The organism is Streptomyces sp. A0642 (assembly GCF_004795105.1).
Classification (GTDB): Bacteria; Actinomycetota; Actinomycetes; order Streptomycetales; family Streptomycetaceae; genus Streptomyces.
Map to the genome: position 1 here is coordinate 1 of NZ_SSBL01000027.1, position 57,671 is coordinate 57,671.

Sequence of the window (57,671 nt, forward strand, 5' to 3'; positions counted from 1 at the left end):
TTCAGATCCCCAGCGACGGCAGCCAGCGCGAACTGCGCGCCATCCTCGACTGGCTCGACGCCACCGGCATCGAAGCCGACGAACTCACCGTCCACACCCCCGACCTCGACGACGTCTTCTTCGCCCTCACCAGCTCCAGCGTGCCGAGCCAGACCGCCCAGACCGCCCAGACCGAGGAGACAGTCCGATGAGCACCCTCTCCCACACCGTCCGCGACTCCTCGACGATGCTGCGCCGCAACCTCCTGCACGCCCGGCGCTACCCCTCCCTCACCCTGAACCTGCTCCTCACCCCGATCATGCTGCTGCTGCTCTTCGTCTACATCTTCGGCGACGTCATGAGCACCGGCATCGGCGGCGCGGACCGCTCCGACTACATCGCCTACCTCGTTCCCGGCATTCTGATGATGACCATCGGATCCACCGTGATCGGAGCCGCGGTCTCCGTCTCCACCGACATGTCCGAGGGCCTCATCGCCCGCTTCCGCACGATGGCGATCTACCGCGGCTCGGTGATCGTCGGACACGTCGTCGGCAGCGTGCTGCAGGTGCTCGCCAGCCTGCTCCTCGTCGGGGCGGTCGCCGTGGCCATCGGGTTCCGGTCCACGGACGCCACCGCCCTGGAGTGGCTGGCCGCCTTCGGACTGCTCGCCCTCTTCGCCACGGCGCTCACCTGGATCGCGGTCGGGATGGGCATGGCCAGCCCGAACGCCGAGGCGGCCGGCAACATGGCGATGCCGCTGATCCTGCTCCCGCTCATCTCCAGCGCCTTCATCCCGGCCGACACGATGCCGGGCTGGTTCCGGCCCATCGCCGAGTACCAGCCCTTCACCCCGGCCATCGAAACCCTGCGCGGCCTGCTGCTCGGCACCGAGATCGGCAACAACGGGTGGATCGCGATCGTCTGGTGCGTGGGCCTCTCCGTGCTCGGCTACCGCTGGTCGATGGCCCAGTTCAACCGAGACCCGAAGTAAGCGCACGGGCTGTGTCCCACAGCTCGTCACGCTCCAGGGCGGCATACTCCGACATCGCGTCGGCGTACGCCGCCCGGTCGGCGTTCTCGGCCGCCCGCCGGGCACGGTCCGCCGACATCGTCGGCTGGAAGTCGCGCATCACCCGGAGGCGTTCGGCCAGGGCGAGCATCCGTACAGCCGTGACATCGCCGCCGTCCGAGGCGAGCCCCGCCAGACCGAGGGCGTGCAGCACCGTGCCGAACACCGGGAGCTGCCAGGGCGCGCCCACGGGGCCGGAAAGCAGTGTCTCCAGCCCCTTCCGCAGCCGGCCGAGAGGCTCCGCGACCAGCCCGAGACGGCCGGCGTGCGCATGCGCCGTCACCGCCGCCGACTGGATGTGCAGGGCCGACGGATCGAGCCAGAGGTCGTCGCCCTGGACCGCGCCCGCCTCGGACACCCGCTCCACGGCGTCGCGCCACAGGCCGAGGCCGACCTCCGACAGCCCGCGGGCGAGCGCGATCTCGGCGCGCCCGGCGAGGTCGGGCCGGTAGAAGGAATCCTGCTGCGGGGTGTTGTCGTGCTCCGCCTGCCGCAGCCAGTACTCGGCCTCCTCGGGATCGCCGCGCTGAAGGCAGGCGAGGACGAGGCTCCTGCGGATGAAGAGGTAGTCGTGCCCGTCGCCGAGCCGTGGCACCACCTCCAGCGTCGCCCGGAGGTGCTCGTACGCCTCTTCGCCCCGCCCCGTCCGCAGGCACAGCTCGCTGAGCCGGGAATGGCCCATGAGCTGCATGGACGGACTCTCGACGGGGGCCAGTTCGGTGAGTATCCGGCGGGCCGAGGCGAGCGCGCGGTCGATGTCGTGCTCGTACTCCCAGACGTATGTGGCGATGGACTCGGCGACGCCGGCGACCAGCGGTTCCTGGCTGTCGCAGAGCCCGCGCAACGTCTCGTGGCCGGGAGGCAGCATCTCGGGGACCGCGCCCAGCACGGTCGCGATGGCCCGCGGGAGCGTGTCCGGCGGAGCCGCGGGCAGCCGGCGGAGGGTGACGAGTTGCCGTACGGCGACCGGCCCGTTGGCCATGAACAGGCCCGCTGTGCACATCGCCGCGGCGGCGCGGGCGACTTCGACGTACGCGGGTTCGGGGTGGTAGTGCGAGAGGATCGGGCCGGTGTCCGAGGCGAGGGTGGCCAGGCGCGGGAAGCCGGAGTCGGTGGACCACAGGGCGGCGAGGACGGCGGTGAGGGCGGCGACGGTACGGGCGTCCTCGCGGGCCAGGGCGAGCCGCAGGGCGAGGACGAGATTGTCCTGCTCGGGCCTGATCCGCTCCCAGGCGGCGCGCGGCCGCCGGCTGAAGAACCAGTCGTGGTGCGTGACCCCGAAGCCCCGTGCCCAGGAGAGCAGCAGGCCGATGGCCGCCTCGTCCTCCCCCGCCTCCGCGCGGCGGGCCGCGCTGAACTCCCGTACCGTTTCCAGCATCCGGAACCGCACGCCGGCCGGGGTGTCGGCGGCGGTGAGCAGCGACTGATCGGTCAGTTGCTCCAGCAGGAACAGCGCGTCGTCGCCGAGGACGTGCTCCGCCGCCTCACCGCAGAAGCCGCCGGGGAAGACGGACAGCGTCCGCAGCGCCGCCCTGGCGTCCTCCGCGAGCAGGTTCCAGCTCCAGTCGACGACCGCGTGCAGGGTGCGGTGGCGCTCCGGGGCGTCCCGCGCCCCGCCGCGCAGGAGCGCGAACCGGTCGCCGAGGCGGCGGGCGATCTCCGGCACCGACAGCACCCGCACCCGTGCCGCCGCCAGTTCCACGGCGAGCGGCAGCCCTTCGAGGTGGCGGCACAGGTCGGCCACGGCGTCCGGGAGCAGTTCCACGCCGGGCCTTGCCGCCCTGGCCCGCTGGACGAACAGTTCGACGGCGGTGCCGGTGCCGAGTTCCGGCAGCGCGTACACCGCCTCGGAGGTGAGCCCCAGCGGGGCCCGGCTGGTGGCGAGCACCCGCAGGTTCTTCGACGACGAGACCAGGGCCTGCACGAGATCGGCGGCTCCGCCGATCACCTGCTCGCAGTTGTCGAGGACAAGGAGCGCGGGTCCGGAGCCGAGCACCCCGAGGATGCCGGCCACCGGGTCGGCCGCGGCCTGCCCGCTCATGGCTCCCGCCCCGAGCGCGGAGGCCACTTCCGCGGCCACGTCCGCGTCGGCGGTGACACCGGCGAGCGGCACGAAGTGCACCACGCGCTGTTCGGCCCGGCGGCAGACGGCATGCGAGAGCCGGGTCTTGCCGAGGCCGCCGGGACCGGCCACCGTCACGACGCGTGAGGTACGCAGGAGGTTCCGCACCGCCGCGATGTCCTCGTCCCGGCCGAGCAGCGGATTCGGCTCGTGCGGGACACCGTGCCTGACCGGCGGCGTCTCGCCGCGCAGCAGCTCGTGCTGTACGGCCTTGAGCGCCGCCCCCGGGTCGGTGCCGAGTTCGTCGCGGAGCTCGCCGCGGTAGGCCTCGTACCGGGTCAGCGCGGCCGACGGGCCCGTCGTCGCCGCCTCGCCGCGCAGCAGTTCGGCGAGCACCTCCTCGTCGCGCGGATGCGCGGAGGCGGCCGCGGCCAGCGGTCCGGCGGCCTCCGCATGCCTCCCTAGACGGGCGAGCGCGAGGGCCCGCGCGCGGACGAGGGCCTCCCGGACGGGGGCGCGCTCGGCGCGCAGCGCCGCCACGGGGTCGCCCTCGGCACCGGCCGTGTCCGGCGTGCCGGCCCACAGCGCGAGCCCGGCCTCGGCCGCCGCGAGCGATCCGGCGTGGTCCCCGGCCCTGGCCCGGTCCGCGCCGGCGGCGGCGTGCAGCAGCAGGGCGGAGGCGTCGACCTGGTCCTCGGCCAGGGCGAGCCGGTATCCGGTCGGCGTACTGACGATGACCTCGGCGCCCAGCAGCGACCGGGCCCTGGACACGAGGACCTGCACCGCCTTTCCGGGCCGCTCCGGCAGTTCGTCCGGCCACAGCCCTTCCACGAGCCGCCCGGTGCTGCAACCCGTGCGCAGGTCGCCCGCGAGGAGGGCGAGCAGACCGCGGAGCCTGGGCGCGGTGAGCTCCTGCCCCCGGTAGGCGACACGCGGAAGCAGGGTCAGGTCGGTGGTCACCCGTGCAGGTTAGCCAAGGCCCGGCCCGCGCAACTCCCCGCGGGCCGAACTCGGTTCGGCAGCTCGTCGGGCGACCCCGAGGTCACCGGAAGCGCCGCGCCGACCCGCTCCGACCGCCTCTCGACGGACGCGGGTTCCGTCCGGGGAGGGGCGCCTCCCCGGGTGCCGCACCCCGCAGGCACCGCTGCCCTCCGGGACCGATGGACGCACTCCACGTGCCGAACCGATGGGGCGGGCGGATCCTGGCGGGGGACGGCATGTCCGGTGCTGAGCCGCGTCCTTCTTCCGCAGGTCCGACCCCAGTCGTCACTCGAACGCCACACCCCCACGACAGACCCATCTCATATCTGAGATAGCCTTTCGGCATGTCAGATGACTACCTCGCACGTATCGGCAAGCTCATCCGTGACGCCCGTCAGCACCGGGGCTGGACACAGAGTCAGCTGGCCGAGGCGCTCGCCACCAGCCAGAGCGCCGTGAACCGCATTGAGCGCGGCAATCAAAATATCAGCCTTGAGATGATCGCGCGCATCGGCGAAGCGCTCGACAGCGAAATCGTGTCGCTCGGCTACGCCGGTCCCATGCACCTGCGGGTGGTCGGCGGCCGCCGGCTCTCCGGGGCGATCGACGTCAAGACCAGCAAGAACGCCTGTGTGGCGCTGCTCTGCGCCTCCCTGCTCAACAAGGGCCGTACGGTATTGCGCCGGGTGGCCAGGATCGAGGAGGTCTACCGCCTCCTGGAGGTGCTGAACTCCATCGGTGTGCGCGCCCGGTGGATCAACGACGGCACCGATCTGGAGATCGTCCCGCCGGCCCGGCTGGACATGGACGCCATCGACGCGGACGCCGCCCGCCGGACCCGGTCGATCATCATGTTCCTCGGCCCGCTGCTGCACCGCATGGACCAGTTCAAGCTGCCGTACGCGGGCGGCTGCGACCTCGGCACCCGGACGATCGAGCCGCACATGATCGCGCTGCGTCGTTTCGGCCTGGAGATCGCGGCGACCGAGGGCATCTACCACGCCCAGGTCAACCACTCCATCACCCCCGGCCGCCCCATCGTGCTGACCGAGCGCGGCGACACCGTGACCGAGAACGCGCTGCTGGCCGCCGCCCGGCACGACGGCACGACCGTCATCCGCAACGCGTCCTCCAACTACATGGTCCAGGACCTCTGCTTCTTCCTGGAGGCCCTCGGCGTACGGGTGGACGGCGTCGGCACGACGACGCTGACCGTGCACGGTGTGCCCAGCATCGACGTGGACGTCGACTACTCCCCCTCGGAGGACCCGGTCGAGGCGATGAGCCTGCTCGCCGCCGCCGTCGTGACGGAGTCCGAGCTGACGATCCGCCGCGTGCCGATCGAGTTCCTGGAGATCGAGCTCGCGGTCCTGGAGGAGATGGGCGTCGACTGCGCCCGCACGGCGGAGTACGCCGCCGACAACGGCCGCACCCGCCTGGTCGACCTGACGGTCCGCCCCTCCAAGCTGGAGGCGCCGATCGACAAAATCCACCCGATGCCGTTCCCCGGCCTCAACATCGACAACGTGCCCTTCTTCGCGGCCATCGCCGCCTCGGCGCACGGCCAGACGCTGATCCACGACTGGGTCTACGACAACCGTGCCATCTACCTCACCGACCTCAACCGCCTGGGCGGCCGCCTCCAGCTCCTGGACCCGCACCGCGTTCTGGTCGAGGGCCCGACGCGCTGGCGCGCGGCGGAGATGATGTGCCCGCCGGCCCTGCGGCCGGCCGTGGTGGTCCTGCTCGCGATGATGGCGGCCGAGGGGACCTCCGTACTGCGCAACGTGTATGTGATCAACCGCGGTTACGAGGAGCTGGCGGAGCGGCTGAACTCGGTGGGGGCGCAGATCGAGATCTTCCGGGACATCTGACGGGCGGGGTGTCGTGCCCCTTGAGGGCAAGGGGCACGACACCGCAACATGCCAGCTGACCTGCGGATATATACCTTCACAGCCCTCCACTGATCACTGTTGTTTTTCAGCACCTTGTGCAACGCACGTGCAAGATGATCTTGAATCGGTGACGGTACGTCAGAGAAGCCTGAGTGCCCATCAGCCTTCACGGAGGGTTGTCGCCGAAGTGGCCTCGCGACGTCCGATATCGGTCGTGTCACGCCGACCGCGTGTGGTCGACGAGGTGAACCGTCATCTGCCCGACGTCTCCGGCCTCGCGACGCAGCCCGGGGTCCGGCCGCGCATCCGAGTCCTCCGGCTGACCACTCGCCACGCAGCAGAGGACCCGCACCACGTGGGCGCGGGTCCTCTGTCGTAGACGGGCGCCGTGTCACGGGTTGAGCCTGCGCCCACCTCGTGGGAGCACCCGCCATGACGTCCGGGCCGGCGGGGTGTCGGGCCGCCCTACGATGAGCAGCGTGACAAGCCTTCGCGCCCCAGGCTCTGGCCCTCAGCACATAGCCGTGGGGACCGCCGAGACCCACCGACAGCTGACCGACTCCACCCACCTGATGCACTCCTCCGACATGCCCGTCTTCATTGCCTGGTACGCGAGCGTTGGTCGGCGGCCGCTGCTTGCTACCCCGGAGACTGTCACCGAGTACGTGGCGCACTTGACCGAAACCCCGTCGCCGAAGACCGGCCGCCCGCTCGCCCCTGGGTCCATCAATCGCGTGAGCTGGAGCCCTGGTAACCGTCCCGCACGCGACCGCCCCGTCAGAGACCGGCCCTCGCCAGCAGAGTCTTCAGCGCTCCCGGCTTGACCTTCTGCACGGACCGCACCTGGCCGAGTTCCAGCTCGTCCCGACTCACCGGGTCGGCGTACAGGGCATCCGTGGGGCCGGGCAGGAGGGTCACATCCACCCGATAGGAGAAGTCGGGGTCGTCGGGGTCCCCTTCCGGCTCTCCGTCGACCTCCGCCACCGCGGCGACCGCCGACTCGGGCTGACTGAAGAAGACCCATAGACGGTCCCCCGGGTTCATGCGGTTTCGTCGGCTGAGCCAGAGGTCCAGTGCGGGATCCTGATGGGCGAGGCGGCGCACGGTCTCCTTGTCGGACGGCTCCCCGTCGAGGGTGTCCTTGTTCGGATTCAGGATGTAGATCCAGTCCTGCACGGTCTCTCCCGTCGCCGTCGTGCACGCCGCCCGAGATCCGGCCTCGCGGTGCTGGCCCATCGTGCCAGCCCCCGTGGCGCACACGCAGGAGGTCGACCGACTTTTCCGGACGCGGAGACCACTGTGTCGCCGTCCGGCATCATGACCCCCATGACGAACGGGGTGGACGTGCGCACGGCTGCGGCCGAGTTCGACCGGAGCGCCGTGGCGGACGCCGCGTCGGCTGCCGAGGACGAGCGCAAGCAGGTGCTGTCCCAGTTTCCGTTGGAGGACTGGGCGGAGCTGCCGCTGGAGCGCTACGCCCTCGGACAGGCCGCGCCGCCCGGAGCGGGGCCGACATACTGCCGGCTGATGGAGTTCGGCACTCCGCACCTGGGCAGCATCAAGGGCGGAAGTGCCGCGAAGCACATCATGTACCACCACGTCTCCGGGGAGTGGCGGCTGGCCGCGCCCCTGCGTGGTATGGACCCACAGGACGCCTGGGCGGAACTGCGCGGACAGTTCGTCCGGGCTTTCGACACCCTCGGGTCAGGGGACTTCGAGGCGCTGGACGACCTCGAAGTACTGCGATACGGACCGACGTTGGTGACGAAGTCGCTGGCCACCTACTTCCCGCAGCACTTCCTGCCGATCTACGCGGGAGAGCACCTGCGCCGGTTCGTCGCCCTGCTGGGCGGTTCGACGCAAGGTGATGTTCCGGCCTGGGGGAGCAATCGTCGGCTGCTGGAACTGGTCCGCTCTCGCGTGGAGTTCGAGGGCTGGACCAGGCACGAAGTGATGCATTTCCTCTACGCGCACTTCGATCCGCGGTCCAAGCAGCGCACCGTCTGGAAGATCGCGCCCGGCGAGCGCGGCCGGCTGTGGGAGGAGTGCCGCGCGGGAGGAGTCATCCGGGTCGGATGGGACCAGCTCGGAGACCTCGGCCTCTACCAGAGCGACACCGATCTCAAGCAGGCCCTGGACAGGAACTGGCCCCGTAGGAGCGGGGGCAGCCTGACCCTCGCGCGCCGACTGATGGCCTTCCGTGACCTGGAGGATGGCGACCGGATCGTGGCCAACCGAGGTACGGACGAGGTCCTGGCCATCGGCACGGTCAACGGGAGTTACCGCTTCGAAGCGGACCGGCCCGAGTTCCAGCACGTCGTCTCCGTGGACTGGGATCTCTCGCACGCGCGGAAGCTGTCGGAACCGAAGCAGTGGCGGTCCACCTTCGCCAAGGTCGACCCGGCCCTCTTCGCGAGGCTCATCGCACCCCAGGGCGCTTCGGGTGTGGACGTGATCCGAGCACCGCAGACCACGCCGGTCGCGCTGCCCGAGGACGTACAGGCCGTGCTGGACGCTCTGGAGCGCAAGGGGCAAGTCATTCTCCACGGGCCGCCCGGTACGGGCAAGACACGCCTCGCACTCGGCGTCGCCCTCGCCCTGGACGGCCGCGCGGACGCGCTCGGTGCCGACGCCCGTCACCGTGGCCTTACACAAGCCGAGATGTTGCACGGCGACCGGGTCAGCATGGTCACCTTCCATCCCTCCTACGGTTACGAGGACTTCGTCGAGGGATTCAAACCGGACCTGAGCGCCACCGGCCCGGGACTCACCCTCGCGCTCACGGACGGCCTGTTCCACAGCCTGTGCAGCCGTGCCGCCGCCCATCCCGACCAGACGTTCCTGCTGGTCATCGACGAGATCAACCGCGGTGACCTACCGCGTATCTTCGGCGAGTTGATCACACTCCTCGAACTCGACAAGCGGAACCTTCCGGTCGCTCTGCCCGTCAGCAAGCGACGCTTCTCCGTCCCGCCGAACGTCCGGATCATCGGCACCATGAACACCGCCGACCGGAGCATCAGCCACCTGGACGCCGCGGTCCGCCGCCGCTTCGCCTTCCTGCCCGTAGGACCGGACCCGGACGCCGTCTCCGGAACGGTCGGCCCCCTGGACCTGGCCGCGTTCTTCGAGTCCCTCAACGGCCGTATCGCCCGTGATCTCGACGCGGACCACCAGATCGGGCATGCCTACCTGCTGCGCGACGGTGCGCCCATCGCCACCGAGGAGGACCTGGCCGCGGCCTTCCATCACGAGGTGGTCCCGCTCCTGGAGGACTACTGCCTCGGCCGGGCGGAACTGCTGCACCTCATCCTCGGCGACCTGGTCGACGCCGACACCGGACGTGCGCGCCTCATGTCGCCGCAGGATCTGGCGGACGCGCTGGCGACCGAGTTCACCAGCGGCGCTCCCGGCCCGGATGCCTGACCGCGTCCCGGTCCCTCTCGGTGAGTACGAGTCCGCCCCGCTGGAGCCCGGCCAACTCACTCCGCGGGACATAGACCGTCTGCAGGCCCTTCAGGCACGGGGCTGCCTCACCCTGAGCAGGGAGCGCACCGGCTGGCGCCTCAAGGCCGACGCGACCGTCGGCGTCCTGGTCCTGGACCGCGTCCGCGTGGTCATCTCCCCCAAGTTCGCCATTCCGGGAGAGCAGCTCATGAGCTGGCTCGCCTACGCCCTCGTTACGCCCGTCCCGGCGACGGCGAGGCGCTGGGCCACCGGCCCCGACGGTTACGCCGACCTGATTGCCGCCGCCCTGCTCGAACAGTGCGAGCGGCTGCTGCGGGAGGGCCTGCGCCGGGACTACGTACGCCGCCGAAGCGTCGACTCGGTGCTCCGGGGACGCCTGGACGTCGCCGCCCAGGCCACCCGGCGCTACGGGCAGCTGGACCAGCTACACATGCGCACCTTCGACCGGGAGGCGGACATCTGGGACAACCGCGTTCTGGGGAGCGCGCTGAAGGTGGCACTCGGTCCGACCACCAGCCCGGACCTGGCGCGCGCCCTGCACGACATCGCTGGCGCCTTCCCAGAGGCGCCGACCCCCGCAGCGGCGCTCCGCGCCCTGGACTGCACCCACTACACCCGCCTCAACGCCCGTTACCGCCACGCCCACACCTGGGCCCGCCTGCTGCTGCGCGGCGGGGGCGTGAGCGACCTGCTCGCCGACCAGGGCGCCACGGCGGACGGCGTCCTGCTCAGGATGCCCGCGCTCTGGGAAGCCGTCGTACGCCGTCTCGGCACCGAGGCCGTCGGCCCTCGCGGCGGCCACGCCGTACCCGGCGGAAACGGCGCCGGCATCATCGTCCGCGGAGACCTGGGCAACACCTCGACGTTCCGGCCCGACCTTCTGCTCAGCCTCCCGGCACGCGGCACGGCACACCGCAGATTGCTGCCGGTGGACGCCAAGTACAAGCGCTACGACCGGCACGGGGTGAGCGCGGACGACGTCCACCAGCTCCTTACCTACGGCGGCGGTTACGGGCCTGCCGAAGACCCGATCGCCGTCATCGTCCACCCCCGGACGGGCGGCAACGCCCAGCGCGTCCTCCGGGTGCGGGGCCCCAACGGCCTGTTGGGCACCGTCCATGTCCTCGGCGTCGACACCCGTACCACGCCGGAGCAGGCGACGGACTGGGTCAGTTCAGTACTCACTGAACACCCCTATTGACCGTGTGGCTCCCGCACCAAGATCTCCGCCTTTTCGTCCCGAACAGCCTCCACAAAGCCAATGAGCGTAAACGGAGTTGTGGGCGAAGAGCCCCTCACCGGAGCGATAACGCCACCGGTCATCACGTCATGGGCTCCCCTCCACGCAGGAACTTTCTCGATGGCCACACGTCTCGAGATGCGTACGCAAATTCGAACTTCAGCAGTTGCACAACTCCGTTGACACTGCTAACGCATTCTCGCCATGATCGATTACGGCAACATGGCACCCACCCGTGCGCCACGCACCTTCGTCGCAAGCTCTGCGGGCCCTGGCACTGCGCTTCGGGGGTCGCGAGCATCGGCCCCGCGCCGGTGGTGCGGCTGCGCAGGTCGAAGCGGGAGAGCCAGCCCACGGATCGCAGCAGGGTGACCACGATCTCCTGGTCGGCGCCGGTGGCAGTCTCCGTACCGGCGAGCGCCCGCATCTCGGGCAGGCCGGGGGCGAACAGGGCGGTACGGTCCGTGCCGCGTCCGACCGCGCCGATGCCCTGCACGGGGCGGAGCCGCACACGGCCTCGTGACCCCGCTTGGTGGGAAGCGGACTGAGGTCGGGGCGTACCGGCCGTTCGATCAGGCTCCACTGGCCGTCGCCCTTCCATGTGTCCGTTCCGACGGCGGTGGGGGCGTGGAAGCGCAGCCGGTGGTCGAGCGCCGTGTTGTCGAGGGAGATGTGCCAGCGCAACAGCGGGTCGCCGGTCCAGTGCTCGACCTCGATCCGGACCGGGACGGCGGTGGTCCGCTCGCTGCGGCTCTCGCGGTCGGAGGTGATCGCGACCGGCAGGTCGAGGACCCCGTCGAGTTCGAGGACGGTGCGCACGGCCGACGTGCGGGTGCGGGAGCCGACCAGCCGGGGGGTGATCACGCTGTCACGCAGGGGCGGGTCGTAGTTGTAGGTGTCGCCGCCGTCGGTGAGCAGTCCCAGGCCCGTGAGTTCGGTGCCGTCGGCACGGGTGAGGGGCAGCGAGGCGTTGTCCGCGGCGGTGAGGTGGCCGCCGCCGGGCGAGGGAATCGTACGGGCGTGGCCGCCAACACCGCCACGGCAGCGTTCAGTACGTCTTCTGGGACCGGCCCGTCGACCGCATCGCTCTCGCTCCTCCGGGGCCTGTCGCCCGTCGGGGCAATCTCTGCGTGTGCGAAACCAACGAGATGTTCGGGTCCAGGCGATCCCGCGCCATGGGTGATCTCCACGTGCGCGGAGAGGCTCCGCACCTGTGTCACTCGTAGACGGTCCGGCGCACGGCCGCTCCCGTAAGTGTTCGGATTGTCCGGGCTGCAGCGGATTCTGACGTCGTCCGCTCTGCGAAATGATCGCCCGAGACACAAGCGGCACCCTCGGCGGAGTCCAGGATGCCTGACCCGCTGAACGCACAAGCCCGTCGCCGGCAGACGGCAACGGGGCTCGCAGGATTGCAGGCGCGAACGTGTGGCTCGCGAGGGACTTTGCACCCACACCAGGTCGCGGACGAGCGACTGCGATCGCAGCCATCCCGCGCCACGACGCGTGCGGCTGTCGGAACTGCCGTCGCGCAGACCTTCGTAGGAATCCCCAGTGATCATGTCGGTGCCGGCCATGATCTGGGCTCCCGCGCTCGAACCCGCGACGACGGCCCCCCGCGCGAGCTTGGCACGGATGGCCGCCAGCACCTTGGAGTCGGTTTGGGCCTCGCCGTGCATCAGGCTGGTCACATAGCGGTACTGGTCACCGCCGCCGAGGAAGAACCCGGTCATGCCGTTGATCTGCTCGACAAGGCGGTCCGAGTCGGCGGCGGCGATGTGCTCGATGTCGACGGGGATCCACTGCGCGTCGGCCGCGCCGTGCCGAGTGAAGAGGTCGGCGCAGTAGGCGCCGTTGCAGGCGGGTTCGAGCAGGAGGCCGGATCACCGGCGTGGGGGTCCTGGCTCTCCGGTACGGAGGCGGGGGTCAGCACACCGATCCGTGCGTGGCCCTGAACCAGTAGGGCGCGCGCCCGGATACGCGGCGTCCCCGACATCACGGCAGCCAAAGCCGGATTACGGAAACCAGCAGGGCAATCGCGGGTCGGGTACCCGGTAAGGCGGGCCTCAGCCACGGAGAGCGCCGCGTGAGACCGCGGTTCGCCCTGACGTCCCGCCGGCCAGCGCCTTCCCGCATCGCCAGAAGGAGCCGACGCGCTGTTCGCAATGCTCCGGCGGCGTTGCCTCCCAGCAGCCCCACCCGCTCGACCGCCCCTGTCCGCCCACATGGGTACCCCTGGCCAGTAATGCTCCAGTAACGGCCTCCTCGTAGCGTCGCGAAAAAGTCCGCTCCCCGCCCCCTGTCCGAGGGCGGTGGAGGGCGGCCTCGTACCAGCCATGGAGGAGCACTCCCATGTACCTGCCCGGACCCCCGTGGCGCGGAACTGCAGCGTGGGCGGCGGCAGCCGCGGTAACCGCGGCTGTCTTCACCGGACCCGCCCCCGCCTTCGCGCAGCCGAACAGCACTGACAGATCCTCGGTCGGTATCGTCTCCGGCGCCGTCGAGGTCGACTCCGCCGTTCTGGACACTGTGGGGAAGGGCGAGGAGTCGACGTTCTTCGTCACGCTCAAGGCTCAGGCGAATCTGTCCACCGCGCGCAGGGGACGCACGCACGCGGACAAGGCGAAGTCCGCCTTCTCCGCGCTGCGCACCGAGGCCGCCCGCAGTCAGACCTCGATCCGGTCGTTCCTGGACAAGGCCAAGGTCGGCTACGAGCCGTACTGGATCGCCAACGCCGTCAAGGTGACCGGTGACGAGAAGCTCGTCGCCGAGCTCGCCACGCGCAGCGACGTGGCAAGCATCCGCCAGGAGCGCACCTACCAGCTGGACGAGCTGGAGCAGACGGCCGTCGACGGCCCCGCGTTGGACACCGCCGCCGACCCCGAGTGGGGCGTCAAGGACATCAAAGCCGATCAGGTCTGGTCCCAGTACGACGACCGTGGTGAAGGCATCGTCATCGCCAACGTCGATTCGGGTGTCCAGTTCGACCACCCTGCGCTGGTGGGCAATTACCGCGGCAATCTGGGCGACGGCACCTACAGCCATGATTACAACTGGTTCGACGCCACGGGCGAGTGCGGCACCTCCGGAAGCCCTTGCGACAACAACGGTCATGGCACGCACACCATGGGCACCATGGTCGGCGCCGACGGTGTGGGCGTCGCCCCCGGTGCGAAGTGGATCGCCGCCAAGGGCTGCGAGTCCAGCAGCTGTTCCGACTCCGCGCTGCTCGCCGCCGGCCAGTGGATCCTCGCGCCGACCGACCACAACGGGCTGAATCCGAAGCCCGAGCTGGCCCCGGACATCGTGAACAACTCCTGGGGCGGGGGTGACACGACCTTCTACCAGGACATCGTCGAGGCGTGGAACGCGGCTGGGATATTCGAGGCGTTCGCCGCAGGCAACGACGGCAACGGCACGACCTGCTCGACCGCGCACGCCCCGGGTTCCCAGGCCCCGGCGTACGGAGTCGGCGCGTACGATGTAAACGGCAAGATCGCCAACTTCTCCGGCTTCGGCCCTTCGCTGGTCGACGGCTCGGCCAAGCCGAACATCTCCGCCCCTGGCGTCAACATCCGCTCGACCTGGCCGGGCAACACGTACAAGGCCATCAACGGTACGTCGATGGCGACGCCGCACGTCGCCGGCGCCGCGGCCCTGCTGTGGTCCGCCGCGCCCTCACTCATCGGCAAGATCGACGAGACCCGGGCCCTCCTGAACGACGGCGCGATCGATGTCGACGACACCCACTGCGGTGGCTCGGCCGACATGAACAACGTATGGGGTGAGGGCAAGCTCGACATCCTCGCCTCGGTCGACCTGGCCCCGCGCAGCGCGGCCACCGTGACCGGCGCCGTCACCGACAAGGCGACCGGCAAGCCGCTGTCCGGCTTCACGGTCAAGGCCCAGGCCGGCACCGCCAGGCGTTCGGTCACGACGGCCGCCGATGGCACGTACAAGCTGAACCTGAACGCGGACACGTACACGGTCGAGGTCAGTGGTTACGGCTACGCGACCGCCACCGAGCAGGGCTTCACCGTCGCCACCGGCGAGCACGTCACGAAGAACGTGGCGCTCGGCGCGGTCCCGGCGCACGCGGTCTCCGGCACCGTTCTCGATGTCACCGGCAAGCCGCTGGCGGGCGCCACCGTGCGCATCGCCGACGCTCCGGTCTCCGCCGTGACGAGCGACTCCTCCGGCAGGTTCACCCTGCCCGAGGTCGCCGAGGGTTCGTACAGGCTCACGGCCTCACCCGCCGCCCCGATCCTGTGCAACGGCGCCTACGGCGCCGCCCTGACCGTCGACGGGAACGAAACAGTGACCGCCGCGCTCCCTGCCCGCACGGACGCCTCCGGCAACAGCTGTGCACCCGCGGCGTACTCCTGGATCGCCGGCACGACCAAGGTCGCCCTCTCCGGTGACGAGGACGTCAGGACCGTCGCCCTGCCCTTCCCGGTGAAGCTGTACGGCGTTTCCTACACGAGCGCGCACCTCACCACCAACGGTCTGGTGAACTTCCTCGAGCCGCGCCTCGGCGACTACACCAACACCGCGATTCCGGCGGCGGCCAAGCCCAACGGCATCGTGGCCCCCTTCTGGGACGACCTGGTCCTGGACAAGAAGTCGCGCGTCATGACCGCCACCACCGGTGCGGCCGGAGCGCGGAAGCTCGCCATCGTCTGGCAGGACGCGGCGTTCGCCTCCGCCACCACCACGCGGGTCACCTTCGAAGCCGTCTTCGATGAGGCCACCGGGGCGATCACCTTTCAGTACCAGGGCCTCGGCGGCGCCGCCGCCGAAGCCGGGTCGACCGCGACGGTCGGCATCGAGAACCAGTCCGGCTCGGACGCTCTGCAGTACTCGTTCAACGCGGGCGTCCTCAAGGACCAGTCCGCGATCCGCATCACGCAGGGGAGCATCTGATGAACACCACCCCCCGGCGGGCACTGAGGCTCGCCTCCGCCCTGGTTGCGGCCGGGCTCACGCTGAGCGCCGTACCCGCCGTCGCCATGGCCGATGACAGTCGGCTGCTGGTCCTGAGCGACAGCCAGGCCGAGAGCCTGGAGCAGCGCGCGCAGATCGACGCGTACGCGACCGCCGACTCGGCACCGGTCGGCACCGGGGAGACCACCGCGGCCGACTCCGGCAGCCACTCCTCGCTGGACGAGGAGACCGGCACCAGCGCGGCCGGGGTCGCGATCAACCCCAGGGCCACGCTGGAGGGCCACCGCGGTCTCGGCGTCACGACGGCCGTCGGTGGCTCGAAGAGCGACTACTTCTCGCTCCACAGCCTCGGCACGGTCCAGCGCCGCACCGAGGACGGCACCACCGTGTGGCGCCGCGACAACGCCTCGCTGTATGCGGACTGGCAGGTCACCCCGACCCGCGCGTACCAGGTCGAACCGAACCCGGCCCGCATCGTGATGGGCTTCAACGCGGTCAGCCCGTTCACCGCCGCCTCCGACCAGGGATACGCCACCGCTGATCTGACCGGCGACGGTGTGGACGACGTGGTGTTCACCGCGAGCGTCGGCATCACCCCGTACCGTCCGTTCACTTCGCCGGGCTCGACGCTGCCCAACGGCACGTTCGTGACCGTCCTGGACGGTAAAAGCGGCAAGACGCTGTGGAGCAAGCTCTACGCGGACGTCTTCAACGTCACCGTGGTCGGCAAAACGTTGATTGTCGCGGACAGCCCGTACTACAACCTCAACTCGCCCAGGACGCAGACGGCGACGCTGACCGGCATCCGGTTCTCGTACACGTCCGGCGCGCTCACCCCGACCGACACCTGGACACACGACACGGGCGCGCGCGTCAACGTCGCCTGGGGCGGCCTGGAGGACATCGGTGGTGGACTGCTGGCCGCCTCCTGGAACCAGCGCAAGACCAGCGCCACCGCCGCGTCCCGCAGTCGCACCCTGGTCCTGGACACCACGGACGGCCACCTGAAGTGGTCGACGGACAGTGCGCTCTACTCCCGCCAGCTGCATAGGGACGCCGCCCGTGGCCGGGTGGTCGCGCTGGAACAGTCGGACCTCTCCGACGGAATGCAGTACGCGCTGGCCGCGTACGACCCGGAGACCGGCGAGCGCACCACACTCGACACCCGGGCCAACGCGCTGCCGCTGGGCCTGACACTCGGCGACGTGCGGGGTGACCGCAGGCCCGAGTACCTGGTGAGCGAGTCGACACTCGACTCCGCTCTCTTCATCAACTCCAACTCCGTCCGGGCCCTGAACGGTTCGGACCCCTCCACCGTTCTCTGGTCCCACACCGTCAAGCGTGCCGAGGACAACTCCAAGGACGGCGGCGGCGCCTGGGGTATCAAGGTCGTCGACGGCAAGGTCATCGCGTCGTACCAGGTGGACGAGCACCGCGAGGATTCGGGCAACCCCGGCTCCAGCCGCGAGGCCGCGCTCACCGTACTGTCCGGCAACGACGGCGCCGTGCGATGGGAGCAGCGCGGTGTGGTCGCCTCGCAGCTCTACGCCCAGCCCGTCAGGATCTCGGGCGACTGGCGCATCCGGACGGTCGACACCGACCAGAACATCCGGACCTACAGCCTCGGCGGCACGCAGAAGGACATCCAGCCGCTCCAGGGCGACCTGTCCTCCGCGGTGGTGGTGGACGTCAACGGCGACAAGAAGAACGACTTGGTCCTTGGCGGTCAGTCCAACGGCGTCTGGGCCTACGACGGCCCCTCCCTGGTGGCCGGAAAGCCCGAACTGCTGTGGCAGTCCACGATGCCCGGCCAGATCCATCAACTGGCGAAGGCCGACACCAACGGCGACGGGCGCGACGAGATCGTGGTCGCCGCCGATAGCGCGGCCGTGGTCCTGCAGGCGCGCGACGGCAAGACGCTCTCGACCATCGACGGCAAGGGCCGGTTCATCCGCTCGGTGACCACGAGCGACCTCGACGCCGACCGCAAGGCCGAAGTCCTGGTGCCGACCGACAAGGTGCGCGCCTATACCGGCAGCGGCAAAGAGCTGTGGGAGTACGCGGCGCCGGCTGCGGCGGGCGACGTCGTCTTCTCGGACGTGACAGTGGCCGACGGCCGGGTACACACGCAGTACGCCAGCCGTGGCGCATACAACCTGGAGACGCCGGCCGTGGCCGCTCTCGCCCTGCGCGCCCGGGACGGGAAGCCGGAGTGGACGGCCGTCCCGAAGGCTCCCGAGGGAACGAACGGCAAGGTGAGCGGGGCGGTGCTTCTGAACGGCGTCTTCACGTCGCCCGAGATCCCGTTCGCCCACGGGCACGCGGTCGTGCACGCCTGGACGACCTACGACACCGCCCCCCGCACCTTCATGGAGATCCGCGACGCCCGCACCGGTGAGGTACTGCTCACCGACCTGACCGGCGGCATCTCCACGGTCGGCAACTGGTTCACCGGCCCCGAGGGACTGGTCCTGGCCGGTACCGCGAGCCTGCGGACCTACTCCGCGGACCAGAAGTACAAGATGTACACGCTGCCGACGCTGCAGTCGGCCGGGTTCGCCACCGGCCCGGACGGACGGCGGGTGCTGATCGCCGGCGTGGAGGCCGGCCTCTACGCCTACGACCCCGGCATCCTCGTCCAGAACCACAACTACCCGGCCGCGCTGGACTCGCTGACCCTGCAGGGTGCCCGGAACTTCTGCTCCGGCGACCTGGACGGTGACGGCAAGGACGAGGTCGTGTCGCTGAACTTCGACGAGTCCGGCTACGACCGGATGACGGAGCTCTCCGGAGCCCGCTACCTGCTGCAGAACAGCGGGATCCACCAGGCGACGATCACCACGCTCGACGCCTCCTGATCCCCGTCCCGAAGGACCGGTCAAGGCCCTCCGGCCGCAGGTCGGGGGGCCTTGACGGTGCCCGGGGCGAGTGGCGTTAAAGTGACTGCCCTCATGACCAGGGCATACGTGGACGACCAGGACCCCACCGGGTGTCCCCCACTGCTCCGTCTGTACCTTTTCGGCGGATTCCGAGTGGAACGCGACGGCGGCTCGCCGCTCGCCGCCAAGTGGCCCCGCCCCAGCGCCCGCGCCCTGGTCAAGCTTCTCGCCGTCTCTCCCGGCCACAGCCTCCACCGCGAGCAGGCCATGGAGATCTGCTGGCCGGACGCCGACGCCCAGGCGTCCCTCGGCAGTCTGCGGGTCGCCCTGCACGCCGCCCGCCGCGCCATCGAGCCGGAGCTGGCGCCCCGGGCCTCCTCGTCCTACCTGACCAGCGAGGGCACCCTGCTGCGGCTCGATCCGCGGACGGTGGTGATCGACGCCGATACCGCGGAGACCCTTGCCGAACGTGCGCTGGCCGGGGGGTCAACGGCCGAGCTGACCACCGCACTCGCGGCGTTCACCGGTGAGCTGCTGCCGGAGGACCGGTACGCCCCGTGGGCCGCGATCCGCCGCGAGGAACTGTCCGCGCTCCGTGATCGGGTGCGGCTCGCACTCGCGGAGGCGCATCTCGCGGAGAGCGAGACGGAGCTGGCCACCGAGGTGGCACTGCGCGCCCTGGCCGCCGCGCCCGCCGAGGAACGCGCGCACCGGGTCCTGATCGGCGCCTACCTGCGCCAGGGTCTGCGCCGGCAGGCCGTGCGCCAATACCACCTCTGCCGGGAAGCGCTGGACGCCGAACTCGGAGTACGCCCCGGGCCCGCGACCGAGCGACTGCATCTCCTCGCCCTGGACGCCGCGTCGGCCGTGGTGCCCGCCCACTCCGCTCCCGTGCTGCCCGCCGCGATCCGCACCCGGCCCGGCCCACCGCTGCGCGGCAGGGCCGAGGAGCTGGGCGCGCTGCTCGCCGCCGGCGGGCCGCCCGTGCGGCTGATCGGTGGCGAGGCAGGAGTGGGCAAGACACGGCTGACGGCAGAGGCGGCGCGGCGGGCAGCCGAGGCCGGGACGACCATCCTGTGGGGAGCGGGCCACGACGCCGAGGGTCACACACCTTACGGCGTTTTCGTCGAGGCTCTCGACGCCTGGCTCGCGGACCGACCCCCGTCCGAGCGGGCCGGAATCGGCGGAGAATATCCCGAACTCGCCTCGCTACTGCCCTCGTTGGGCCAGATCGGGGCGGCTGCGGAGCGCAGCCCCGAGGAGGAGCGCGACCGGTTGTTCCGGGCGGCGGCAGGACTGCTGGGCGATCTCGCGGTAGCCGCGCCCGTCCTGCTCGTCCTGGACGATCTGCACGCCGCCGACACAGGGTCGTACCAGTTGCTGAGCCATCTGGCCCGGCGTGCGGTGACCACACGGACGGACTGGCGTTTCGCCGTGACCTACCGTGCGGAGGAGCTGAGCGACGTGGACCCGCGGCGTACGGCACTGGACACGCTGGTGCGCCAAGGGCTCGCGCACCATGTGGAGTTGGGGCGACTGGGGCGTGCGGAGTGTCTGGCGATCGCTGAGGACGCGGGTGCGCGGACCGGGCTGGACCGGCTCTGGGAACTGTCGCTCGGCAATCCCCTGTTCGCCCTCGAGCTGGCCCGTACCCTCGACGAGGGCACCGATCCGGCCGAGCTCAGCGCCCCGGAGGGCGTACGGCAACTGGTCGCGGCGCGGCTGGCCCGGCTCGATCCAGCGGCGCGTCGCGTGGTCGAGGCGATATCGGTGGCGGGCGGAGGCACCGCGCTGTCCGAGGTGATGGATGTCGCCGGCCACGGGCTGCACCCGCCGCTCTCCGCCGCCGAGGCCGCTGATGCCGTGGACGCCGCGGTCCGGGCCTCGGTGGTGGAGGAGCGGCCGGTGGTGGTCGGCGGGCGGCCGCTTCCCGGCCTCATGTTCCGGCATCCGCTGGTGCGGCTGACCTGCTATGACGGGCTGTCCGCCGCCCGCCGCAGGCAGTTGCACTCGGCGTACGCGGAAGCGGTACTGCGTCGCAGGCCGGACGCGGTCGACACCCTTGCCTCGCACCTGTCGCGCGCCGACGATCCGCGCGCCACCCGGTACCTGCGGCAGGCCGCCGAGCGGGCCGCCGCGGTCTGCGCCAATGACACGGCCGACCGCTACTACGTCGAACTGACCGCCCGCCTGGACGCGTTGGCCGCCGACGCCGCGCAGGCCCGGATCGAGCGGGGCGCCGTACTGCGCCGTATGGCCCGCTACCGGGAAGCGGCCGAGGTGCTGCGCGAGGCACTGGATGACATGGTCCGGCGAGGTGACCGGAACGGGCAGGTACTGGCCGCCGCGAGGCTGGCCGAAGTCCTCGTGAAGCACCGCTCGACCGACGAGGCCGAGGAGCTCATGCGTACCTACCCGCCCCAGCCGCAGACACCGCCGCTGACCGCGGCAACCCACCACCTGGCGGCGGGGGTGCTCCAGTTCGTCGCCGGACGGTACGAAGAGGCGCATGCCTCGGCCTGCACCGCGCAGCAGGCCGCCGACGCCATTCCCGGCAGCGGACGGCGCGGGCTGCTGGCCCGCGCCCTGGGGCTCCAGGCCACGTCTCTGGGACTGGCGGGACGGCTGGCCGAGGCACGGCCGGCGGCCGACCTGGCGCTGCCTCACGCGGAGGCGTACGGCGACCGTGAACTCCTCGTCACGGTCCTGTCGGTGCAACGGGAGCACGCCCGGCGCTCGGGCCACCTCGACGAGGCCGTCACAACCGGGCAGCGGGCGCTGCGCCTGGCCGAGCACACGGGAGACCCGACGGCGATCGCCTTCGAGCGCGCCAACCTGGCGGAATTGCACCTTCTGCTGAGGGAGTTCACCGAGGCGGACCGATCCGCCAGGGCCGCGGTGCGTGAGACGGGCGGGCGTGACGAGTGGTGCACCCCCTACGCCCTGGTCGCTCTCGCCCGGGTCCTCATCAGGACCGGCGAGCCGGGTGCCGAGGAGCTGCTGGCCCGTGCGAAGGAGGTCGCAGGCGCCCAGGGCGACCAGCAAGCCGTGCACGAGGTTCGGACCGCGCAGGCCGAGCTGCTCATACGAGGAGGGCGCCCGGCCGAGGCGCTCACGCTGCTGGGTCACGGCAGCGGACCCGGCGCCGCGCATCTGGCTGCCTGGGCCGAACTGTTGTCGGGGCAACCCGAGCGGGCCGCCGGACAGGCGGCCGAGGAGACCGCACGCGCCGAGCGGGCGGGCGAACGCCTCTCCGAATCGGAAGCACGTACGGTGCACGCCGCCGCGCTCATGGCCCTGGGCCGGCGACGGGAGGCCATGGAAGAGTTCGACAGGGCCGAGGCCCTCGCCGCGGAACTCCACTATCCGGCAGGCGCGTTCAGGGCGGCACAGGCCCGCAGCCTGGACTTCGGCTCATAGCCGCTCTCTCCGGCACCGACACGTTCGTATTCCCGGCGGAGTTCAGCCCGCCAGCCCACTGATCGAGTCCCCGAGGTACTTGGCCCCGAGGATGATCAGGACCGTGGTCATGATGGCCGCGTTGTGGGCGGCCATCCACGCCTTCCATTCGCCGAGCACCTTCGCCGACTTCGCACCCCCCAGGAGATAGACGCCGAGCGGCAGCACAGTGCACAGGGACGCGATCAGCACCATGAGGACGGCTGCTACCGCCTTGCCGCCGACCGAGGCCGTGCTGGAGGCGATGGAGACCGCGCCGCCGACGGCGAGGACCAGGTTCTTGGGGTTGGCGACGGCAAGGGCGGCCGCCAGGCCGGCCGCCTTGCCCGGGGTGAAGCTGTCGATCGCCTTCATCCAGCCCGGGGACTCGGACGCATGTCCCTCCCTCGGCCTGCCCTTCCACTGCTTGACCCCCATGAGCAGGAACAACACGCCGAGCCCCAGCTTCAGCCAGAGGGTCCAGGAAGCCGGCCCGCCGTCGCCCCCCGAGGCATCCCCGCCGGAGCCGGCGAGCACGACCGCCGTGACGACCACAGCGAGCGAGACCACCCAGCCCCCTGTGAAGGCGATGCCGTTGTGCCGGCCCTTGGGCGTGGCCAGCATGAGAATCACCGCGATCAGCGGCAGGGGACTGATGGCGATGCCGACGGCGGAGGCGAGCATCTGTCCGATGGCGTCGCCCATGACGCGTCACCCCCTCGCTACGATGCGCGGCAACTGGTAGGTCCCGTCAAGGACGGACTGCCCCGGCGTGTACAGGCGGATCATGGGCCGGAAGTCGCCTTCCGGGGCGGGCAGCCAGTTCGCCGCGCCGTCAAGGTCGTCCGGCCGCTCCCGCTGGATGACGACGGTCAGCGAACCGTCCTCGGCGTACACCAGGCCAGGGGTGCGGTCGCCGAGCGAGTACCGGCCGGCCGGGTTGTCGACCAGGTAGTAGTCGGGGGTGCTGTACATGGTCACCGACCAGAACGACTCGACAGGCGGTGGCTGCTCGAAGCGCAGGGAGTAGGACCGGGATCCGTTGAGCTGCTTGCCGTCGGCGTCGGTGAAGGTGTGCGCGTACACCGCCTCGTAGCCGTGGTTGCCCCAGAGCGCGGCGCGTGCCGCGGCTGCCCGCACCAGGTAGGACGCCCTCCGGTCGGCGATCCGCCACTGCGGGGAGTTGATCGTCCCGATGCCGAAGTGGTCGAGGTTGTAGTCGAACAAGTGGGGGTTCATCTCCCAGGCGCCCGGGGGGTGTTCATCGTCGGCGGGCGGCTTCGACGCGGCCTCGACGCGCGCCTTCCCTGACACCGCCCCCTCGGTGAGTGCCTTGACGAGAGTGGGGTCGGCGTTCACGTACGGCGACGGACCCTCTTCGAGGAGGCCCAGTGGCTGGAAGCGCTCCTGGTGCTCCTGGTCGGGGCCGGCCGGTGGGTAGGCCGCCATCCAGACCCGGAGTTGCTCGAAGAAGCGCAGTTTCTCGGACACGTCGGGCTCCGGCTTCGGCAGACCTGTGCCATGAGTTTCCTGGTTCAGCGGAGTGAGGGTGAGCTGTTGTTGCAAGGCCCGCACCCGGGGCATGTCCTGGGGGCCGTCACAGGCATTGCGGCCGACGATCGAGATGACCGCGGTCGGGGCATCGATCACCCCGCGCACCCCGTCAGGTGCGGCGCCCGCCCAGCCGGGCGGGACGACGAGCCAGTCACCCGCTTCCGTCCCGGTGGCGCGCTGTCCCAGGTACGCGAAGTTGTTGCTCCACACGTCCACGAACTGCAGGACGTAGTACACGCCGGCGGTGTCCGGGACGTGAAGCACGACCGGGCCGCCGGAGAGGTCGACCTGGGCGATCGAGTAGACGGTGTCGTTGTTCACCGAGACGAAGTGGGCGTCCGGGGTCGCCAATTTGGTGGAGTGCCCGAACCGGTTGAAGGGGGTGGGCGGCAGCGAGCCGAAGCCCTTGTGCATGAACGCGGAGATCATCGACACGTCGAAGACGAGTGGGTAGCCGTAGACGTACGCGTCTGCGGCCAGGTCGGCGAGGTTGTCGGTCCGGCTGGTCACGGCAGGCTCCTTCAGCGGTCGGCGCTCAGGGCGGGCAGCGTCCAGGAGCCGTCGAGGACCGAAGCCTCGGGGCCGTAGACGCGAATGGCGATGGTGAAGGGGCCGTTGGGGGCAGGCAGCCAGTTGGCCGCTCGCTTCGGGTCCTTCGGCCGGTCCTTGGCGATGTAGAGGGTCAGGCCGCCGTCGTCGTCGTGAACCAGACCGGGGGTGCGGTCGCCGATCGAGTACCGGCCGATGGGGTTGTCGACCAGCAGCCGCTCGGGCAGCCGGTAGATGGTCGCCGACCAGAAGTACCGCGCCGGCGGCAGCGCCCCGTGAGCGAAGTGGATGACGTGGTCGTGCGTCGCGGCGTTCGGTGGCCGGTTGCCCAGGTCGTCCTGGACCCAGCCCGCGTACCACGCCTCGGCGGCCGGCAGACCGTACAGGCCCTTGTCGACGCCGACCGCCCGGGTCAGATAGTCGGTGCCGTGCTCGGCACGGGTACCGAACCAGTGGGTGGAGTCGACCGCGTCCTTCTTCGCCTCGTCGAGCCGGGCGCGGGCGTCCGCGATGCCCTGCTCGACCGCGGACCGAATCTCGGGGGCCAGCCCGGCGGGCTCGAACTCGCCGCTGCCCGTGACCCCGAGCGACGCGGCGAGCCGGTCCCGCAGGGAGCGTTCGGTGTCGAGTACCGGAAAGAACTGGAGCAGGAAGTCCAGCAGGGTGAAGAACTCGACGGTCCCGAGGTCCTCCTCCCGCCAGACGGGCCACACCGGCTCGTCGACCGGGTGCGGCGCGGCCGAGCCGGTGAACTCCGACAACGGGCGCAGCCGGTACCCCGCCTGGATCTCCCGCAGGGCCGCTACGTCATCGGGTCCGGCCAGGTACGTGCGGCCCAGAATCCCGACGAGGAAGGTGTCGGCCCGCAGCACACCCGCGATGCCCTGTGGGACCTCACCGTCCCAGCCGGGCCCGGCGATCAGATGGTCGCCCGCCTCCGGGCCGGTCGTACGGGCACCGATGTATCCGACGTACGAGGTGTCCAGATCGTGCACCGGCAGCACGTAGTACCGGTCCACGGCAGGCACCGACACCACCCACGGCTCGGCCCGCAGGTCGAGCCACGCCCACGAGTACGGGGTGTCGTTGTTCGGCGTCACCACGTCCGTATTGGCCGGAGTGAACGGCTCCGAGTAGTGCCTGAACCGCCCGAACCCTCCCACGTACCGGGGGTCCTCCGGGTCGATCGCCTGAGGGTACATCGTTCGGTAGTTCTCCAGGAGCGCGAATCCCCAGGTCCAGCCCTCTGCCGCGGCCTTCCGCGCCTCGTCGGCACTCACCTCAGGCACGTCACCCCTCCTCACCTATTGCTCGCATACCAGCCCAAAATTTTCACGTAACGGATCAATGCGCATCCGCAGCCCGTCGGGCCAGCAGCTGCCGTGCACCGCCTCAGGTGGGTGCTGCCGCACGTAACCGGATCGACGGTTCACCTGTTCGGGTTACTGCATGCGCGCCCGGCCGGACGAGAAGGCGTAATGAACTGGACGCCGGGTCGGAGGGAGCCAGCCATGGGGCACGCGACGAACACAGCTGCGGAGGTAACCACATGAGCACCAGGCAGCGTCGCCGAGACCTGCGGGTGCCCAGCTGGATGAGGAACTACCGCAAGGGGCTGCTGCGCGGCGACATGCTCGGGGCACTGACGGCGTGGGCCCTGATCGTCCCCGAGAGTGTCGCGTACGCGCAGATCGCCGGCGTGCCTCCGCAGAACGCGTTCTACGCCGCGCCGGTGGCTCTGCTGGTGTATGCGCTGTTCGGGCGCTCCAACTTCCTCATCATCGGCGCGACATCGGCGGCGGCTGTCCTGTCCGCCGCCGCGGTGTCCGAGATCAGCGGCGACCCCAAGGACGCCGTCGGGCTGTCGGCCGCTCTCGCGGTCATCGTCGGCGTGGTCCTGCTCGTCGCCGGCGTCGCCCGTCTCGGGTTCCTCACCAACTTCCTCGCCGAGCCCGCCCTGGTCGGCTTTCTGTTCGGGATGGCGCTGACGATCGTCGTCCGCCAGGGCGCCAAACTCGTCGGCGTCTCCAGCGGGGACGGCAACTTCTTCGAGCGGCTGTGGACCCTCCTGAGCAGGGCGCCGGACTGGTCGCTCGCCACACTCGGCGTCGGAGCGGCCTCACTGGCACTGCTGTTCCTGCTCGAACGGTTCGTGCCCCGCCTCCCCGCCGCGCTGATGGTGCTCGTCCTGGGACTCCTCCTGTCCGCGGCGCTGGGCCTGAAGGACCACGGCGTGGACGTCGTCGGAAAGATCCCCTCGGCCGTCCCGGTTCCGCATCTGCCGGGCATCCCGGCCGAGGACTGGATCGCCCTGGCCACGGGTGCGCTCGGCGTCGCCCTGGTGGTCTTCGCCGAAGCGTTCAGCATCGCCAACCGCTTCGCCCGCGAGCACGGCCAGGAGGTCGACGCCGACCGGGAGATGACCGCGGTCGGCCTCAGTAACATCGCCGTCGGCCTGGTCCGGGGCTTCGTCGTCTCGGGCAGCGCGTCGCGCAGCGCCGCCGCGACCGGTGCGGGCGGCCGTACCCCGCTGGTGTCCCTGATCGCCGCCGCCCTGATCCTGCTGACCGGGGCCTTCCTCACACCGCTCTTCACCGACCTGCCCGAGCCGGTCCTCGGTGCCATCGTGATCGTGGCCGTACGCGGCTTCATGAGGGTGGGCGAACTGCGGCGCTACGCGGCCTGCGACCGGCGCAGTCTGTGGGTGGCGCTCACCGCTCTGATCGGGGTGCTGCTCTTCGACCTGCTGCCCGGGCTGCTCCTCGCCGTGGCGCTGTCCCTCGTCCTGTTCATCGCCGCGGCCAGCCGCCGCGATGTCGCGGTCCTCGGGCGCTTGCCCGGAACCCGGCTGTACGCCGACACCGCACATCACCCGGACGCCGCCACGACCCCCGGCGTACTCGCCGTGCGGCCCGACGGAAGCCTGTTCTTCGGCAACGTCAACCGCGTCCGCCTCGCCGTCCGCGACCAGGTCGCGCGCTCCACTCCTCCCCCGCGAGCCGTCGTCCTGGACCTGACCGGCAGCTACCGCCTCGGGATCCCCGTCCTCGACGCACTCGACGAGCTGCGAGAGGAACTGGCCAGGAAGGACATCGCCCTGCACCTGGCTCATGTCCGGGCACGCGCCGAACAAGACCTGGCCCGGCACGCCCTGGCGGACCGCCTCGGCCCGCGGGGCCGCCACCCCACCGTGGACGACGCCGCCTCGGCGGCGACCGTCGGACCGGTGTGAGGCAGGAACCCGCGCTGCCGGGCGTGGCAGGGCGCCACTCAGTGACTGACGACAACGCCGGTGGAGGCGAGTTCCGGGACACCGAGGCGCCCGGCGTCCCTTTCCGGGCGCATGAACAGGGCAGCCAGGATGCCGGTGATCAACAGCAGGGCGGCGGTGACGAGCCAGCCGTTCTCGTAGCCTGCCGGCGCTGTCGCCGCACTGTCCACGATCCGGCCGAGTACCAGGGGCGACACCACGCCCCCCAGGCTGAACACCGCCACGAGGGCGCCGAGTACGACTCCGCGCTGGGAGGGCGGCGTGATCCGGGCAATCGCCGTCTGCGCAACAGTGATCATGACCAGGGCGACCGCCATGGGGCCGAACATCATCGGGACCTTGATCCATAGCGCGTCGACGGTGGCGAACACGGTCACCGCGCCCGCCGAGGCCACCAGCAGCAGAGCGGCACCGGCGCCGGCCGGCAGCCTTCCTCCGGTGCCGCGCCGGGCGGCCCGGCGGGCCAGCAGCCCGTGCGCCAGCAGGACCACACCGTTGGCCACAGCTCCCCCGCCGACCGCGGCACCGGCCTGCCCGAGGTCCCAGCCCACCACCGTCTGGAGATAGTCCGGCAGCCACGTCAGCTTGGCGCTCATCACCCAGTAGGCCGCGAACGCACCCAGGGCCGCGGTGATGAACGTGCCGGAGAGGAAGACCGCCCGCAGCGGTACTTCCGCGGCCTCGGATTCCGCGTCGGCCGCACGTGCCGCACGGCCTACGGGCGGGGCCAGCGGCCCTTCCTTGCCCTTGGCGGCCCAGACCGCCGCCCACGACAGTCCCGCGATGCCCGCCGCCCCGAAGGCCCAGCGCCAGCCGAAGTGGGAGATCACCGCCCCGAGGGTGGGTGCTGCCACCGCGACGCCGGCCGCCGCGCCCACCATGAGGATGGCCGTGGGCAGGGTGCGCTCCCGCTGCTCGAACCAGCCGTGCGCATGGTGGACCGCCACCGGCGCCGCGGGCCCCTCGGCGATGCCGAGCAGCACCCTCGTGACGATCAGTGTCCCGAAACCCGCAGCACCCCAGAGCATCGGCAGCTGGGTGACCGACCAGAGCAGGCCCATCATGAGGAGCAGCACCGATGTGCGCACCTTGCGGGTCAGGAACGAAACGCCCAGCGCGGACAGCGAGAAGAGGCTGAAGAAGGCGGCCTGGGCCACGCCGAACTCCTGGCGGCTGAGTCCGAACTCCTTCATGATCTCCGGTCCGGCGAGCCCCAGGACGGCCTTGTCTGCGAAGTTCACCACCATGAACGCCAGCAGGAGCCAGGTGGTCGCCCATGCCTGCCGACCGCCGGGTGCCGGATCTGCCGGGACCGTACGCCGCGCCGCGACGGTGACTGCTTTCACGGTCGCACCTCTTGCTCGGCACCGGCGTCCGCGGGGGCGCCGCATCCGCAGCTGTCGTCGTCGACGACGCCCACGCTGATGGCTCCTGCGGCCCGTCGCCGCCCCTCGTCACTGCGCGTCAGTTCGGTGGCGACGTCCGTGCCCGCCGCCACGGCGGCGGATTCGGCCGCCGCCCAGTTGAAGACGCCGCGCGCCATCGTCGAGGTCTCGCGCTCGGCCCGGCGCGCGAAGACCTCGGCCCGGATCCGGGCGACTTCGCGGTCGGCCGGTGCGGCCAGCGCGGCGGTCTCGGCCAGGTGCGCCGCCAGCCGCAGCTCCCCGCGGCCGAGCAACTGCTCCGCCCGGTCCGCCAGCGCCTGCGCACCACCCGCCGCGTCGGCGAGTTCGGCGGCCAGCGCGGATTCGGGGGCGGGCTTGAGGTTCGCCGGGTTCTGGTCGTACCAGCCGCCCCACAGGCGCCACAGGTTCCGGACGACGAACTCCGGCTCGTCGTAGGCCGGGTGAAGATACGGCTTGTCCAAAAGGCCCGGCGGAACCTTCACACCGTGCAGCACCTCGTCAAGACGCGCGCCGGCGTTCATCAGGTCCCTCGTCTGGTCGCACAGGGACTCCAGGAGCTCCGCCGTGTCACCGAGTGCCTGACTGATACGACCGTTGCCCAGGATCGGCACACCGTGCCCGGGGAGCAGCACCTCCGCTCCGAGGTCCTGCATGTCGCGCAGTGCCTTCGCCCATTCCACCGGGTAGCGCTGCACCTTCTGCGGGTTGCCGGCGTTCGGCGAGTTCCAGATGAACAGGTCGCCCGTGCACAGGGTCCGCAGCTCTGGGATCCACACATAAGTGTGGTCGTCCGTCTCACCGCGGGCGTGCACCAGCTCGAAGGTCAGGTCCCCCCTGCGCACGGTCAGCCGATCGCGGTAGGTCGTGTCCGGGTAGCGGTACTCCTCCGGCCACACCAGGGAGGGCACGCCGAACTGCCTCCGGTTGATCCACGTGTTGTAACCGGCCGTCTCCCGGTAGCGGTCGAAACGCGCAGCCACCGCCTCGTGCGCGACGACCTCGGGGCGCCCCGAGCCGGCCTCGGCTGCCTCCCTGTCGAAGGGCCCCACGCCGAAGACGTGATCCACATGGCCATGCGTGTACACGACCGTGCTCACCGGCGCCGACGAGTGGCCGCGGACCGACTCGTGGAGCTGGGACGCGGTACGGAAGTCGCCCGAGTCGATCAGCACCAGGCCGTCCCCGGTGTCGAACACCGCCACGTTCGCGAAGGCGGGGAAGAACCCGGTCCGCTCACCGACGTGCACGAGACCGCCGTCGGCAAAGGCCCCCGTGAAGTGTGCCAGCAGTGACTCCTCGCCGGCCCAGACCTGGTCCGCGTACGCCATGTAACCGCTGGAATTGTGTTCCGTCATAGTGTCCGACTCCTCCTACGTCACGCTGGAGGCCACCCTTCCTGCCCCCTGCGGTGGCCCGCTGATCTCCGTAGAGTCTGCGTCGCGGCCTGCCGGGGGGACATCCGCCGCTTTCACAAGAAAACGCCGCTTAGACTGTGACAGATCACAGCCGAGCACGGAGGATCGCCCCGGTGCCGAACGTTCCACCATCCGAAGCCCACGGCGCGTATCCGGCGCTGTCGCCCGCCGCGCAGGCACTCGCCGCCCGGTGCGAGAGCCGCGTCAACGAGCTCGCCCGCCGCATGGCCCGCGAGACCTTCGAACAGTTGCCCGGGTACAACGAGCTCCCCGCCGATGTGAAGGACGTGGAGATCGCCGCCACAGTCCGCAACGGACTGCGCCTCTTCCTGCGCCGCGTACGCGACACCCAGGGCCGCGCCGGGGACTACAGCCTCTTCCGCGAACGCGCCGCCCAGCGCGCCGACGAAGGCATGCCCCTGCACACGCTTCTGCGCAGTCACTCCACGGGCGTCTACGTCCTGTGGCAAACGCTCAGGGACGAAGCCGCCATCGGAGAGGAAGGCGCGCTCATCGAGCTCGTCGACTTCCTCCTGCGCGGCCACGAAGCCATCATCGGCGCCGTGGCCGAGACCTACCTCGATGAACAGGCCGCGCTCTTCACCGAACGACGTGAGCACCACCGCTCACTCGTACGCGGGCTGCTGGACGGTTCCCTGCCCCCGGCGCGGGCCTTCGAGGAACTGGGCCTCGACGGGCCCTCTCTCGTCGTTCACCTGCATGTACCTCGCGGTCTGGACCCGGCGGCCTCGGCCGTCGCGGACCGCCGCCAGGTCCGCCGCATGCAGACCGTGCTCGACCGCGCACTCGGCACCGAGGCGGCGTCGCTGCTCAGCGTCGACGGAGGTCACGTCATCGCTCCGCAGCAGGCCGACGACACGGACGGCACCCGTGCCTGCGAGGAGCTGTCAACCCGGCTCCGGCAGGTCTGCGGCCTCGATGTGCGATGTGCCGCCGTCACCGCTGCGAGTCCCCAGGACGTCCCGGTTGCTGCCAGGACCGCCACCGACATCGTCCGGGTCGCCCGCGCCTGCGGACGACCCGCCGGCCCGCACCGTATGGACGACATCCTGCTGGAGTACCACCTCTCGCGCCGCGACGAGAGCAGCGACCGCATCGCCGCCCTTCTCGACCCTGTCGGAGACCGGCCCGAACTCATCGAGACCCTGCGCGTCCACCTCGAACATCGCCACGACCGGCGCAGCACCGCCCGCCGCCTCGGGCTGCACCCCAACACCGTGGACAACCGACTGGCCAGAATCACCGAACTCACCGGCCTCGATATCTCCTCTCCGCACGGAAACGCTCTGGCACTGGCCGCACTGCTGCTGCGCGGCAACGTGCCGGCGTGACAGCAGTCGCACCACCAGCTCGGCCGCCGTCGGCGTAGATCACCTCGCTCGGGTGGAAAGCGCGCGGCGAGTTACGGCGCCGTTACTCCGTGGCGGCCGTGGCAGAGGCGAGGTTGAGGAGGCGTCCTTGTCGCGTGAGGCTTGGGGCTCACCCTGACGAGAGACAGGAGGCACCATGCTGGAAGCCCTCGGACTCACCGACGACGAGGCGGAACTGTATGTCGCCCTGGTGCGCTCCGGCCCCTCCCCGACCGATGAGTTCGACCGTCTTCCGGGGCTGCCCGACCTCCCCGGGGCGGTGGTGAGCGGGGCACTGGAGGGACTGGTCGCGAAAGGGCTGCTCACCCGGACTGCCGGAGAACCCGCCCAGCTCATCCCGTCCCCGCCGGACGTCGCCGGGGAGGTTCTGCTGCTGCGCCGCATGCAGGAACTCCACCTGGCCCGGGCTGCCATGGGGCGGCTGTCCGCCGAGTACCACAGGAGCCCGAAGGACGGGCTGGGGCGCGCGTCGGTCGAGTTCACGGACGGGGCGGCCGTCGCCCAACGCGCCGACCAGATGCAGCGCGGGGCCCGCGAAGAGGTCCTCATCTTCGACATGCCGCCCTACGTGTCCTCCGCCGAGGACGGCACCGCGCTGGGCAACGACTGTGAGATGGACCGACTGGCCGCGGGAGTCCGCTACCGGACCGTCTATGACCAGTTGTCCATCGAACAGCCCGGAGGTCTCAACCGGATCAGGCGTTACATCGATGCCGGCGAGGGCGCCCGCGCGAGGCCGCGGCTGCCGCTGAAGATGCTCATCGTGGATCGCAGGCTCGGCATAGTGCCCGCCCTCCCCATGAACACGGAACACACCGAGGGGTCCGCGCTCATCCACCCCAGCCCGCTCCTGGACGGACTCATCGGCCTCTTCGAGCAGACCTGGAACAGCGCGCTGCCCCTCGATCTCGTGCGCGACGGCGATCGGGCCGGGCACGAGCTCGACGAGACCGAGGCCCGGGTGCTCACGCTGCTGCTCAGCGGTCTCACCGACGAGGTGATAGCCCGCCAGATGGGTGTGGGGCGACGGACCGTACTGCGCCGGGCGCGCCATCTCATGGACCGGGCGGGCGTCGTCACGCGGATGCAGCTGGGATGGTACGCCGCGCAGCACGGCTGGATCGCACCGAGCGACGGGGCCGCCGGCGTAGGGCGTAAAACGTCTGGTCAGAGTGTCGGCGGCGCATAGGTGCCGTTGTCGCCAAAGCGCACCCGATACGTCTTCTTCCTCCTTCTTCCACGCCGGTAGCGTCCGGCACACGCACCGAATCCGGCATCGCGTGTGCCGTCCTCGACCTGTGTCCTGGGCGGTTTCACGCTCCCCCCGAACGAGGAGGAGCACGTGCAGCACCCCAACCGCGGGAGAACCACACGAAGGCTGATGGCGACGGCATTGGTCATCGCCGTCAGCGCCTCGCTTCCCGCCTTCGCCACCGCACAGGCCGAGCCGAGGACCACCGGGCTGACCCAGCCGGCCGCCAAGGGCGATACGGAGGCCACGGTCACGCTCGTCACCGGTGACACCGTGACCGTGGCCACTGCCCCGGACGGCAAACAGTCCGTCACCGCCACCGCGGCCGAGGGCACGTCCAAGACCTTCCAGACCTTCTCGGGGCCCGACGAGGACCTCTACGTGTACCCGTCCGACGCGATGGACGGCATAGCCTCCGGTGCCCTGGACACCAAGCTGTTCAACGTCACCCAGCTGATCAAGGACGGGTACGCGGACGCCAAGGCGACCGAGCTGCCGGTCATCCTGGCCTACGGTGACAAGCCGGGCGCGGCGGCTCTGAAGCAGCGGACGGACGCCTTGCCCGCGAGTGACGCGGGCGCGGTCCTGGACCGCCTCGACATGGCGGGCTCCGAGGTCGAGAAGTCAGGTGCCGGCGCCTTCTGGAAGCAGGTGAAGCCGGTCAGCAAGCCACCCAAGGAGGGCAGGAGCGTCACAGCGCCGGGCGCCGCCGGGGTCACCAAGCTCTGGTACGACGGAAAGGCGAAGGTCTCCCTCGACACGAGCGTGCCTCAGATCGGCGCCCCCGAGGCGTGGGCCAAGGGGTACGACGGCAAGGGCGCCAAGGTCGCCGTACTGGACACCGGGATCGACCTGACCAACGCGGACGTCAAGGACAACATCGCGGTCACCAAGGGCTTCGTGCCCGGGCTGACCGCGTCCGACGGCCAGGGGCACGGCACGCACGTCGCCTCCACCATCGTGGGCAGCGGGGCCAACTCGGGCGGGAAGTACAAAGGCGTCGCCCCCGGTGCCGACCTGCTCGTCGGCAAGGTGCTCGACAACGCGGGCAGCGGCCAGTTCTCCTGGATCCTGGAGGGCATGGAGTGGGCCGCCACCCAGGGCGCCGACGTGGTCAACATGAGTCTCGGTGGCCCTGCGGCGTCACCCGACGACGTGATGACCGAGGCCGTCGACCGGCTCAGCGCCTCCACCGGCACCCTCTTCGTCGTCTCCGCCGGCAACTCCGGCCCTGGTGCGACCACCATCGGCAGTCCGGGCACCGCCGACTCGGCGCTGACCGTCGGCGCGGTCGACAACCCCCGAGACTGCAGTGCCTCGGAAACCACGGGCCTCACCCTCGCCGACCTCGCCCCCTCCGCCTCGCAGTACGCGCGGACCAGCCCGGCGAACTCCTCGTGGACTACCACACCGTCAGCGGCGCCTCCCACGCCCCCAACGACCCCGTCCAACAACGCCTGCCCAAAGCCGACAACGGCCGACTACAGGTCAAGGAATCCACCAAGATCACCCGACGCCACTACCTGAGCGACGCCGTCTTCACCGCCTACCTCGAAGGCGACGCAGAGACACTCGCCACAGCGGCACACGCCCTCCAGCGGCCCCGGTTCCCTCCCTTCCTCGGCCGCCGCTCCTGCCCGCCCAGCAAACCCCTGTTCATGGGACTCCAACACCAGACCTCCCTCGACGACGCACTGCGCGCCACGCCTTGGCAGGCCGGCGATCGGACGATCGCCCGCCACCACACCCGGGGGCAGTTCAGCATCAGCCTGGACACCGTCATCGAAGATCCGGCAGGAACCGATGTCCTGCCCGACCAGCCGCCCCCGCCGACCACTCCCTTCCGTCGCCGGTACACCGAACGCCCCATCAGACACGGGCACATCACCCTGCCCCTGTCGACCCAGAACGCCGCCCACGACCACTTCGACCTGCTCGGCTGACAGGACCCGCCATGTACCTCACCCGCGCCTACATCAACCCCCGCCGTCAAGGCGCCATCAGACTCATCGGCAACCCACGAGCCCTCCACGCCCTCATCATGGGCTGCTTCCCCGACCAAACCCCCACCTCACCGGGCCAAACACCACCGCGAATCCTCTGGCGCCTCGACAGCGACGACACCCGACGCCCCACCCTGTGGACCGTCTCGCCCACCCGTCCCGACTTCACCCAGCTCATCGAAGACGCCGGGTGGCCCGCCGCCGAAACGCCCCAATGGGAAACGAAGCCCTACACCCCGCTCCTCAACCACATCCAGAAAGGCCAGCGCTACGCCTTCCGCCTCACGGCCTTCCCCACACGCCGCACCGCCTCCCCTGGACCCAACCAACGCGGCCGCCGCCTTCCCCACACCACCACACACAACCAACTGCGCTGGCTCACAGAACGCGCCGAACGAAACGGCTTCACCATCCCCCCTGCCGGCAACCCCGACGACCTCGGACCCGACGGCGAAATTCCCCTGCAACTCCAGCTACGACACCGCGGCAAGAACACCTTCAACAAACCCGACCACCAGGACAAACGCATCCGCGTCGCCCTCACCACAGCCACCTACGAAGGAGCCCTCCACGTCACCAACCCCGACGCCCTCCGCACCCTCCTCACCACCGGCATCGGCCAAGGCCGCGCCTATGGCTGCGGCCTCCTCACCCTCGCCCGCCTCCCAGAACCCACGCAAAGAAACGGCAAAGCCATCCGATAAGCGCAGGCCGCAAAGGGTCCCCTCCGCGTTCGCGGAGATGCTCCGTGACTCGTTCGACGACGTGATGAAGATGCTGTGTCCCCTCCGCGTACGCGGAGGTGTTCCGAAGCTGTTGAGGACGTGGACCGGCTCACCATCGTTTGCTCCGCGGACATGGAGATGTGCACCTCGGTACGCCTCCCGCCGACGAGGGCTGTGCGCTCCGGGTACGCGGAAATGTTCCGTAACGATGTCCCCTCCGCAACAGCAAGCTTCGACCCATAGCGGCTATCCGGCGAGCGCAAGGACGAGCGGGAGCACTTGGTCAGCGCCAGCTTGGCGCAAGAGGCGTGTGCCCCCCCCGAGGGTCCAGCCGGATCTTCTTGACGACCTTGGGGAACTTCGCGCCGTACTGTTTGGCGAACGCGGCGACGGCCTTGGCCGCGTGCTCGCGGTCCTCCGCGTTGCAGATGTCCTGGATGGCCTTCTTCGCCGCGGGCTGGGCCGACTTCGGGAGGCTGTCGAGGCAGTTGACCGTTTTGTGAACCCAGCACCTCCTTTGGTGGCGGGTTTCGGGGAAGACCTCGATCAGTGCGTTCCAGAAGCCGAGGGCGCCGTCGCCGACGGCGAGGACAGGAGCGCGCATGCCGCGCCGCTGGCAGTCCCGCTACAGACCCGCCCCGGACTCGACTCCGACCATTCGCGGTCCGCCACTTCCGGGGGCTCGACGCATGCCCTGCGAGGACGGCAGTTCGGGGTTGACAGGGTCAGTGACCGGCCGCGTGCCGGGCTTCGCGAGAGATGCGGTACGTCCCCCGCGCTGTTCATGCCGCAACGTACGGACGGCCGCTGTTTCCGGGGCCGGACGGCGAAGGCCCGGTCATCCGGAATCCCTGACCAGCCGCTTCCCCCGGCGGCTGGTCAAGGCTTTGCCCGGACGTTCGTTCCGCGGAAACGATGCCTCTGCTCGGGCCCACTTACAGTCCGAGGTAGATCTGACGCACTCGCTCGTCGTGGGCGAGCTCCTCGGACGTGCCCGACATGGCGACGGAGCCGTTCTCCATGACGAGGCAGTGGCTGGTCACCCCGAACGTCAGTTTGGCGTTCTGCTCGACCAGGAGGAGCCCGAGTCCCTCGCCACGCAGTCGTACGAGGATCTCCAGGACGTTCTCGATGAGTTTCGGTGAGAGGCCCATCGAGGGTTCGTCGAGCAGCAGGAGCCTGGGCCTGGACATGAGGGCCCTGCCGATGGCCAGCATCTGCTGTTGGCCTCCGGACAGATCGCCGGCGGCCCGGCTACGGAAGTCGCGCAGGATGGGGAAGAGGTCGTACACGTGGGCGAGGGTGTCCCGGGTTTCGCCCTTCCATGACAGGTGGTAGGCACCGAGCAGCAGGTTCTTCTCGACGGAGAGCCCGGAGAACACATGGCGGCCCTCCGGTACGTAGCCCACGCCGTGGCGGACCATGTCGCGCGCTCGTACGTTGCTGAGATCGGTGTCACCGAGGGTGATCCGGCCGCTCGTGCGCGGGATGTGCCCCATGAGCGCCTTGAGCGTGGACGTCTTGCCGGCTCCGTTGGAGCCGATGATGCCCATGGACTCACCGGGCGCGACGCTCAACGCCACCGACCTGACCGCGCAGACACCGCCGTAGTGGACGGTCAGGTCGGTCACCGCGAGATGGTCGGTGCCCGCTTTCGGCGCGGTGGGGCCGCTGGTCTTCGTGGTCATCGCGGTACCTCCTGTGCGGCAGGAACGGGGATGTCGACTGGCGCCGAGTCGCCGAGGTACGCCTCGATGACCTCGGGGGTCGCCGCCACTTCGGCCGGTGTCCCCTCTGCGATGACGGCGCCGGCGGCCAGAACAGTGATCCGTTCGCACAGGGACATGACCAGTCCCATGTTGTGTTCGATGAGGACGACGGTGACACCTTGGTCGCGGATGGATCGGACGATTGCCGAGAGCTGGCCCACCTCCTCGCCGTTGAGACCGGCCGCCGGCTCGTCCAGGAGAAGCAGACGGGGTCTTCCAGCCATGGCCCGCGCGATCTCGATCCGTCGCTGGATGCCATACGGCAGAGACTGCGGGTGTGCGTCGGCGAAGGCGGTGAGCCCGTACTTCTCCAGGATGTGGTCCGCTTCGGCCTGGAGGCGGCGCTCGTTGGACAGGACGCCGACGGGCCACACGGCGTACTGCCAGGCCGCTGTGGTGCGCGAACGGTCGAGGACGACGAGGATGTTCTCGCGGACGGTCATCTGGGAGAACAGGCGCAGGTTCTGGAACGTCCGCGCCATTCCCCAGAGGGAGAGCCGGTAGGGCCGGGCCCGGCTGACGTCGCGGCCGGTTGCCACCACGCGGCCTTCGGTAGGCCGGTAGAGGCCGCTGATGACGTTGAACAGGGTCGTCTTGCCGGACCCGTTCGGGCCGACGATGCCCCGGATCTCGCCGTGCTGCACGGTGAGGTTGACGTCATCGAGCGCGGCCAGAGCCCCGAACCGCTTGGTGAGGTGGCTGATCTCCAGCGCCGGCCCACTGCCGGCTTCGCTGACGGGCACCTGATCGGCGGGGTCCGTGTCAGGCAGGTAGGGCCCCAACTCGGCGGCCCGTACGTCCTCGGTCTTCTTGCGTCGGTTGACGGCTTGCCGGATCCGCTCCGGGATTCCGGCAAGGCCGGTGGGGGCGAAGACCACCATGAGGACGACGACGATTCCGTAGCCCAGTTGCGCGTAGACGGCGAAGTCGACGAGTGCCTCACGGATCAGTACGAGGCCCACCGCGCCGACGACGCAGCCTATGAGGCTGCGCCGGCCTCCGATGATGACCATGGCCAGCAGCAGGAACATGTTGCTGAGGCTGAAGGTCTCGGGGGCGACGTATCGGATGAGGCCGGCGTACAGGATGCCGGCCGCTCCTCCGTACACGCTGGCGAGCAGGAACGCGGTCATCCGCAGCAGCGGGATCTCCGCTCCCATCGCACCGGCCGCCAGGGCGTCGTCCCGCATGGCGCGGAGCCTGCGCCCGAGCCGGGTCCGTACGACAAAGGTGCCGAACGCGAGGGCGAGCCCGAAGACCACGATCTCCAGGTAGTAGTAGAGGTACTCGTCGGCGAGATCGATACCGAAGAGCGGCGGCACCGGAATGCCCGAGATACCGTCCGCTCCCCCGGTGATCTCCGCGTTGGTGATCCAGTTGACGAATCCCAGTGCCAGGCCGAGTGTGACGATGCCGAGGTAGTGGGACTGCATGCGCAACGCCGGCAGGCCGACGAGGAGTCCCACCAGAACCGTGGCTGCCAGCCCGACGATCGCCGCGGTCCAGAAGCCGAAGCCGGAGTGGGTGGTGAGGATGGCCGTCGTGTACGCGCCGACCCCGAAGAATGCGACCTGGGCCAGGTTGATCTGGCCCGCGACGCCCATGACGAGCCCCATGCCGATCGCGAGCAGCGCGAAGATGATCGCGATGTCGACCACGTGGATCGAGTAGCTGTTCAGGCCGTAGGGGAGCAGGTAGGCGGCTACGCACCCCAACAGGATGAGGACCGGCTTGGATGTGAGGATGCTCATGCCCGGCTCACCGTCCTTTCGCCGAAGATTCCGGTCGGGCGGATCATGATGGCTACGGTGAAGACCAGGAAGGTGACCAGGACGGAGTAGCCCTGGAAGTGGTCGCCCGCGTAGGAGTCGAGGACTCCGATGGCCAGGCCGCCGACCACTGCTCCGGGGATGCTGCCGAAGCCGCCGAGCATGGCGGCCGCGAAACCCTTCACGCCGAGGGCGCCGCCCAGGGTGGCGTCGACGTAGAGCATGGGGCCGGCCAGGCTGCCGGCCAGGGCCGCGAGGCCGGCCCCGATCGCGAAGGCCAGTGCGTTGCTCCGGCCTACATGGATGCCAACGGCGGTGGCGGCCTCGTGGTCCATGGCCACCGCCTGCATGGCGGCTCCGGGCTTGGTGCGCTGGAGGAACATGGTGAGCAGGACCACGGCTATCGCGGTGATCGCGATGACCATCAGGTCGTACGTGCGGACACGGATGCCCATGACGTCGATGGGCCCGGACGTGATCGGAGAGGGCATGGCTCGTCCGGTGGTCCCCCAGATCAGGGTGGCGGCTGCCTGGAGGACGGTGCCGAATCCGATGGTGCCGATCAGCATCAGGTCGAAGTCCTTGTTCTCCAGCGGGCGCAGGACCCGCTCGATGACCAGACCGATGATGCCCGTGACGACGATGGAGATGATTGTTGCCGCGATGAACGGCATGTGTGTGGTGAGGTAGAACGTGGAGGCGGCGTAGGCGCCGATCATCGCGACGTCGGCGTGGGCGAAGTTGACCAGGCCCATGGTGCGGTAGACGACGGAGAATCCGACAGCGATCAGTGCGTAGATCGCTCCGAGGCTGAGACCTCCGACGAGGGTCTGCAGGGTTACTTGCATGGTGGCTCCCTGATGCCGGTGCGGAGCCCGGCTCTCGGCTCGACGGGCTGGTTACTGAGCTGCGGAGAGCTTTCCGTCCTTGATGATGCCGATGGTGGTCCTGAAGATGCCGACGCCGGTCTCGTCGTAGGCGAAGTCGCCGAGAAGGCCGGTGTACTTGGTGGCCCGGATCTCGTCGGCGAGCTTCTTGCCTGTGGCGCCACCGCTGTTCTTCAGCGCGGTGAGCACGATGTTGGTGCCGTCGTACGCCTTGGCTCCGTGGAGTTCGGCGTCCTTGCCGTACTTGGCCTTGTAGGCCGTGGCGAAGGCACGGCTGGCTTCGCTGATCTCGTTACTCAGGTAGGGCGAGCTGACAATCGTGCCCTCGGCATTCTTGGCGCCGGCGGTGTCGATGAAGACCGGGGTGCCTTGCGGGGCCGCTCCGGCGAACGGGGCGGTGATGCCGAGGTCGCGGGACTGCTTCACGATGAGGCCGGCTTCGACTTCCTCCGAACCGATGAAGACGGCGTCGGGCTTGGCCTGGCGGATCCGCGAGAGGGAGGCGCTGAAGTCCTTCTGGTCCGTGGTGACGACCTGGTCGGTGACCGGGGTGATGCCCGCCTCCTTGAGCGCGGCGGTGAAGGCGTCGTGCTCGCCCTTGCCGTAGGAGCCGTTGTTGGAGATCATCGCGATTTTCTTGAACTTCTTGGTCTTGACCAGGTAGTCGGCCAGTGTGGAGTCGTAGGTGGTGCTGGTGGGACCGTTGAGGAAGAGGAAGGGGCTCTTCACGTCGACGAGCGCGGTGGCCTGGCCGGAGGTGATGTTGGGTATCTCCGCCTGCTTGAGGATGGGTGCCATGGCCACGGTGACGGCGCTTTCCGCCGTGCCGATCATCGCGACGTAGTTCCCGCTGTCCAGCTTGCGCGCGATGTTGGTGCCGGTGGTCGGGTCGCCCTGGTCGTCGAAGACGGTCAGCTCGATCTTGCGGCCGTCGACGCCGCCCTTCTTGTTCCACTCCTCGACGGCGAGCTTGGCGCCCTTGGCCTCCCAGTCCCCCAGCGAGGCGAGCTGGCCGCTCTGCGCGTCCACCACCGCGAGCTTGATGGGACCGCTGCTGTCCGCGTCGTCGGAGGAGGAGTCACCGGGGGCGCTGCACGCGGACGCGGCGAGGAGAACACCGAGTGCGATGGCCGGGACGGTGACGATGTGACGGTTTCTTGCACGCATGGGGATCATCCTTCGTCCTGAAACTTGCCCTGGTAGATGTCGTTGATGTTCCAGTGGCCGGGCGTGGGGACCGGCTCGTTGACCATCGGGATGTCGATGACGGCGGGCCGTCGTCGCTCCACTGCCGTGGCGAGCACCTTCGCCAGTTCTTCGGCGGTGGTCACCTCGTAGCCGTCGGCCCCGCAGGACCTGCCGTATGCGGCGAAATCGGGGCTGTAGGACTCACCGTCCGGGCCGGTGAAGTCGCATCCGTATCCCCGGCCGTAGTTGGAGCGCTGGAGGTCGGAGATGGTGCCGTGGGCGCGGTTGTTCATCACGGCGAAGATGACCGGCAGGCCCTGCTCCACCGCCATCGGGACGGCCGGCAGCTGGGCGCTCATCCCGCCGTCGCCGATGAGGGCGACCACGGTGCGCTGTGGCTGCGCCATCTGCACGCCGACCGCGGCGGCGGGACCGAAGCCCATGGTGGAGGCTCCGCCAGGGGTGATGAAGCGGCCCTCGGGCGGCAGGTCGTAGGACTGGGCGACGCCGTTCTTGTTCCAGCCGACGTCGGTCACCAGGATGGCGTCGGCGGGAAGGGTTGCCCGCAGGTCGGCGAGGATGCGCTGGGGCCGCAGCGGGAAGTTGTCGCTGGCCCCGTTCTCGTCGGCGGTACTGAAGAGTTCGGCACGGCTGGTGGCGATGGTCTCCCGCAGTCCCGGCCGGCGGGTGGGCTCCGGCTGAAGAGCGCGGACCGCCGCCTCGATGGCGCGCACGGAGTGGCCGACATCGGCGACCGCTCCGATCTCCACCGGGTAGTTGCGGCCGATCTCAGCCGGGTCGATGTCGATCTGAATGAGCTTGCTCGGTGGGAAGTTCCAGGTGTAAGCGGCTTCCCAGGAGCTGGCGTCGGTCTCGGCGAACCGTGTGGCCAGAGCCAGCACCAGGTCGGCGTCCTTGGTGTGGGCGTGCGTGGAGTCCAGGCCCCAGAAGCCGGGCATGCCCAGCAGCAAGGGATGCCGGTCGGGGATGGCGCCCTTGCCCATGAGGGAGTGGGCGAGGGGGATGTCGAGGTGGTCTGCCAGCGCGAGCAGTGCCTGCTTGGCGTCGGAGGTGCGCAGTCCGCCGCCGAAGTAGATGAGCGGGCGCTCGGCCTCGACCAGGGCCCGGGCGATGCGCTCCGCGGTCTCCTCGGTGAGTCCGGGGAGCGCGCTGTCGGGTATGGCGTGCGATCCGGGGGCGTACGGCTCGACCTGGCGCGAGAAGAGGTCCATGGGGACGTTGACGAGCACGGCGCCGGGCCGGCCGGAGGTCGCGGTCCAGAAGGCGCGCTCCAGTGTCCGGGGCAGGTCGGCGGTGCGCTGGACGGGCCAGGCGCGCTTGCAGAAAGGCCGGTAGATCGCGGTCTGGTCGGCATCCGCGTGGAGGTTGACCTCCTGGTGCGGATGACGGCCGTAGTAATAGGAGGGGATATCTCCGGAGATGACGACGAGCGGGACGGAGTCCATGGCCGCCGTGGCGACGCCGGTGACCGCGTTCATCATGCCGGGGCCGACGTGGGTGAGCAGGACACCGGGCTTCCCGGAGGCGCGGGCGTAGCCGTCGGCGGCGTGGGCTGCGGCCTGTTCGTGCCGGGCGATCACGAAGTGGATGGGGCTGGGGCCGAGGGCGTCGAGGAGGGCGATGTTGGTGTGCCCGCACGTGCCGAATACGTATTCGACGCCGTACGACTCCAGCTGTGTGACGAGGGCTTCAGCGGCGGTAACGGTGGTCACTGGTTCTCTTTCGTGAGGTCATGGCGATCGCCCCAGATGGACAGCCCGCGGAGCATGAGGGTCTTGACGACGGTGTAGTCGTCGATCAGCCAGCGCGGCGACTCGCGACCGAACCCGGAGTCCTTGACCCCGCCGAACGGGATGTGGTCCAGGCGGTAGTTCGAAGTGCCGTTGACGATGAGTCCACCCACCTCCAGGCGACGCCAGGCGGTGAAGACGCGGTTGATGTCGTGGGTGTAGAGGCCGGCCTGGAGCCCGTAGCGGCTGGCGTTGCACTCGCCGATAACGGTGTCGAAGTCGTCGTAGGGCATCACGGCGACGAGCGCTCCGAACACCTCGTGGACGACGACGGACGCGTTCGCAGGCGGCCCGGCGATAATCGTCGGAGTCGCGGTGGCTCCGTCACGCGTACCGCCACGCAAAACCGTGGCGCCTAGTTCCTTGGCTTCGGCCGACCAGCGGACCACTCGTTCCGCCGCGTCCTCGTCGACCATGGATCCGATGTCGGTCAAGGGATCCATCGGATCACCGATGACCAGGGTGTCGACGGCGGCGGCGAAAGCGTCGAGGAAATCGGCATAGCGGCTGCGGTGCACGTAGACGCGCTGGACGGAGATGCAGCTCTGCCCGGAGTTGCTGTACCCGGTGCGTGCCGCGGTCTTGGCCGCTGCCTCGATGTCGGCGTCCTCGCACACGATGGTGGCGGCGTTGCCGCCGAGTTCGAGGGCCAGTCGCTTGGCGCCGGCGGCACGTGCGACAGCCGCTCCGGTGGCGGCGCTTCCGGTGAAGCTGATGACGTCGACCTCGGTGGCCGCGCACAGCGCGGCGCCGACGTCTCCCCCGCCGTGCAGCAACTGAACCGCTTGATAGGGCATACCACTGTCCAGCAGCAGGGCCACCACGGCGGCCGAGATGGCGGGTGCCTGCGGCGGGGCCTTCACGAGCGTGGTGTTGCCTGCGGCGAACGAGGCACCGAGCTTGTGGGCCAGCAGGTTCGCGGGAGCGTTGAAGGGCGTGATCGCGAGGGCGATTCCGGCGGGTGCGCGGTAGGTGAAGGCGCTGTTGCCGACCCCGGTGTCCCAGCCCGCGACCGGCAGGGTCTCGCCGTCGATGCGGCGGGCCTCTGCGGCGCAGACCTCGAAGGTCGAGGCGACCCGTTCGATCTCGACGCGGCTGTCCTTGACCGGCTTCCCGAGTTCCAGGGCCAGCAATTGGGCGAGTTGGTCACGGTGGGTCAGTGCGGCCGCGGAGGCACGCTGCAGGATCTCGGCACGTGCCGCCGGGGCGAGCGTGGCGACCTGTGGTGCGTACCGGCGGGCGTCCCTGACGGCCCGGTCGATTTCGGTGGGCAGAGCGGAAGGCGCCCGGCTGACGACGCGCCGCAGGTAGGGGCCCTGTCGTTCCGAGTCCGGCCCGTCGCCGGCCCACGTGCCCGCCAGGAACGGCTGTGCGTCGACGACATCCGCATCGGCGACAGATTTGAGGATGACTTCCAGCATCACTTCTCCAGACAAGCCATCTAGCGGTTTCCGTAGACCGCCTTGTGGACTGGCGTGTAACGTACGGGCGCCGGTTGGGCTTGGCAATAGCCCGGGCGAAAGAAGTTGAATTCTCAGGTTTCGCGCCGAATCGGTGACACCGGGCGGACCAGGCCGCGTCCTGGTGTATCCCTGACGAGCACTACAACACAGACCTCACGAAGGAGGAACCATGGATTCCGATCAAGGAGCGGGAGGCGTACGCAGTGTGCGCCGGGCCCTGGACATCCTGTCGCTGCTGACCGAGGACCAGCCCGTCGTCTCTCTCAAAACCATGGTGGAGGCGACCGGCCTGGCGAAGACCACCGTGGTCAGGCTGGTGCAGACCCTCGAAGGGTATGGGCTGCTCTGGTCCACGGACGCGGGATACACGGCGGGGCCGGGCCTGTGGCGCTGGGCGCATCTGGCCCACCGAGGCTGGGAATTGCCACAGGAGACGATCAAGCTGCTGCGCGCGCTGGCGGACCGGCGCGGCGAGACGGCGAACGTGATGATCCGACGCGACATCCACCGCGTCTGCGTCGCGCAGCAGGAGAGCCCTCAGCCGCTGCGCCATGTGGTGCGCGTGGGCGACGAGCTGCCGCTGTGGGCGGGCGCCTCGTCCAAGGTACTGCTGGCCGACGCGAGCGACGCGCTGCTGCAACGGATCGCGCTGACCTCGCCGCACGGCAAGCCGCATGTCGAGCGCCTACGCGAGTGGGCGGATCAGACCAAGCGTCAGGGATACGCGGTGAGTCACGGTGAGCGCGACGTCGGCCTCACCGCCGTGGCGGTGCCGCTCACCACCTCGTCCGGTGTGGTCGTGGCCTCGCTCTCCCTCAGTGGCCCCAGCGCACGCATCACCCAGGACGCGATCGACGAGTTCACCCAGGACCTGCTGCAGGTGGCCGCGCAGATCATGTCGCAAGGATTCGACCACCCTCTGGGTCCGCGGCGCTGACCACCTGCCGGAATGCGTGCCGTCCGACGGCACCGCGTGAGGAGACAACACTTATGGATGTGCGACCGCTCGACGGCATAAAAGTCCTGGACCTGACGAACGTCCTGGCAGGCCCGTACTGCAGTTACCACCTCATGCTCCTCGGGGCGGAGGTCATCAAGATCGAGCGACCTGGGCAAGGCGATCTGGCCCGCAACCTCGGCCCGGACGCCGACCTGAACCGTGCCGGGATCGGGGCTTCCTTCCTGGCCCAGAACGCGGGCAAGAAGTCCGTGGAACTCGACCTCAAGGATCCGGCCGACCGCGAGGTCTTCGAGGAGATGCTCGCCGGGGCCGATGTCCTCCTGGAGAATTTCCGCGCCGGGGTGCTCTCACGGATGGGCTACGACCAGGAACGACTCGACCAGATCAACCCCAGGCTGGTCTGCTGTTCCATATCCGGCTTCGGCCAGAGCGGTCCGATGAGCGATGCACCGGCGTACGACCAGATCATCCAGGGGCTCTCCGGGATGATGAGCGTCACCGGCACCGCCGACACCGCCCCACTGCGGGTCGGATTCCCGGTGTGCGACACCACGGGCGGACTGTCCGCAGCCCTTGCGGTCAGCGCCGCGCTGCTGCACCGGGAACGCACGGGCCAGGGCAGCCGGCTGGACGTGTCCATGCTGGAGACTTCGCTGTCGGCCATGGGATGGGCCGTCTCGAACTACATGATCAGCGGAGTCCCCCCGGAACCGATGGGGGACCAGAACGCAACCGCCGCGCCCTCTGGCACCTTCCGCACGGCGGACGGACCACTGAACATCGCTGCCAACCAGCAGCGCCAGTTCGAGACCCTGTGCCGACTGGTCGGCGCTCCTGAGCTCCTCACCGATCCCCGCTTCATCGAACGGGAAGGCCGTAAGGCCCATCGCGAGGAACTGAACGCCGCGCTCAACCACGCGCTTTCAGGGCGTCCGGCCGCAGAGTGGGAACAACTGCTGACCGCAGCCGGAGTGCCCGCGGCCCGTGTCCTCACCGTCCCGCAGGCCCTCTCCCAGCCCCAGTTGCGGCACCGGGGGTTCATCGCCGAACTCCGCAGGCCCGACGCCTCGGGCACCAGCCTGCCCGTACTGGGGAGCGGGGTGCTCTTCGACGGAGAGGCGTTCCTGCCCCGGACACCACCACCGCTGCTGGGTGAGCACAACAACGAACGGGACGAGCTCGCATCCCGCTGGGCCGCCACCGCCAACGCCACGAAGGAGGCGACACGTTCATGAGTGCGTCCACGTCCGCATCCGCCCACGACGAGGCCGCGCAGTGGTGGGCCACTGCCGTCAGCCACATAGAACCCGGTTCCATCGAACTACGGGACCGGCCCGTGCAGGACCTGATCGGGTCAGTCGGCCTGGTAGACACCCTGTGGCTCCTGCTGCGCGGGGCGCTTCCGTCACCACGCCAGTCCGCGCTACTGGAGGCGGCCCTCGTGGCGGGTGTGGACCACGGCCCTCAGGCGCCGTCGATCGCGGCCGCGCGCATGGCGGCCACCTGCGGGGTGGGGCTCAACAACGCGATCGCCACCGGCGTCAACATGCTCGGTGACGTCCATGGCGGAGCAGGCCAGCAGTGCGTGGAGATGCTTGAGGAGATCCGCACCCTTTTTGCGGAGAGCCAGGACTGGGACGCGGCCGCCAGCGAGGTCATGGCCCTGCGCCAGGCGCGTTCACGCTACCTTCCGGGCTTCGGCCATCGCTTCCACCCCGTCGACCCCCGCCGCGATCCACTCCTGAAGCTGACGGAGGAGGCGGTGGCCGCGGGGGTCGTGGCGGGCGACCACCTGCAGGCGGCCCTGGCCGTCGAACGCACCCTGCGGCACCGGCGCGCCGGCGCACGTCCGGTGCCGATGAACATCGACGGCGCCACGGCCGTCATCTACGCCGAACTCGGTTTCCCCGCACCGCTCGCCAGGGGCCTGTTCGTGATCAGCAGGTCGGTGGGCATCCTGGCGCACGCCTGGGAGGAGACCGGGCAGGGCCGACGGAACAAGGGCCCCATCCCTCGCTCCGTCCTGCCCGCCCGCCTGAACCCCGTCGTTCCGCGACTCGGCAAGGAATCCGCGTCTTGACTCTTGTCAGGCCGCTGCCACGTCCTTAACGTATGGAAGCGCCTCTCGGCGACCACCATGCGGGCCTAGCGAACCGCACAGCGGACCAAGATCCGCTTCCCGCCTCTCTCACCCTCGCCGTCCACCGGATCATCAGGCGGATCGGATCCGGCAGGGTCATGTCACGAAAGAGGGCTCATGGACCGACGCAGTTTTCTTGCCACAGCCGCGGCCGGCACGACCGCGGGCATCGCAGTTCTCAACTCGCCCGCCCAAGCCACTGAAGCCCGCACGGGAACGCTGGCAACGCCCGTGCCCCGACAGGCGTTCGAGGCGACAGCGAAGAACTTCCCCAAGGCCGGCGGCAACCTGGCCAACCAGAACTACTCGTCCCTCAAGAAGATCACCCCGCGCAACGTGAAGCAGCTCGGCGGGGCATGGCACATCAACCTGGAGGGCGGCGACACCGGCCGCGCCCAGCAGTGTGCCGTCGTCGCGCAGGACGGTGTGCTGTACATCGCCACCACGCAGCAGAACATCTTCGCCGTCAACGGGCGTACCGGCGCCGTCAAGTGGAAGACGAACGTCGGCACCGAGACCACCAACATGCGCGGGGTCGCCCTCGGGGAGGGACTCGCCTTCACCATCTCCGGCGCGAACATCATCTACGCCCTGGACCAGCGGACCGGCGCGGTCGTGTGGACCAGGGAGATGCTCATCGAGGACCAGGGCGACCCCGGTTGCGACCCCGCCAGCGGTCAGTGCGGCGGCAGCAAGGGAAGCCTCGCCGGGGCGGTCGTCTACTGGGACGGCATGATCTACGTAGGGACCCAGGGCAGTACCGCCGGCGCCCGAGGACGGGGCTACGCCCTTGACGCAGCCACCGGTGAAGTCGTGTGGACGTTCTGGGGGACCCCCGGGCCCGGCGAGTTCGGCCATGACACCTGGGAGGGCGACACCTGGAAGACCGGTGGCGCAGTGTGCTGGATCCACCCGGCCGTCGACCCCGAACTGGGTCTCGTCTACTGGACGTTCGGAAATCCGTACCCCCGCACCGATGGCTCCACCCGCGGCGGCGACAACCTCTTCGCCAACTGTCTGGTGGCCATCGACGCCAAGACCGGAAAGCGACGCTGGCACTTCCAGTCCGTGCATCACGACATCTGGGACTACGACGGCGTCATGTCGCCGGTGCTCGCAGACATCCAGATCGAGGGACGCAGGCGCAAGGTCGTCGTCTACGGCAGCAAGACCGGGATGTACTACATCCTCGACCGCGCCAGCGGCGACCCGGTGCACGGGATGGAGGAGCGGCCGGTACCTCAGCACGCACTGCAGAAGACCTCACCCACCCAGCCCTTCCCGGGTGGGGAGCCCTTCGTCGAGACCGAGCCGCGGATCGACAAGGCGACGCGTCCCGTGCCGTTCTACGCCACCGGCGGCGTCTTCGAGGTCCACTGGGACCGCCCCACCATCCTGTACCCGGGCGCAGGCGGCGGCGCGGACTGGTCGTCCCCGTCCTTCAGCCACCGCACGGGACTGGTCTACGTGGGCTACGGTCTGATCAACTCCGCCTACTCCAACACCCACGGCGGCCGGGTCAACACCGCTCGTCCGCTGGGCGAGTACTTCGCCGGCGGGGTCGTGGCCGTCGATCCCCGCACCAACAGGGTCTCGTGGCGTCAGGAGGGCGACTGGTCGCTCGCCCACGGCAACGGCGTCCTCAGCACAGCGAGCGGCGTGCTCTTCCAGGGGCGTCCCGACGGCGTGCTGACCGCCCTGGACGACTCCAACGGCGAAGAACTGTGGACCTGGCAGTGCGGCGCGGGTGTCAACACGAGCCCCATGACGTACGAAGTCGACGGCGAGCAGTACGTGGCCGTGCTGGCCGGCGGAAACGGTCTGCCCTACCCGGACATCCCGCGCGGCGACCACCTGTGGGCGTTCAAGGTCGGCGGCAAGGTCGGGCCCGCCCCCGCACCCACACCCCCGTCCAAGCGCAACCAGATCCGCACGGCGGCCGTCACGGGCGCGACCGCGGGAAACACCATCACCCTGGGACGCATCTGGGACAGCGCGAAGAACGCGCCCGGCGCCACCGAGAGCCTGGTGTCGCAGAACGCCATGTCCCCGCAGCACCTCGCCATCCCCCGGGGGACGACGGTCACGTTCACCAACCCGGCGGCCAACAAGTCCGCACACGGAGCGGTCGCCTTCTTCGAGGCCGAGTTCGACACCGGCCTGCTCATGCCGGGCGAGTCGTACAGCTACACCTTCAACACCCCCGGCGAGTTCTTCTACAACGACCCGATCTCCCCGCAGAGCACCGGCAAGATCGTCGTCTCCTAGCACCCGGCTCCCCGCAGCCGCCCCTGCCGCCGCGCGGATCGCCCGGGCCGGGGACGACGTCTGCCTGGCCACCGTCGCCATGCCAACGATCGCCCCAGCAGCCCACTGCTCCACGGCGCGCACGGCCCGACGGGCCTCCCGCCCCTCACCCCGCCGCCGGGGCGAACGCCTGGTCGGCACTCCGCGTCCCCGCGGCGTGAGCGCTACGCCCTGTCCAGCCACGCCCCGCCTGTCTCCGGCGTGCCGTTTTCCGGCGCGTCGCCTCCAAGAGAAGGAAACGCATCCATGTCAGGAAGAACGCTCCGAGCGAGAGCCCTGAGCACGCGTTCGGCGGTCCTCGCCACCCTGGGAATGGCCGTCGCCATGGTGGTGGCGCTCATCGCCACCGGCACTCTGAGCGTCGCCCACGGACGGATCGGGACCGGTGCCGAGGAACTGGGCGAACCGGACTACGGCGTCTGCCGCGGTCTCGATCCCGACTGCTACCACGACTGGGGCAACTTCGACCCCGCCAAGGGCTACAGGATCCTCCTGTACACCCGCACCGCGGGCCCTCGTCACGCGAACCTCGGCCCGGCGCTGGCCACCGGCCTCAACCCGCCACTCACCGACGCGAACGTGGTCCAGAAGGCCATGATCAAGCTGGGTGAGACCGGGGGCTTCCAGGTCGACTACACGGAGGACGTGGGGCAACTCGCCTCCCCCAACACCCTGTTCAAGTACAACGCGGTGGTCTTCTTCTCCACCAGCCGCGACGCGTTGGACGACGCCGCCCAGACCTCCCTGCGGCAGTACATCCGCGGCGGCGGCGGCTTCGTCGGCATCCACAACGCCTTCGGCACCGAGTACAACTGGCCCTGGTACGAAGGGCTGCTCGGCAACGCCAACTTCTACGACCACGGCGCTTCCCAGCCGGGAACGGTGCAGACCGTGGAGCGCAGGGACGTCTCCACCAAGGAACTGCCGGCGCGGTGGAACTTCACGGACGAGTGGTACAACCTGGTGCCCGCCCCCACCAGGGTCCGGGTGCTCGCCGAGGTCGACGAGAGCACTCTCGCCAAGGGAGTGGCCGGCAACTACAACCACCCCGGACACGGTGACAACCACCCCGTGGCCTGGTGCCAGTACTACGACGGTGGCAGGTCCTGGGTCACCACCCTGGGCCACGACGCCAAGGAATTCACCACGGACGGTTCCTTCGCCGGCGCCGCCGAGTTCCAGAAGCTGATCGTGGGCGGCATCCAGTCGGTTTCGGGGATCAAGCCCTTCTGTAAGTAGTCCGGGCTTCCGGGCCTCGAACGCGTCGCGGGCAACACGCCCGCACGGCGCCGGACCCGCGCCCCGATCCGACGGCCGCAAGCGCGTGGATCTGCCCCATCCCACCTCTTGCCACTGCTCCCCACCGTGTCTAGCGTAAGAAGCGAACCATCTAGCGGGACGAAGGAACCGTACAACGGATTCCAAGTGGTCCTGAACTGCCTTTGACGCAAGGATCCACCTACCCTCCGCCGGTGCCCGACACCTCGCCCCGGCGGCGCCTCGCCCCTCACTGATCTCACCTCATCCGAAGGGATTTCGACCATGCTTGAATCCAACGCATCTGCTCCGCAGGACCCGGTCACGTCCATCACCGCGACGGTGCCCACCTGGTCCTCTCCGGACTTCACGGTCATCGAGACCGGCATGGAAGTCACCGCCTACTACCTCAACGACCTCTAGCAGACGCCCCCGTGCTGCTGCTCACGCTGGGCACGGCAGCGGGTGGAGGAGTTCCCCAGTGGAACTGCGCGTGCCCCGGATGTTCCGGGGCACGCGCCCACCCCGGCCGGCGCCGCAGCCACGACTCCCTCGCCGTTCTCGGCGACGGCCGGTCATCGTGGTTCCTCCTCAACGCCGGTCCCGACATCACGGAACACATGGAGACGCACGCCCAGCTCCGCCCCGGCGCGGGCAGCGAGCGCACTCCCGTAGTCCGGATCCTGCTCACGGATGCCGAACTCGACCATACGCTGGGCCTGTTGCGACTCCGTGAGGCCCACCATCTGGAGATCTTCGCAACGCCACCCGTGCGCCGGGCGCTACGAGAGCGGCTGGCCCTGGACACTGTCCTCACTCCGTACACCACCCTCACCTGGCATGACCTGCCCCCTGCCGGGCACACTCCGGCGGTGGCCGCCGGAATCGAGGTGTCCGCCATTCCCCTGTCCACCAAACGTCCCCGATATGCAGCCGATGCCGTGGAGGACGACAGCTGGGTCGTCGCTGCCCGGCTCCACGACCCGGCCACCGGCAAGACGGCGATCTATGCACCGGCGCTCGCGGCCCGAACCGAGGAGTTCACGAAGGAGGCCGCCGGGGCCGACTGCGTCTTCGTCGACGGAACGTTCTGGGACGACGAGGAGCCCAGGCGCCTGGGCATATCCGCCAGGACCTCCAGCGGCATGGGACATCTGCCGATCGACGGCCCCGGCGGAACGGCCGAGTGGCTGACACGGCTGCCGGCCCGCTGCCTTTACACCCACCTCAACAACACGAACCCCCTGGTCGACCCGTCTGCCCCGCAACACGGCGTCCTCTCCGGGCTGGGGCTTGAAGTGGCACAGGACGGCATGGTGATCGAACTATGACAACAGCACCCGCACGGCCGGCCCAGGCCGCGGAATCCACCGAGTGGCCGGACAACAATCCCCTGCCACCCGCAGCATTCGAGCACGAACTGCGGGAACTCGCGCGGCGCCGCTACCACGACACCCATCCGTTCAACGTACGGATGCACCAGGGCGGGCTCAGCCCCGCCGAGCTCCGGACCTGGGTCGCCAACCGGTTCCACTACCAGCGGAGCATCCCGGTGAAGGACGCCCTGATCCTCGCCAAACTGCCCGAGCCGGCCATGCGCCGCTCCTGGCTGCGCAGAATCCAGGATCATGACGGCCTGGCGGATGGCGAAGGCGGTATCGAGCGCTGGCTGCGGCTCGGCGAGGCGGTCGGCCTCGACCGCACGGAACTGGAATCGGGCGGTTCCGTCCTCCCGGGGGTGCGTTTCGCAGTCGACGGCTACGTGAACTTCTGCCGGCTGAGCCCCGTTCTGGAGGCCGTGGCGTCCTCGCTTACAGAACTGTGCGCACCCAACATCATGCTGACCCGTCTGGAGGCCTTCCCCCGTCACTACCCGTGGATCGAGGAACCGGGCCTCGCCTACTTCCGCAGCAGAGTTCCGCAGGGGCGCCGCGACGGTGTGGAGGCGCTGAACTGGGTCACCGAGTGGGCGCGGACCCGCTCCGAACAGCTTGCCGCACTGTCAGCCCTCTCCTTCAAGTGCGACATTCTGTGGTCGCTGCTGGACGCCGTGGAGCACGGGAGCAGGCCGGGGAGCGCAGCATGACGACACCCGATCCGGATCGCTGGTGCCCGCGTCCGGCTCCCGCCGTCCTTTTTCGGCACGACCGCGCGCGCGGCAATCACGTCCTGCTGATGCCGGAGCGCGTCGTCGTACTGACGGGCAGCGCCCGGCACGTGGTGGAGCTGTGCGACGGAACGCGAACGGTCGCCAGGATTACCGAAGAGCTGCGGGAGCGCTTTCCCCAAGCTCCCGTCGACACGGAAGTGGGTCCGTTCGTGGAACGGATGCGCAAGGAAGGCTGGATTCGTTGAGCACGATCACACCCCCCTGGGGTCTCCTGGCAGAGCTGACGCACGCCTGTCCGCTGCACTGTGGTTACTGCTCCAACCCTCTTGAGCTGACACGCCGCTCCCGCGAACTGTCCGCCGAGCACTGGGTGGACGTATTCCGGCAGGCTGCGGATCTCGGCGTTCTGCAGACGCATCTCTCCGGGGGCGAACCGCTGCTCCGCAAGGACCTCGAGGCCATCGTCACCGGTGCTGAGGAATCCGGCGTCTACACCCAGCTCGTCACCAGCGGATCAGGACTCACCGAGGACCGTCTCCGCTCTCTGACCGGCGCGGGACTGCGCAGCGTACAGCTTTCGGTGCAGCACGCAGACCCCGAAGCCTCGGACCGTATCGCGGGCAGCCCGGCGTTCGCCGCCAAGGAGACCGCAGCGGCGCTCGTCACCGAGGCAGGGCTGCCGCTGGGCGTCAACGCCGTGCTGCACCGTCACAATCTGGATGCCGTCGACGGTCTCGTGGAGCTCGCCCTGCGCTGGGGAGCGGACCGCATCGAGCTTGCCAACACCCAGTTCTACGGCTGGGGCCTTCTCAACCGGGAAGCGTTGATGCCTGGCCGTGACCAGCTCGCCCGTGCGGTGGATTCCGTCAACAGGTGGCGTGAGCGGCTGGAGGGAAGCCTGGAGATCGTCTGGGTCGCGCCGGACTACTTCGACGGGGTGGCCAAACCCTGCATGGGAGGGTGGGGAGCCGTCTCCCTCACCGTGGCCCCTGACGGCACTGCCCTGCCGTGCCCTGCGGCGGCCACCCTGCCTGGACTCGAACCGGTCAACGTCAAGGACCACCCCTTGCGCTGGATATGGGAGGAGTCCAAAGCGTTCAACCTCTACCGGGGCACCGACTGGATGCCTTCACCGTGCCGGACCTGCGAACGACGCACCCAGGACTTCGGCGGGTGCCGCTGCCAGGCTTTCGCCCTCACGGGCGACGCCACCCGCACCGACCCGGCCTGCTCGCTCTCCCCCGACCACACGGCACTGACGGCCCTCACCCACTCCGATCCCGGCAAACTGACCGACGTGACCCCCCGCCGACCGACCACCGGCCCGCGGTCCGCCGCCCACGCCTGACCCCCAGGAGCCCGCGCCTGAGCGCGTGGCGCTTCGGCTGGAAGCACCGGCTGTTCGAGCCTGGAACCCCAGCGATCACCCGAGCCGCCGGATCACGTGGCTGACACCCGATGTGATTGCTGAATTCGTACCCGGAAGCGCCCCGTTGTGACACAAGTCGTGTCGGACCGCGCTTTCGGCTCTTCGTCACCAGCGATGACCACGAGGGGTGACACGCACGTCGGTCTCTGCCGAACCGGCGTGGGCCGCCCTCGTCCGTCACCGGCAGTGGCTGTCTGCCGTTGTCGGCCCGAGCCATCCGACGAACACCACGCGGAGGTCGTCGGGAGGTCAGCTCACGACCCTTTTTCGACACACACCAGTGGCCGGCCCGGTCACACCTGCATCTGAGCGTGCTGCGCGGTCAGGCGCACATGGGCGCTCTGCTCACCGAAACCCGCGTACTCGCTGTCGCGCTGGACGACTTCGAAGAACACGTCCCCGATGGTCCTGGTGTAGAAGTGGCGGAACTGACTGCCGCGCTCGTCGCAGTCGTAGAGAATGCCCAGCGCACGGTAGGTGTGCAGTTCACCGGGGCCGAATTCGTAGCGCGCGGCAAGGTCGTCGTAGTAGTTGTCCGGAACCGGCAGAAGATGCCCCGCGGCGCCGATCCGCCTCGCGGCAGCGACGATGTCGTCGGTTGCCAGCGCGATGTGCTGGGAGGCGCGATGAGAGGCGCCCGGCGCAGGGTCGATGCTCAGCGCGATGCGCACGGAATCGTCCTGGTTGCTGACCGCCCTGCTGCGCCGCAGGCCGTACGGGTCGGGGACATCGACGCTGCCGTGCGGCCGGAGCCCGATCACGCTGCGGTAGAAAAGAAGCGCCTCGTCGTACTGGTGCCACGGCTGGGTGAGCGCGACATGATCAATACCCGTGACGGGCCCGGCCTGAGCCGCCGAGCCCCCTACGGCGGCGAAGTCGTCGAGCCAGTCGGGCAGATCCTGCCGGCCGGACGCGCAGAAGAAGAGCTCGGTCCCGTCCGGGGCTGCGACTGCCTCCAGCAGGACGTCCGTGCGGGCGCGGCGGCGTGGCAGAACCGGCGCGCCAAGAGACTCGGCCCGCTTGGCCGCAGCCCCCGGGTCGGGGGACTCGATGCCGAGGGCCGCGAGGCGAGGCCCGCTACCGCCGGTAGCGGGTTCCGTGTTCACCAGGACGCGTGCAGCGGCCTGTTCCCAGAGGTCGACGGGCTTGAACCGATGTTTTCCGGTGCGCGAGAACCCCAGCGCCTGGAGCAGGACGGTGACCGGCTCCGTATCCATGGTGACCAGTTCGGCAAAGGCGATTCCGGTGGGAGCGACGGCGGCGGGAAGCTCCAGCACGCCGGCGGCCTCCTGCAATGCGGTGAGGGAACGCCTCGCGTCGATAGCGGTGCTGCCGGAGTCGGCCTGGCGGAACACGTCGTTGAAGACTTCCAGCGACAGCGGACCGTCGTATCCGGTCCGGACCACGGACCGGACGAACTCCGCGAGGTCGAAGTCGCCCTGGCCCGGAAAGAGCCGGTAGTGGCGGCTCCATTGCAGGACATCCATCCCCATGAACGGGGCATCAGCGAGCTGAACGAAGAAGATCTTCTCGCCGGGGATCGCGGCGAAGCCCGCCGGGTCCGAACCACGGGCCAGAACATGGAAGCTGTCGAGACAGATACCGAGAGCGGGGTGGTCCGCTGACTGGACGATGCGCCAGGCGTGGTCGTAGGTGTTGACATGACGTCCCCACGCCAGCGCCTCGTAGGCGACGCGGATGCCGTACTCGTCCGCCAGTCCGGCCAGTTCACGCAACTGTGCCGCGGCCAGGGCATCGTCGTCACGGGCGTGTACGGAGACGTTGGAACACGCCAGGACGGTGTCGACGCCGAGTCGGCGCATGACACGGAACTTGTGCTCCGCCCGGCGCATACTTCGGGCGAACGCGTCGGGGGACAGACCTTCGACATCCCTCATCGGCTGATAGAGAAGCAGTTCGAGACCCAGGTCCGCCGCGCGTTCCCTCACCTGTTCGGGTGCGAGTGGACTGCCCAACAGGTCGTTCTCGAAGATCTCCACGCCGTCGAACCCGGCACGGGCTATGGCATTGAGTTTCTCGGTCAGACTTCCGCTCACGGAGACGGTGGCGATGGACGTGCGCATCGTGATCCTTCTTCTGGCTTCAGCTGCGTGGACCGGGGACCCTTGCGAGGTCGGTGACGTCGGTGAGCATGCGTTCCACATCGGGTTCGCGTCGGGTGAAGAACCGGAAGGCGTCCGCGGCCTGCAGCGCGACCATCCCCGATCCGTCCAGCGTGGTGCAGCCCAGTGCGCGCGCCTCGGCGAGCAGTCGTGTCTCCAGCGGGCGGTAGACGACTTCGGCTACCCACAGCCCCGGGTGGAGCAGTTCGGGGGCGAACGGCGTCCCGGGATGCGCGCTCATCCCGGTCGGGGTGGCGTGCACGAGGCCGTCGCAGCGGGCCAGTTCCCGGGCGAGATCCCGTGGACCGCCGGCGACCACGCGTTGCACGGGAAATCTGGCGTTCAATGAGGCCGCTAGGGAACGGGCCCGCGACTCGTCCGTGTCAACCAAAGTCAGACGGACGGTACCGAGCGCAAGCATGGCGTGGGCGACGGCCGCGCCTGCTCCGCCGGCTCCGAGCTGGACCACGTGCGAGACGGGTGCACCGGGCAGCCCCCGGATGAACGCCGCGCCGAATCCTGTGACATCGGTGTTGTGCCCCGTGGCCAGACCGTCCCGGAAGACGATGGTGTTCACGGCGCCGAGCGCGTCCGCCTGCGGGTCGAGAGCATCGAGGTAGGGGATGACGGTCTGCTTGCAGGGATGGGTGATGTTGAGTCCGTCATACCCGAGGTCCCGGGCCGCTCGTACGAGCTCTCCCACTCGCTCGGGGCCGCCACCCAGGACATCCAGGTCCAGCAGCTTGTACAGATAGCGCAGACCCTGCCGGTCCGCCTCGCGCTCATGCAGAGCGGGGCTGAGCGAGGTGGTGATGCCCGCACCGATCAGCCCCACCAGATACGTACCCGCAGTCACCGTGCTCCCCCGCCGGTCAACCGTGCCAGTCGCGTCAGCGCGAAGACGTACCCGTCCGTGCCGGCCCCGCAGATCACGAC

The 57,671-nt window shown here is 69.6% G+C and carries 39 protein-coding genes and 4 pseudogenes (1 of these 43 running past the window's edge); 25 read left to right on the plus strand and 18 right to left on the minus strand.

Annotated features, from left to right (window positions below):
• A pseudogene (locus tag E6R60_RS30620) lies at nt 1-191 on the plus strand (ABC transporter); the annotation flags it as partial.
• Complete coding sequence (locus E6R60_RS30625; RefSeq protein WP_136329961.1) at nt 188-973, plus strand: ABC transporter permease; 786 nt, start codon at nt 188-190, stop codon at nt 971-973. The pseudogene E6R60_RS30620 and the gene E6R60_RS30625, both read left to right, overlap by 4 nt.
• Here E6R60_RS30625 and E6R60_RS30630 read toward each other — a convergent pair.
• Nucleotides 954-4,073: a BTAD domain-containing putative transcriptional regulator gene (locus E6R60_RS30630; protein WP_136329962.1), complete on the minus strand. Its 3,120-nt coding sequence runs from the start codon at nt 4,071-4,073 to the stop codon at nt 954-956. The genes E6R60_RS30625 and E6R60_RS30630 overlap by 20 nt on opposite strands.
• Nucleotides 4,074-4,438: 365 nt before the next feature.
• On the opposite strand from E6R60_RS30630, the gene E6R60_RS30635 reads away from it, so the two are divergent.
• Nucleotides 4,439-5,968, plus strand: a complete 1,530-nt coding sequence (locus E6R60_RS30635) for a UDP-N-acetylglucosamine 1-carboxyvinyltransferase (RefSeq protein ID WP_136329963.1) — start codon at nt 4,439-4,441, stop codon at nt 5,966-5,968.
• 798 nt (nt 5,969-6,766) lie between these two features.
• Here the strand turns inward: E6R60_RS30635 and E6R60_RS30640 are convergent.
• Nucleotides 6,767-7,165 (minus strand): hypothetical protein, encoded by a 399-nt coding sequence (locus E6R60_RS30640; protein WP_240802741.1) that lies wholly within the window; start codon nt 7,163-7,165, stop codon nt 6,767-6,769.
• A gap of 150 nt (nt 7,166-7,315) precedes the next feature.
• Here E6R60_RS30640 and E6R60_RS30645 point away from each other — a divergent pair, with 150 nt between their 5' ends.
• Nucleotides 7,316-9,415: an AAA family ATPase gene (locus tag E6R60_RS30645; protein ID WP_136329964.1), complete on the plus strand. Its 2,100-nt coding sequence runs from the start codon at nt 7,316-7,318 to the stop codon at nt 9,413-9,415.
• The gene (locus E6R60_RS30650; RefSeq protein ID WP_136329965.1) at nt 9,408-10,658 is read left to right on the plus strand and encodes a PE-PGRS family protein; all 1,251 of its coding nucleotides are present in this window, start codon (nt 9,408-9,410) and stop codon (nt 10,656-10,658) included. Before E6R60_RS30645 ends, E6R60_RS30650 begins: the two co-directional genes overlap by 8 nt.
• An 899-nt stretch (nt 10,659-11,557) precedes the next feature.
• Here E6R60_RS30650 and E6R60_RS30655 read toward each other — a convergent pair.
• On the minus strand, nt 11,558-12,427 hold the full coding sequence (locus E6R60_RS30655; protein WP_240802742.1) for a hypothetical protein: 870 nt from the start codon (nt 12,425-12,427) through the stop codon (nt 11,558-11,560).
• On the opposite strand from E6R60_RS30655, the gene E6R60_RS37590 reads away from it, so the two are divergent.
• The 4 genes from E6R60_RS37590 (at nt 12,356) to E6R60_RS30670 (ending at nt 21,937) form a co-directional block, all read left to right on the plus strand.
• Nucleotides 12,356-12,649, plus strand: coding sequence for a hypothetical protein (locus tag E6R60_RS37590; protein ID WP_240802749.1), 294 nt, complete (start codon nt 12,356-12,358; stop codon nt 12,647-12,649). The genes E6R60_RS30655 and E6R60_RS37590 overlap by 72 nt on opposite strands.
• A gap of 397 nt (nt 12,650-13,046) precedes the next feature.
• A complete protein-coding gene (locus E6R60_RS30660) occupies nt 13,047-15,617 on the plus strand; it encodes a S8 family serine peptidase (protein ID WP_136329966.1) in 2,571 nt (856 codons plus the stop codon).
• A complete protein-coding gene (locus tag E6R60_RS36875) occupies nt 15,617-18,496 on the plus strand; it encodes a VCBS repeat-containing protein (protein ID WP_168713703.1) in 2,880 nt (959 codons plus the stop codon). The genes E6R60_RS30660 and E6R60_RS36875 overlap by 1 nt, the downstream gene beginning before the upstream one ends.
• Before the next feature lie 93 nt (nt 18,497-18,589).
• Nucleotides 18,590-21,937, plus strand: a complete 3,348-nt coding sequence (locus tag E6R60_RS30670) for an AAA family ATPase (RefSeq protein WP_136329967.1) — start codon at nt 18,590-18,592, stop codon at nt 21,935-21,937.
• A gap of 42 nt (nt 21,938-21,979) precedes the next feature.
• On the opposite strand, the gene E6R60_RS30675 is transcribed toward E6R60_RS30670, so the two are convergent.
• Genes E6R60_RS30675 through E6R60_RS30685 form a run of 3 tightly spaced genes read right to left on the minus strand, consistent with a single transcriptional unit; the run spans nt 21,980 to nt 25,347 of the window.
• The gene (locus E6R60_RS30675) at nt 21,980-22,660 is read right to left on the minus strand and encodes a GAP family protein (protein ID WP_136329968.1); all 681 of its coding nucleotides are present in this window, start codon (nt 22,658-22,660) and stop codon (nt 21,980-21,982) included.
• Nucleotides 22,661-22,666: 6 nt separating this feature from the next.
• Nucleotides 22,667-24,019 (minus strand): DUF1254 domain-containing protein, encoded by a 1,353-nt coding sequence (locus E6R60_RS30680; protein WP_240802743.1) that lies wholly within the window; start codon nt 24,017-24,019, stop codon nt 22,667-22,669.
• Between the two features lie 11 nt (nt 24,020-24,030).
• Nucleotides 24,031-25,347: a DUF1254 domain-containing protein gene (locus tag E6R60_RS30685; RefSeq protein ID WP_240802744.1), complete on the minus strand. Its 1,317-nt coding sequence runs from the start codon at nt 25,345-25,347 to the stop codon at nt 24,031-24,033.
• Between the two features lie 260 nt (nt 25,348-25,607).
• Between E6R60_RS30685 and E6R60_RS30690 the strand changes: the two genes are divergently transcribed.
• Nucleotides 25,608-27,290, plus strand: a complete 1,683-nt coding sequence (locus E6R60_RS30690) for a SulP family inorganic anion transporter (RefSeq protein ID WP_136329969.1) — start codon at nt 25,608-25,610, stop codon at nt 27,288-27,290.
• A gap of 38 nt (nt 27,291-27,328) precedes the next feature.
• On the opposite strand, the gene E6R60_RS30695 is transcribed toward E6R60_RS30690, so the two are convergent.
• Both E6R60_RS30695 and E6R60_RS30700 read right to left on the minus strand, forming a co-directional pair.
• A complete protein-coding gene (locus E6R60_RS30695) occupies nt 27,329-28,675 on the minus strand; it encodes an MFS transporter (protein ID WP_168713704.1) in 1,347 nt (448 codons plus the stop codon).
• On the minus strand, nt 28,672-30,090 hold the full coding sequence (locus E6R60_RS30700; protein ID WP_136329971.1) for an alkyl sulfatase dimerization domain-containing protein: 1,419 nt from the start codon (nt 30,088-30,090) through the stop codon (nt 28,672-28,674). Before E6R60_RS30700 ends, E6R60_RS30695 begins: the two co-directional genes overlap by 4 nt.
• 173 nt (nt 30,091-30,263) lie before the next feature.
• On the opposite strand from E6R60_RS30700, the gene E6R60_RS30705 reads away from it, so the two are divergent.
• From E6R60_RS30705 to cas6e, 5 genes and pseudogenes are all read left to right on the plus strand, one after another.
• A complete protein-coding gene (locus E6R60_RS30705; protein WP_240802745.1) occupies nt 30,264-31,502 on the plus strand; it encodes a helix-turn-helix domain-containing protein in 1,239 nt (412 codons plus the stop codon).
• 175 nt (nt 31,503-31,677) lie between these two features.
• Nucleotides 31,678-32,730, plus strand: coding sequence for a LuxR family transcriptional regulator (locus E6R60_RS30710; RefSeq protein WP_136329972.1), 1,053 nt, complete (start codon nt 31,678-31,680; stop codon nt 32,728-32,730).
• Between the two features lie 663 nt (nt 32,731-33,393).
• Nucleotides 33,394-34,146, plus strand: a pseudogene (locus E6R60_RS37595) (S8 family serine peptidase); the annotation flags it as partial.
• A gap of 44 nt (nt 34,147-34,190) precedes the next feature.
• Nucleotides 34,191-34,736, plus strand: coding sequence for a type I-E CRISPR-associated protein Cas5/CasD (gene cas5e / locus E6R60_RS37600; RefSeq protein WP_240802746.1), 546 nt, complete (start codon nt 34,191-34,193; stop codon nt 34,734-34,736).
• Nucleotides 34,737-34,747: 11 nt separating this feature from the next.
• The gene (gene cas6e, locus E6R60_RS30720) at nt 34,748-35,500 is read left to right on the plus strand and encodes a type I-E CRISPR-associated protein Cas6/Cse3/CasE (protein WP_136329974.1); all 753 of its coding nucleotides are present in this window, start codon (nt 34,748-34,750) and stop codon (nt 35,498-35,500) included.
• Nucleotides 35,501-35,855: 355 nt separating this feature from the next.
• Here cas6e and E6R60_RS30725 read toward each other — a convergent pair.
• The 7 genes and pseudogenes from E6R60_RS30725 to E6R60_RS30755 all read right to left on the minus strand — a co-directional run.
• A pseudogene (locus tag E6R60_RS30725) lies at nt 35,856-36,167 on the minus strand (transposase); the annotation flags it as partial.
• 289 nt (nt 36,168-36,456) lie between these two features.
• Entirely contained in the window at nt 36,457-37,209 is a 753-nt protein-coding gene (locus tag E6R60_RS30730; RefSeq protein ID WP_136329975.1) for an ABC transporter ATP-binding protein, read from the minus strand.
• Nucleotides 37,206-39,041, minus strand: coding sequence for a branched-chain amino acid ABC transporter ATP-binding protein/permease (locus E6R60_RS30735; RefSeq protein WP_136329976.1), 1,836 nt, complete (start codon nt 39,039-39,041; stop codon nt 37,206-37,208). Before E6R60_RS30735 ends, E6R60_RS30730 begins: the two co-directional genes overlap by 4 nt.
• Nucleotides 39,038-39,907: a branched-chain amino acid ABC transporter permease gene (locus tag E6R60_RS30740; protein WP_136329977.1), complete on the minus strand. Its 870-nt coding sequence runs from the start codon at nt 39,905-39,907 to the stop codon at nt 39,038-39,040. The genes E6R60_RS30735 and E6R60_RS30740 overlap by 4 nt, the downstream gene beginning before the upstream one ends.
• 51 nt (nt 39,908-39,958) lie before the next feature.
• Nucleotides 39,959-41,113: an ABC transporter substrate-binding protein gene (locus E6R60_RS30745; protein ID WP_168713705.1), complete on the minus strand. Its 1,155-nt coding sequence runs from the start codon at nt 41,111-41,113 to the stop codon at nt 39,959-39,961.
• Nucleotides 41,114-41,118: 5 nt separating this feature from the next.
• Nucleotides 41,119-42,867, minus strand: coding sequence for a thiamine pyrophosphate-binding protein (locus E6R60_RS30750; RefSeq protein ID WP_136329979.1), 1,749 nt, complete (start codon nt 42,865-42,867; stop codon nt 41,119-41,121).
• Nucleotides 42,864-44,366, minus strand: coding sequence for an aldehyde dehydrogenase family protein (locus tag E6R60_RS30755; protein WP_136329980.1), 1,503 nt, complete (start codon nt 44,364-44,366; stop codon nt 42,864-42,866). The genes E6R60_RS30750 and E6R60_RS30755 overlap by 4 nt, the downstream gene beginning before the upstream one ends.
• A gap of 211 nt (nt 44,367-44,577) precedes the next feature.
• Here E6R60_RS30755 and E6R60_RS30760 point away from each other — a divergent pair, with 211 nt between their 5' ends.
• From E6R60_RS30760 to pqqE, 10 genes are all read left to right on the plus strand, one after another.
• Nucleotides 44,578-45,345: an IclR family transcriptional regulator gene (locus E6R60_RS30760; protein WP_136329981.1), complete on the plus strand. Its 768-nt coding sequence runs from the start codon at nt 44,578-44,580 to the stop codon at nt 45,343-45,345.
• Nucleotides 45,346-45,398: 53 nt separating this feature from the next.
• Nucleotides 45,399-46,604 (plus strand): CoA transferase, encoded by a 1,206-nt coding sequence (locus tag E6R60_RS30765; RefSeq protein WP_136329982.1) that lies wholly within the window; start codon nt 45,399-45,401, stop codon nt 46,602-46,604.
• A complete protein-coding gene (locus tag E6R60_RS30770; RefSeq protein ID WP_136329983.1) occupies nt 46,601-47,449 on the plus strand; it encodes a citryl-CoA lyase in 849 nt (282 codons plus the stop codon). Before E6R60_RS30765 ends, E6R60_RS30770 begins: the two co-directional genes overlap by 4 nt.
• Nucleotides 47,450-47,626: 177 nt before the next feature.
• On the plus strand, nt 47,627-49,777 hold the full coding sequence (locus E6R60_RS30775) for a PQQ-binding-like beta-propeller repeat protein (RefSeq protein WP_136329984.1): 2,151 nt from the start codon (nt 47,627-47,629) through the stop codon (nt 49,775-49,777).
• A 285-nt stretch (nt 49,778-50,062) separates the two neighbouring features.
• Complete coding sequence (locus E6R60_RS30785; RefSeq protein WP_136329986.1) at nt 50,063-51,055, plus strand: ThuA domain-containing protein; 993 nt, start codon at nt 50,063-50,065, stop codon at nt 51,053-51,055.
• A 303-nt stretch (nt 51,056-51,358) separates the two neighbouring features.
• A complete protein-coding gene (gene pqqA / locus E6R60_RS30790; protein WP_136329987.1) occupies nt 51,359-51,496 on the plus strand; it encodes a pyrroloquinoline quinone precursor peptide PqqA in 138 nt (45 codons plus the stop codon).
• Nucleotides 51,497-51,507: 11 nt separating this feature from the next.
• Complete coding sequence (locus E6R60_RS30795; protein ID WP_136329988.1) at nt 51,508-52,404, plus strand: MBL fold metallo-hydrolase; 897 nt, start codon at nt 51,508-51,510, stop codon at nt 52,402-52,404.
• On the plus strand, nt 52,401-53,159 hold the full coding sequence (gene pqqC / locus E6R60_RS30800; RefSeq protein WP_136329989.1) for a pyrroloquinoline-quinone synthase PqqC: 759 nt from the start codon (nt 52,401-52,403) through the stop codon (nt 53,157-53,159). Before E6R60_RS30795 ends, pqqC begins: the two co-directional genes overlap by 4 nt.
• Nucleotides 53,156-53,428 carry a pyrroloquinoline quinone biosynthesis peptide chaperone PqqD gene (gene pqqD / locus E6R60_RS30805; protein ID WP_136329990.1) on the plus strand — a complete coding sequence of 91 codons (273 nt, stop codon included), beginning with the start codon at nt 53,156-53,158 and terminating at the stop codon, nt 53,426-53,428. The genes pqqC and pqqD overlap by 4 nt, the downstream gene beginning before the upstream one ends.
• A complete protein-coding gene (gene pqqE / locus E6R60_RS30810) occupies nt 53,425-54,531 on the plus strand; it encodes a pyrroloquinoline quinone biosynthesis protein PqqE (RefSeq protein ID WP_136329991.1) in 1,107 nt (368 codons plus the stop codon). Before pqqD ends, pqqE begins: the two co-directional genes overlap by 4 nt.
• A 374-nt stretch (nt 54,532-54,905) precedes the next feature.
• Here pqqE and E6R60_RS30815 read toward each other — a convergent pair whose 3' ends face one another.
• The 3 genes and pseudogenes from E6R60_RS30815 to E6R60_RS37605 form a co-directional block, all read right to left on the minus strand.
• Nucleotides 54,906-56,696, minus strand: a complete 1,791-nt coding sequence (locus E6R60_RS30815; protein WP_136329992.1) for a sugar phosphate isomerase/epimerase and 4-hydroxyphenylpyruvate domain-containing protein — start codon at nt 56,694-56,696, stop codon at nt 54,906-54,908.
• A 19-nt stretch (nt 56,697-56,715) separates the two neighbouring features.
• Nucleotides 56,716-57,591 carry a shikimate dehydrogenase gene (locus E6R60_RS30820; protein WP_136329993.1) on the minus strand — a complete coding sequence of 292 codons (876 nt, stop codon included), beginning with the start codon at nt 57,589-57,591 and terminating at the stop codon, nt 56,716-56,718.
• A pseudogene (locus E6R60_RS37605) lies at nt 57,588-57,671 on the minus strand (type II 3-dehydroquinate dehydratase); its annotated part runs 195 nt beyond the window's last position; the annotation flags it as partial. The pseudogene E6R60_RS37605 and the gene E6R60_RS30820, both read right to left, overlap by 4 nt.

What these genes read in the sequence shown, in the direction of transcription:
- E6R60_RS30670 (WP_136329967.1), top strand. Translation starts at nt 18,590, where the DNA reads ATGACCAGGGCATACGTGGACGACCAGGACCCCACCGGGTGTCCCCCA.
- pqqC (WP_136329989.1), top strand. Translation starts at nt 52,401, where the DNA reads ATGACAACAGCACCCGCACGGCCGGCCCAGGCCGCGGAATCCACCGAG.
- pqqD (WP_136329990.1), top strand. Translation starts at nt 53,156, where the DNA reads ATGACGACACCCGATCCGGATCGCTGGTGCCCGCGTCCGGCTCCCGCC.
- E6R60_RS30645 (WP_136329964.1), top strand. Translation starts at nt 7,316, where the DNA reads ATGACGAACGGGGTGGACGTGCGCACGGCTGCGGCCGAGTTCGACCGG.
- E6R60_RS30815 (WP_136329992.1), bottom strand. Translation starts at nt 56,696, where the DNA reads ATGCGCACGTCCATCGCCACCGTCTCCGTGAGCGGAAGTCTGACCGAG.
- E6R60_RS30675 (WP_136329968.1), bottom strand. Translation starts at nt 22,660, where the DNA reads ATGGGCGACGCCATCGGACAGATGCTCGCCTCCGCCGTCGGCATCGCC.
- E6R60_RS30690 (WP_136329969.1), top strand. Translation starts at nt 25,608, where the DNA reads ATGAGCACCAGGCAGCGTCGCCGAGACCTGCGGGTGCCCAGCTGGATG.
- E6R60_RS30770 (WP_136329983.1), top strand. Translation starts at nt 46,601, where the DNA reads ATGAGTGCGTCCACGTCCGCATCCGCCCACGACGAGGCCGCGCAGTGG.
- pqqA (WP_136329987.1), top strand. Translation starts at nt 51,359, where the DNA reads ATGCTTGAATCCAACGCATCTGCTCCGCAGGACCCGGTCACGTCCATC.
- E6R60_RS30660 (WP_136329966.1), top strand. Translation starts at nt 13,047, where the DNA reads ATGTACCTGCCCGGACCCCCGTGGCGCGGAACTGCAGCGTGGGCGGCG.
- E6R60_RS30740 (WP_136329977.1), bottom strand. Translation starts at nt 39,907, where the DNA reads ATGCAAGTAACCCTGCAGACCCTCGTCGGAGGTCTCAGCCTCGGAGCG.
- cas6e (WP_136329974.1), top strand. Translation starts at nt 34,748, where the DNA reads ATGTACCTCACCCGCGCCTACATCAACCCCCGCCGTCAAGGCGCCATC.
- E6R60_RS30775 (WP_136329984.1), top strand. Translation starts at nt 47,627, where the DNA reads ATGGACCGACGCAGTTTTCTTGCCACAGCCGCGGCCGGCACGACCGCG.
- E6R60_RS30745 (WP_168713705.1), bottom strand. Translation starts at nt 41,113, where the DNA reads ATGCGTGCAAGAAACCGTCACATCGTCACCGTCCCGGCCATCGCACTC.
- E6R60_RS30625 (WP_136329961.1), top strand. Translation starts at nt 188, where the DNA reads ATGAGCACCCTCTCCCACACCGTCCGCGACTCCTCGACGATGCTGCGC.
- E6R60_RS30785 (WP_136329986.1), top strand. Translation starts at nt 50,063, where the DNA reads ATGTCAGGAAGAACGCTCCGAGCGAGAGCCCTGAGCACGCGTTCGGCG.
- E6R60_RS30730 (WP_136329975.1), bottom strand. Translation starts at nt 37,209, where the DNA reads ATGACCACGAAGACCAGCGGCCCCACCGCGCCGAAAGCGGGCACCGAC.
- E6R60_RS30735 (WP_136329976.1), bottom strand. Translation starts at nt 39,041, where the DNA reads ATGAGCATCCTCACATCCAAGCCGGTCCTCATCCTGTTGGGGTGCGTA.
- E6R60_RS30760 (WP_136329981.1), top strand. Translation starts at nt 44,578, where the DNA reads ATGGATTCCGATCAAGGAGCGGGAGGCGTACGCAGTGTGCGCCGGGCC.
- E6R60_RS30700 (WP_136329971.1), bottom strand. Translation starts at nt 30,090, where the DNA reads ATGACGGAACACAATTCCAGCGGTTACATGGCGTACGCGGACCAGGTC.
- E6R60_RS30755 (WP_136329980.1), bottom strand. Translation starts at nt 44,366, where the DNA reads ATGCTGGAAGTCATCCTCAAATCTGTCGCCGATGCGGATGTCGTCGAC.
- E6R60_RS30710 (WP_136329972.1), top strand. Translation starts at nt 31,678, where the DNA reads ATGCTGGAAGCCCTCGGACTCACCGACGACGAGGCGGAACTGTATGTC.
- E6R60_RS30655 (WP_240802742.1), bottom strand. Translation starts at nt 12,427, where the DNA reads ATGACCGGGTTCTTCCTCGGCGGCGGTGACCAGTACCGCTATGTGACC.
- E6R60_RS30635 (WP_136329963.1), top strand. Translation starts at nt 4,439, where the DNA reads ATGTCAGATGACTACCTCGCACGTATCGGCAAGCTCATCCGTGACGCC.
- E6R60_RS30650 (WP_136329965.1), top strand. Translation starts at nt 9,408, where the DNA reads ATGCCTGACCGCGTCCCGGTCCCTCTCGGTGAGTACGAGTCCGCCCCG.
- E6R60_RS36875 (WP_168713703.1), top strand. Translation starts at nt 15,617, where the DNA reads ATGAACACCACCCCCCGGCGGGCACTGAGGCTCGCCTCCGCCCTGGTT.
- E6R60_RS30765 (WP_136329982.1), top strand. Translation starts at nt 45,399, where the DNA reads ATGGATGTGCGACCGCTCGACGGCATAAAAGTCCTGGACCTGACGAAC.